Raw genomic sequence first — 57,671 nt, forward strand, 5'->3', positions numbered from 1 at the left:
AGACAATCGACTTATCGTATAAGTCCAAAATTGCACTCAGGTATGCTTTTTGGCCATTGCCATATTTGAATTCAGTCACGTCCGTAACCCATTTTTCATTGGCTGCCTGAGCATTAAATTTTCGATTTAACAGGTTTTCGGCTATATGTTGTGGTGTAGATCGAATATAGCTTTTTCTCTTACGACGAATCACAGCTTTAATCCCTGCGATCTTCATTAAACGGTAGATCCGTTTATGATTAACCGGATAGCCAATTTGGCGAGTTATATGGATAGTAAGTTGGCGATATCCAAAGATACCTTCCACTTTTTCATAGAGAAGGAGCATCGTATCTAGAAGTTCCCGGTTCACTTTCTCACGAGGACTCTCTTTACGGATTAGCCACTTGTAATAGCTTGAGCGGGGAACCTGTAATAGTTCACAAAGAAGATTCACACTAAAACCATGTTCGCTTTGCACCGATTGAATGGCGCAATAGAGATGGTCCTGCCTTGTATGACTTAGATTCACCCCCTTTCGAATTGTTGTAACTTTTTTAATAAAGCGTTTTCTGCCCGGAGGCGCTCATTTTCATATTCTAGTTTTTTCATCGCCAGCTTTTGACGCTCGGTATCAGTGAGTTCTTCTAATGCTTTTTTACGCCCACGACCATCTGTTAAAGCCTCTTCGCCACCAGACTCATATTTAGCTACCCATTGATATACTTGTTGATAAGATACCTGATATTTCGTTGCTGTCCCCTGGTAATCGCGGTTATTTGCTAAGCAATAGAGGACAATATCAATCCGTTCTTTCCAATCGGTAGGTCGACCTCTTGTCATAGTGCTTGTCCCTCCGGTTCCTGTAGATTTAAAGCTACTATGACTATTATACTTTTTAATCCAGTCGCGCAGTTGGCGACAACTCAATATTTTATACCTTTCTATGATTTCTTTCTGAGACGATTCTCCTGAAAGAAAGTCATGAACTGCGGAGAGCTTCAGTTCGGCCGAGTAGCTTTGATACTGTGATCTATCTTCCAGGCCTTTGAGCCCATGATGTTTCAAACGATGTATCCATCGTTTAATGGTTGTAATATCAACGTTATATTTATCAGTAACAGATCGCTGGCTTGCGTCTCCTTGCTCAAATTCATGGATGATGGCCAGCTTTTCGGCACTGCTATATCGACTCTTTTTAGACATGAAAAATACTCCCTTTCGGTAACAGGTTTTATTATTTCTCCTGTCTACTTATTGGGGAGCATATCAGCCAAGGATGACGGTTATTTCTTTAACCCAATCTTAGGCTAACCGTTTCCGGTTAGACAACCTGTGGGCTGACGTGTATGAGCACGTCAGTCCTTTTCTTATATTATACCCATAGATTGTAAAATATGCAACCGGTCGAGACAAATCAAGACCTGCAGTACTAAATATGGATATTGTTTTTGCCGCTCATTACAGATGATAGCGAAAAACAAAAAATGCCGAGAGACAAAAGACGGTCAAACAGGCACCGGCGATCAGCCACTTGCGCTGCCTGCCCTGGTTATAATAGGCCTTCTGCGCTTTTTTTCCGCATTGGTAACAAAAATTATCTTTGCTGAAAACACCTGTTCCACAAGAATTGCAATAAACCTGTTTCTGCATGGTCAGCTTAGGCTGCTTTTTTACCGGAGTGCTCGCCTGCTCGTCTAAAGCCGTTGCCGCCGCCTGCTTTTCATTCAAATAGGCAACATCTTTGCCGCAAAAAGCACAAAAGCTGCCGTCCGCATTGAGTTGCTGTCCGCATTTAGGACAATACATACTACCCCTCCTGCCTGTTTACTTTGCATTTACCAAAATCATCGTTCCTGTAAATACTGCAATCAACACTACGAATGCTCCGACACCGGCAATAATCTTGGCTTTGGGTGATGCAAACAAGCCTCCGGCCGACTCCGCTATTCCCTCATCCGGAACATCGGCTGCAGTGGAACGGGCTGCCTCGGGCTGCTCTTTCCCGCATTCCTGGCAGAATTTTGCATCTCCAGGGATTTTAACACCGCAAAAAATACAATAGCGCATAACCTTACAGTACCTCCTTGTACTTACAAAGCTACTTCACGTTCACAGGTAAAATTCACCAATTATTTAATTCTACTTTATTCGCCAAATTCTGCAATTCCCCTTTTTCGTTTTTCTCAAACAGAGAAAAGGGGGACAGTCCCCTTTTCCGAGAGAACCGTCCCCTGTTTACAACTGAAAAAGGCCTGGACATCTTGCGTCCAGGCCTTTTGAGAGTAAGCTTATTTTTCGAAGCTTAGGATTCTTTGGCCGTTGATCGTTTTCAGACCAGTCTTGGCTTCTTCAGCAGCTTTGCGGGCCTGCTGTGCCAGGATGGAGTGAGCAGCGAAGGACTTAGCTACGCCGGAAGTGCTCTTGGCGAAGGCTGAAGTTTGATCAGGAGCAAGAATAATCGCCGAGTTCAGGTTGCCACCGGTGTAGCCCAATTGGGTGGGAGTGAAAGTTTTGGTAGCTACACTGGAGGTGCTGGTAGGCAGGCCGGGATAGATGTCGATTTGGTTGCCTTTAACAAACCAGAACCGGTTGCTGTCAGCGTAGATGCCCCAGAGATAGCCGGCTGAGTTTACATCGCTAACCTTGGTCCAAAGCGAAGGCGAAGCAAGATTGGCCACGGTGGTGCGGTATACGCCGCCGACCATATTGGCAAAAGATGCATCATAGTTGCCCAGGAATACATAGGCATTATTGGCGTCAACGATGGTAATATCGCGGAAATCACCGACCATGGAAGCAGTCTTGGTAACAGGAGTCTTAGTGAATGTTGCCAAGTCAATGATGTCCAGACGGGTGTCAGCATTAGCACTGCCGGGATTCTGCATACCGCCCAGGCCGCAGACGTAGAGCTTATTGTTATAATGATCAAGAGTGAAGGCATTTTTGCCAACGGTTATATAGCCAAGATAAGTCAAAGCACCCGTAGAGGTGTTAATGTCGAACTTCACAACAACACTGTCGGAATACACCTCATAGCCGCCGCCTGGATTAACGGTAAACAATGCATACAAATTGTTGTCGACAACAGTTAAGCCTTCACCGTGAACCGAAGCACCGGCAGGTACGACTGATGTAGGAATGCTGGGCCAGGCTGTGGGGAATTGATAGTTATATGGTGCTTGTGTATAGCTGCTATCCATATTCACAACTGCAATCTTTGCCAAATCATAACCGGTGGCATACAACCATTTCCCTTTGGTGGCTACCGCATGCAGGTTACGTACGTTGCTCCAGGTCTTTTCTGTAAGCGAAGGAGCCCAGGCTGCAGCAACCGGGTCAAGGATTTTATTCGCTATCAAACTTGACGGATTCGCTACATTATACTGACGCAGCACCAGGCGGCTTTCGTTGCCCTGGAAGAAATTGAACAGTGCCGGGTCGCCGTTTAAACCGGTAACTTTAGTACTGGACGTAAAGGTAGTAGGAGCAGCGGTCCGGTCGCCGTTGATGGCACCGGCCAAACCTGCTGAATAGCTGGAATTAACCACCGTGTAGCCGAATAAATTTTCCGTAGCAGCCAACGCTGCTGAGCTGCCAAGCACGCTCAATGTCAGGGCTGTTACGACAACCCGTTTGAGAAAACCGAATTTCATTTTCATGATTCATTCCCTCTCTTCTTTTTAATTTTGCTTGCCTGAAAATCCGGATACCAGCATGTTTTCCGCCATCACGTCCTTCCTGCCAGACTGGCCTTGCCTGCCTGAAGTATGGGGCATCACCTCCTTTGCTGCCGCAGTCGGCCTTAATACTTATATTGCATGGTCACATAATAAGTACGCCCCTGGGTCGGATTATCGGTATTTAGCGGATAGGTAATTGACGTCGGCGAGCCGGGGGGGAGGGGATCTCCATTGTAGTCCAAGCCTGTGCTTACAAGCCGCAATTCCGGTCCTTTGTTAAACAGGTCGTTTACGCCCACTGTCATTTGCAGGTCGTTCGTAAATTTGTGTTTTACGCCTAACCCGACTGTAGTCAGGGCTTTTTGCTGCCACTCAAAGCCGTCACTTACAAACATTTTATCCATATATTTGAGCTCGGTAAAAACAGATGTCTTTTGATCAGGGCGATAGGTCAGGCGCATGGAGCCTTCCCATTCGGGGAGATAGGTCACAGGCATGTCATAATAGGTCTCTCCGGTCCCGCCCGGATTATTGTACTTTCGTTGCGCATTAACATGCGTATACGTTGTGGCCAGGTTCATATCCCACTTATCCCAGCTAAGCTTGGTCTGCAGCTCAGCCCCGTTTACCCGCCCTCTGGCTGCATTGCTATAAGACCAATAATCTAAACCGAAGCGGTACAGTTGCAGCATATTCTCTGATTTCCGTCCGAAATAGGTCAATTGGATATTACCATCAGCTCCCAACATACGATCATCCCAGATGGCGCTCACATCCCATTGAGTACCTTCTTCCGGCAAAGGGAAAGCAGAGATTAATCCAGCCAAGAAATCCTTATCATATATTGGCCTGGGCATAATACCGGCGCCGTCACCGGCGATTTCATAGAGGTTAAGCAGACGATAGTATGTGCCATAAGTGGAACGCAGGGTCAGTTTATCGCTGACTTTTTTCTTCAAGGCCGCTTGCCAGGTAACTTTGCTGTCTTGCTGCTCATCTTCCTGGTTGAACCATATGTGGTTGTTATGCTCTTTTATAAGTCGCGTACTGCGGCCTAACACTGTTGAGGAATTGTAGCGTACACTGGGCGTAAACCAAAGATCTTCCGCCTTATTTAAGGTAATGGTATCCTGTAATTGAATGTTAAATAATGTCTGTTCATAATAGTTGCGAAACCGCCGGAGCCAGTCATCCTCACCAGCTATGAAATTTGTTATACCCGAGCCATCGATATCCATTTTTTCCTTAGACAAGTTGGCCATGAATTCTAACAGATGGCCGTTGCCGGCCTCATAGCTGCCGTCAATGGCGCCGCCGACTCTGCGGGAATCGTAACTGCTCCAAATACGGAGCGGATGATTGAAATAGTGGTCATTCTCATGTATTACCGGATCATATCTGTCGTTGCGGTAATCCTTATTCTGGTCCAGATAGTTCACCGACCAGCCCCATTCCATTTTACCAACCGTATCCCGGCGGCCTACTAACAGTTCCTTGGCCGTAAGTTCCTGCCGTCGCGGGCCTAAAGAACTAGAATCATCTAGATCTACATGGGTATTGTCGCCTGAGTAGCCCAGCCCTGCCCACAACCCCTCGGACAGATGCCGGTCAATCTTTTTCCAGGTAGCTTTTGCTAGCCAATGATCATCCTGCCATTTGATAATGGCATCGGTATTTTTATAGTCGTTATTTTTCCGCCAGCGGGTGGCATCCTTGGGAATTTTACCTATTTTTTCTCGCGTCTCTGCAGTCGCATCACGAAACATGATCCTTTCATTATCCAATACTGTCTTTACTTCATCATAATATCTTTGTTCGGTCCAACCATAAGCAAGCATCATTTCTTCTTTGCTTGAAAATCTAAATTTATAATAATTATCAAGCGCAGCGTTTAAGTAATGATTGTAATTAGCCGGATTATCGAATGCTGCATCAATGTCCTCCGCAGTAACAAAATTGGGATTGGCTCCCGTATGACTCGCAATATTGCTGTTGGTGAAATCAATCCACATCGCCAATTCTTCCTGTAATGGCGGCATTTCTTTTGCATAGAAAAAATCCGAGGAAAAATTCTTATACCGGAAATCCCCTTCGCTCTGATCCCGGTTGATACCAACCATCAAGCTGCCTGTTCCCAGTGGTGAATCGACCTGCAAACTGCCGGTGTAGCCGCCCCAGGAGCTTTGTCCCACCGATGCGGATACATTGGACTGGGTTGGCCGTTTCGTGACAATGTTAATGACACCGCCGATATAGGTACCACCGAAGCGGGCAGGGATATAGCCCCGGTATACTTCAATCCGCTCAACATTTTTCACTGGAATCGTCGAAATATCGGCAGCTGCGTCGCCGCCCAGGTTAAACAGCACTCCGTCTACGAATACGCCAACTTGAGCTGCCGTACTGCCCCGGACGCTGACGGTTGTATACTGTCCCTTGCCGTTCACTTCACGGACATGCACGCCCGGCACATCTTTTAATAAGTCAGGCAGCGTCTTCTGCTCGCCTTTATAATCATCGGGGCGGATAATGGTCACCGTACCCGGTGACAGCTTGGACTCCCAGTCAGGGCGCTTGGCCTCTACCGTGATAGACTCCAGCGAGTATTCCTGCTCCGCTTTGCCGTCTGCATTCACAGTTTCCTTCGTTTCCTGTGAATGCTCGCCACCAGCTTCTGCAGCATATACGCTGCTGCTATAATCAGGTGTCCAGGTCAGTGCCAAGGCACAGGCAATACTTATTGCCAGGGCTTTTCTCTTCAATCTGTGTTGCTTCACTGCCAAATCTCTCCTCTTTCTTCTTAACCAAGTTACTGAACTAACGGCCTTTCTTTCCCTCCTCATCCTTTCGATTCCCAAATCCTCTCCCTGTCACTCGCAGGTCAAACGAAGATTGTCCGTACAGGCAGTTGTCCTGGCTCTGATTCATTGCTTACTCCAAACCTTCCCAGGCTGTAAGCCCAGTGGCATATCATGGAGCTGCTCCTCATTACAGTGGCGGGACCGCGCCGGTCTTTCACCGGACTTCCCTTTTAAGCCTCAGTGCCTCGTCAGATCTAATCCAGTGAATCCTGGCGGTCTGTTTTCCGTACTATGGGCGCCTGTACCGTATGCTGTTTTCCGCTCTATATTAAATATAATTGGTTAAATAAAAATGGATTTCTCAGCTAGTCAAACCTCCCGGTAGTAGGAAGCCTGACTATCTGAGAAATCCATTTTACATAGCTAGTCTCAATAAATACATTGAGACAGTCTATGGAACAGAATGCCCACATAATCCCCTCCCCATCGCTCGCAGGTTACGTACTGTACTAGAGTTAGTACCGTACTACGGTGATTGTTGTATAGGCAGTTCTCCTGGCTCTGATTCATTGCTGCTCCAAACCTTCCCAGGATGAATCCCAGTGGCATATCTTGGAGCTGCTCCTCATTACAGTGGCGGGACCGCACCGGCCTTTCACCGGACTTCCCTATTAAGCCCATATGGGCACCTATACCAGCAATATGCAGTTGTTATTCTATAGTATTAACCTGATAGGGATTAGTAAGATAATTGCAGGCGGTAACGTGTCTTCCCCTGAAGCGCTGGATCAGTTCACCGGGATTGGCCAGCCAGTTGAATTCCCGGTAATTCCAGCCCCAGGGTGCCGCAACTTTAACTGCATTGTAGCTGTCAAAATAGCCCCAGCGGGCAAATATCCGTCCTTGACCGATGTTCTGCCGCTGTTCCCATAGCTGTTCTAACCGGATTAAGCGATACCCGGTGTGCACCTTCAGCTGATCACCTGCCCCCAGCGCATACCTGCTGCTTGCCGGCAAGGGTACTCTGTTTTTCACACAGGCACTTATTTCATGAGTTTCCCCTTTTACCTGTAAGAGGGGATGTCCATTTTCCTCCCGGACTTTATTTCCCTCCCAGCTCTGCCAGCGGTAATTGCTGTACGTCACCAGCATATCCAGCTGACCAGCTCCATCGGCTGTCTTTTTGATGGCTGCCAATATGCCGGTCATGTCATGCTCGTGACCACTGCCGCCGGCATATCTCGGATAGTACTGGTAATAGCCGATAAGATAATGGGTTTCACATTCCACTGCCGAATAATACATCGCCTTTTCTAAGGGATAAAAGCGCAAGTTATACCAGTTGTTGTTCAGCCGCCAGTCCAGGTCAAAATTAACGGTGGTGAACACATTCTGCGGCGCAGCCATCCCATCACTTTGGTCTGCCAGGTAGAGGACAGGAGCCCATTGTGCGGCAAGCTGCTCTGCAGGTGCTGCAGAAACTGCTGGTACCTTCAAAAACATTACAAACAAAACGGCAATCAGGCAGGTCCACTTCTTCATCCTCTCCTCCTCAAAGCTCAGTGTCCATTATTTTCGGCGTCAGCATAATAACCAGTTCAGTCTCCGTTGTCTGCTTGAGAGTTGACCGGAAGAAACCCCTGACTAACGGGAGATCGCCTAACAGGGGCACTTTAAAGGTATCACTGGTCTCCTGCCTTTGGATGAGTCCGCCCAGTACGATAGTTGAGCCGCTTTTAACCCTCAGTGTTGCATTAGCCTGCCGGGTACGGATATTCGGATTGTTATTTTTCGTAGTATTTGTCTGATTACTGACTTCCGGCTGTATCAGGGTAGTAATAAAACCATCCTTATTTACCGTGGGAGTCACTTCCAGCTTGATGCCGACTTCTACATAGATGACGGAAATAATCGGCGTACTCCCCGAGGTAGGCTGTGAGGTCTCTACTGCCAGTTTATCACCGATGAGAATTTTTGCCGTTACGCCGTCCAGGGTGGCAATGCGCGGACTTGCTAGCAATCTGCCCTTCTTGTTTTCGATTAAGCGGTTAATAATTCCCTGAATATTAACGCCATATTTGCCGGTCCCAATCCGGTATGGCAGGTCATCATAAAGAATAGGTGCAGGCAGCTTGGTTGTCGCATCCCAGTCAATTCCCAGTTTTGTTAAATCATCCCGGTTGATTTCGATGATCTGTACCTCAAACATCACCTGCTTCGGCGGTGTATCAATTTTGGCAAGCAGGTATCTGACCTGATCATATATGTCCGGGCTGCCCATAATAACCAGAACGTTTCTTACCGGATCAGCTTTGATATTCTCCTCTGGGACCAGCGCACTCAGGAGGGGCCTGGCCTGCTCTACCTTCAAATAGTTGAGCTGCACCACTAACGGATACAGCCCGGACATTTCTGCCTCATTGTCCTGTACAGGCGCTGGCGGCGGAGCCGCTTCAACTGGTCGTACTTGCTCAGTAACAACGGCAGGCGGTTCAGCACTGGCCAGAGCAACCTGGGCAAGGCAAGGCAGCAGGACCAGCAGCACGTGCAGCAGGAGATAAACAATACAATATTTGCGGCAATAAGCCACTGTCTTCACCGACTTTCACTAAAATCGTTTTAATTGCATACGTAAAGCCGGAGCCGTAAATGAGCAATAAAAAATGGATCTCTCCTATCATCAACCTCCACCTTAAAAAGTAGGTGTTGACTATAGGAGAAACCCATTGAAAAAGCTCTCTTCAGCAAAAAATACACTGTCGTAAGCCTATGACTAGACTACTCCGATAATCCCCTCCCCATCTCTCGCAGGTAAAAACGGTGATTGTTCTACAGGCAGTTCTCCTGGCTCTGAGTCATTGCTTCTCCAAACCTTCCCAGGACGCTTGTCCCAGTGGCATATCATGGAGTTGCTCCTCATTACAGTGGCGGGACCGCGCCGGCTTCTAACCGGACTTCCCTATTAAGCCCTAACGGGCACCTGTACCATTTATTTAGTTTTCATTTGTTTTGTCTATATCTAAAATAATGCCTGTTTTTATCTGTTTTGTCAATATTTTTTATTTTCTTTTTATTTATGTCAATTACTTTGTTCTATCTTGGGGTTTTTAAAAATATCAGGAAACAGCACTTCCATCGGCACGCCTGAGTCTTCTTCGATTCGCTTCATCGTCAGTGCCGAAGGATTTTTCACACCTCGCTCCCAATAGCTCCAGGACTGCTGAGAGACACCATACTTCCGTCCCATTTCCTCCTGTGACCGGTCGCCGCGAAACTGGATTAGCTTTATCCTCATTTCTTCACTCCCTCAACAACTTAAGGTTGTCCACATCTTTTATGTTAGTACAACTCAATGTTGTTTGTCAATTCTTTCCACGAAATTTAGTTGTTCAACTTTCTTTTTACAACAACTAGTTGTAATATAGATACAGGTAGGTGATGAAATGATAGCAGATATCATTCGGGCAGAACGCATAAAAAAAGGACTTACCCAGGAAGAACTAAGCAAAATCATTGGCGTTACCCAGCAAGCCGTCGCCAAATGGGAAGCAGGCAAGGCAATGCCTGATACATCGCTTATCCCTACGCTGGCCAGGCTGTTTACTATACCGATCAGCCGTTTGTTCGGCGTGGAGGAAGCGGACGCAGAAATGAAAGCTCCTGCCAATGCTGATGACAGCCCGTCTTTTTACAGCGTCCCCGTCCTTGGAGTCATTCCGGCAGGCTGTCCGGCCCTGGCCATGGAAAGCTTTACCGGTTATGAAGATATTCCGCGTTCGTGGCTGAACAGCCATCCCGAAGAATACTTTATCTTACAGGTTGTTGGCGACAGTATGGAAGGTGCCCGGATTTTTGACGGTGACAAGGCGCTGATTCATAAGCAAGGCTGCTGTGACAGCGGTCAGATTTGTGCCGTAGGCATTATTGATGATATGGAAGACTATGCCACCTTGAAGTATGTGTATCATCTTGATGATCAGTATATTGAGCTTGTGCCTGATAATCCCAGGCACAAAAGACGTAAAATATCTAAAGAAAAGGTACGCATTTACGGAGTATTGAAAATGACGTATCGACAGCACTTCTAATTCTCACAAAGAAAACGCCTTGCTCAGCTTAGGAGCAAGGCGTTTTTTACTTCGCACACACAGTATTAATGGAAAAGATCCCATACCTGCTTACTGATCAAGAGACCCGTGACCGTGATGAACAACGGTCTCACATAAGCAGCTCCCTGTTTGATGGCAACCCGTGATCCTACCAGTGCACCCGCAAACATGCCTGCTCCCATCAACAAGCCATAGTGATAGTTAATGGAGTTCATAAACCCAAACATCAGCAAAGCGGCAATGTTGCTGGCAAAGTTTAAGACCTTCGCATTTCCGGCAGACTGCACGAAATCAAAACCTATAAATAAAAAGGCAAAAATCAAGAATGAGCCTGTACCGGGACCAAAAAAGCCATCATAAAAGCCTAGCGCAAAAGCGCTGATTCCACTGAGCACGGCAACCCGTTTGTTCATTCCCTGATAGGTTGACTCATGTCCCCATTCTTTCTTAAAGAGGGTATAAACAGCGACAACCACCAGCAGAATAGCCACAAGCGGTTTTAAAAAATCCGGCGGCAGCAGGCGGACTACATACGCCCCCAAAGCAGCTCCTACAAAGGACAGGGGAAATAAATACTTCACAAGCTTAAGATCAACCTTGCCAGACCGGATAAAGGAAGTCATGCTCGTTACGCTGCACAGCGTACTGGCCAGCTTATTAGTCCCCAGCGCAAAAGTAGGCGGCAGTCCGGTAAATAGCAATGCCGGCAGAGAGATCAAGCCGCCGCCGCCGACTACAGAATCAATAAAAGCGGCAATAAAACCACTGCCTAGCAGGAAGGCAGCCATTTCCAGGGTAAGATGTTCCATTTGAGTTTTCCTTTCTAAAGACGGGCGCAATCACTCGCGTATTTTTGTTTATTACAGGACTTCGCCGAATCACCGGCTAACACCTGCCGAGTTGCAGATGATTCAATATTATTGCGCTGCGACGACATCAGCGTGTGAATAAAATATGACTGAAAAGAAATGTTGATACAAACGCAAAGGGTTATGATTCATAGCATCCTATGAATCATAACCCTTTTTAGGGGACAGTCCCCTTTTTTTACTCTTTGCCGTGCAGTCGTTTTTCAATTTGCAGTGCCGTTGGCGTCTTTGCCAGACCTGCCTCAGAAGTTTCTCTGAGGGATTTGGGTATCAGCGAGCCAATTTGATGCATGGCATCAATCACTTCATCGGCCGGAATAACGCTGGTGATACCGGCAAGTGCCATATCTGCCGCTAGTAATGCCTGTACCGCACCAAAGGCATTGCGCTTGACACAGGGTACTTCTACTAGTCCCGCGACCGGGTCACAGACAACCCCCAATGTACTTTTCAGAGCAAGCGCCAGTGCGTGGCTCACCTGGTCAGGTGTTCCACCGGCCATTTCCACTACCGCTCCTGCCGCCATTGCTGCCGCCGAACCGCATTCGGCCTGACAGCCGCCTTTAGCCCCTGAAATGGATGCATTTTCGGCAATGACAACACCGATCCCGGCAGAAGTGAATAATGCTGCTACCAATTGTTCATCGCTGCATTGTAAGCTTTCTGCCACCGCCAGAATAACTCCCGGCACAATCCCGCAGGAGCCAGCTGTCGGACAGGCAACAATGCGTCCCATTGCGGCATTGATCTCGTTAACTGCCAGAGCATAGGCAGCAGCCCGGTTCATCGCACCGCCGCCCAGTGTACAGCCCTGTTCCATTCGGTTAAGCAAACGATTAGCGTCGCCTCCGACCAGCCCGCTTGCCGATTTTTCCGTACCGGTCAGGCCCGAAGCTACCGCTTCCCGCATGACCTGAAGATTATCCAGCATCGTTTGATGAATCTCCTCGGCCGGCCGTTGACTGCGTTCTATCTCATATTGTTCTACAATAGCAGAAATAGGCACTTGCTTTTCCCCAGCCAATGCTACTAAGTCGCGAATACGTGTAAAACGGATCATAGTAGTCCTCCTTGGGTTATGTAATCTAAATAGGCGGAACAATGAGCGCCACTTTTACCGCCCCAATTCCCTTGACTAAGCGGAGCGCTTCCTCGGAAATAGGCTGATCGGCCTCAATAATCATCAGCGCCTGCGCTCCTCTTTCCTGACGGGATACCCGCATAAAGGCAATATTCACGCCCTCCTGCGATAAAGCATGCGTCACCAGCGAAATTATGCCCGGTTTGTCCTGGTGAATGGTCAGGAGCGTATTATACTCCCCTGTCAGTTCCACAGGATAGCCATCAATCTCTGTAATGATAATATTCCCGCCGCCGACGGAAGCTCCCACAACGCGTACCTTCCGGCCGGAAGCACCAGTGACGTACAGAACTGCCGTATTGGGATGGGCATCGCCTAAATCAACCAGGGCAAAGTCCACTTTAAGACCATGGTCAGGCGCAATATCGATGGCCTGCTTAATCCGTTCGTCTTCCGTGGAAAACCCCATCAGGCCTGCCACCAGCGCTTTATCCGTACCATGACCGCGGTAAGTCTGGGCGAAAGAGCCATGCAATTCAATTACCGCTTCAATGGGTGGTTCCCCCAGAATAATCCGGGCCATTTTGCCTAATCGTGCCGCTCCTGCCGTATGAGAACTGGATGGACCGATCATGACCGGTCCCACAATGTCAAATACCCCTCGCATAGCGAGCGCCTCCTTATTTAACCAGATCTGATGCAAAAATCAGCCGTACACCATCCGCTTCCAGCTCAGGAATCATTTCCTTGAGAGCTATGGCCGTATTGGGCCGGGCATGACCGATGACAAGTGCCGTACCGTCCCGGACTGCAATACTTCCAGCCGTACGCAGCTGCTGCTTGATCGCCTCTACATCATTATTATTGTCTAAAAACAGCTCGTTTTCACTAGTAGGAATATTCATTTCCCGAGCTGTTTGCGCTGCTACCGATTGCCCGTTTGTACGGCTGTCAATAAAAAATAAGTTCCGCGACTTTAATGCAGAGAGAACATTCCGCATGACCCGCTTGTCGGCAGTTGCTTTCGACCCCTGATGATTATTTACCCCAATGAGGCCAGGTATATTTTGCACGGCATTAACAACAGTCTGTTGAATTTCGCTGTCACTCATCCCGGTAGTAATCGAGGTTTTCTCCTGCTGCTCAGTCGTAGACATAGGCTCCATCGGCAAGTGCAGCATGACCTGATGCTTAGCAGCCAGCGCTTTTGTTGCTGCCAGCTGCGAATAAGGATGATAGGGCAGTATCGCAAAAGTCAGCGGACGGTCAATTGCGGCAAGTGCATCAATCGGATCATAGTTGTAGCCGAAATCATCCAGTACAATTGCCAGCTTGCCTCTTTCTCCGCCCGCTGGCAGCTGCTTGCTGTTATCTGCTGCCGCTTGTTCCTTCATGACATAAATCCGGTCGGTAATCATGGTAACGGTATCGCCTTCCAGGCTATCCTTCAAACCAACATCAAAACGAATGACATTTGCCCCCCGATACTGATCAGGAGCGGATCCCAGAACTTGCCCTTTCTGCGCAAGCGTCTTGACCATCAGCTCTTTCAATTTATCGGTACTGCTGCCTTGCGGTATGGTGACCAGCGTCTGACGTGCATGCCAGCGAATCGTTCCTTCTACTCCCTGACGGGGTACCTCCCGTTTTTGTTCCTGCTGGTTTTTGATCTTCGCCTTGCCCGTAACAAGCGCATCGTCAACTAAACCGTGAACCTGCCAAGCTGCTGCCGTAAAATCAGCTGCTGTCGTTGCTCCCGATTTCTCCATCTTATATTTTTCCTGCGTCTGAGCTTGCGGCTGTTGCGGTGACCGTGACTTTTCGCCACCGGGTGCCAGCCAATAAAGAACCATGGCTGCACAAACCAGTGCGGCCAGTATCCATACAGTTTTACTGCTGCTTTTTTTTGCCATTTGCTATCCCTTTTCTACGCCGATGTTAACTTCCAAAATCTCAGAATCCACCTGTAGTTCGAGGGCAATATACTTCGTATTGCACAGTTTAGCTTTAAAGTCATGTCCGATGATCATACTGGGAGTTGAGATATCCACTTCAAGCCCTTGCTGACTAAACAAAATAGCCGCATTGGCTGTTACCATATTTGCCAGCTCCGATAAGGCACTTTGTGCCATTTCATCAAAGCTGGCCACAGGCATTCCCATCATCATCGTGGAAGCAATACTGCAGGCCGCCTGTTCGGTCATATTATAGGCGATATTACCTCTTACTTGTTTGGTCATCCCCACCAGGATGGTTACCCCTCTGCTCTCCACAAATTGTTCTTTAGCACTTATCTTGCCACGGCCAATCGTCTGCACACCCACTTGCGGTAAAACCTGTGTGACGGCATCAACGAAAGGGTTGATCAAATTTGCATCCAAGTTATTTTCCTCCCACAAAACCAACACTGAAGGATATTGGTCCCAAAGTAGTTTCTGCCCTGATTACGTATGATTTCAGCTTAGGATTCACGATACTGATTGCTTCGCCAAACAAAATACTGGGAGGTGTCAGCCTTAAGTCAAGTTTGGGAAAGAGATGATTTGTCTGAGAGACGCCATGACCACCAATGATATTGGCAAATTCAGCAACACAGTGGAATATATCTTCCTGATCGCTGACTGGCTCTTGGCACAAATGCTCTGCCAGAGCTTTCGCTGTTTCCTTGCTCAAATCCAGTATTGCTCTGCCCTGAAACCCGCCACTGATGCCCAGCACAATAGCCAGACCCTGTGAAGAAAATGCTCTCTCAGCAGCCGGTAAGACAGTAACTCCATGCTCGGCTTGCAGTAATCCGGCCAGATTTTCTTCAAATGCCGCTTGGAAGTGCTGTAAATACTGTTCGTGAAATGCAGCTTCCGTCGGCTCACTGCCGCATACCTGCCGCAAAACGCTGGCAAGTTCATCAGGCTTCGCCGGTTTTTGCAAAAAGGCCTGTATCCCGATGGCGCTGCCCTGAGCAATCAGCGCTTCATCCTTCATCGCGCTGACCATGATAATACGGGCAGCAGGCCACTTCGCCAATATTTCACGGCTGCAGGCCAAGCCGTCCATATCAGGCATGGTAACATCCATAGTGACTGCATCAGGCTGCAGTTCAGAGTATTGCGCAATCCCTTCGCGCCCTGTTTGAGCAAAACCGCATACCTCAAAACCGGATAATTCTAAGGCCTTTTTCATAATTTTTTGACTAAAAGGTGAATCATCTACTACTAATACCCGAATTTTTTCCATTTTACTCTCCTGCCATACGATTTAAGCATAATACAGGCATTTTTTCGCCATATTCCGTTCATTTACCTGCCATTTGAAAATTATTCTTCATCCCCAGCTACATACGATTTCTAAGACTAATTGCATATTTTTGCGGCAATGAATATAATATAAAAAGGGCTGGCGTGTCGTCGCACACCAGCCCACAGGCTGTCTAGACAGGAATAGTTAGCCCAAATTATCCACTACTTAAGAAATAACCGCAACCTTGCAAGGCGGTTATTTCTTTTGGATCATGACCATTACCATGAGCGTGGCAAATGCAACAGCAAATGTCAATGCCTCAAAAACAGTCATTCCCACCACCCCTTTCCCTTTTAAAGGAAGGGGCTAACCGTCCCAATAGCCTGCATGCTCATTATAACATATTTTTCCAGATCAATCATTTGAATCTTCAAATAGCTATTTGGGACATGGGGACAGGTTCATTGTCCCAGCCAATCATTAAGATAGTCAGTTGCATATTTTTGCTGCATTGGGGTATAATATAAGAAAAGGACTGACGTGCTCTAACACGCCAGCCTCTACAGGTTGTCTAACCGGGAAACGGTTAGCCCATATGTTACAAACTATTCAGAAATAGCCGTACACCTTGGGGAGGGGCGGCTATTTTCTGTTGGTCGTGACCAATACCATAAGCGTGGCAAATGCAACAGCAAATGACAATGCTTCAAATACAGTCATCCTACCACCCCCTTCCTTACCAGGAAGGGGCTAACCGTCCCCCGAGCAGCCTGTATGCTTATTATAGCATAGTTTCGCAATCCAAAATCATATAATTGAATATTCAAAAGGCCGTTCCCTTGCAGGAACGGCCTTTTTTATTATGTCTATTTGCGCCGCTTGTGCAGCTCGGCCAGCAGTTCAGCAGGCGTAATATTATGATAAGCCAGCAGCACCAGGCAGTGGTACCACAGGTCTGCCATTTCGTACAGTATTTCATTCTTATCGTTATTTTTTGACCCTATCAACGTTTCTGCTGCTTCTTCACCGACTTTTTTCAGGATTTTATCCTGGCCTTTGGTAAAGAGATAGGTTGTATAGGAGCCTTCCTGTGGATTAGCCTTGCGGTCGGCTATTACATGATACAATTCCTGCAGCACCGTTGCCGCACTGCCATATACTTTTGCCGGATCAAATAGCTGCTCGCCTTCTTGCTCTCCGTTCAAGGTGCGGCTGAAGCAGGAAAATGTTCCTTCATGGCAGGCCGCTCCTGTCTGCTCCACACTCACCAGCAGAGTATCACCATCGCAGTCGTAGCGGATTTCCCGGACCTTTTGCACATTGCCGGAAGTTTCCCCTTTTTGCCACAGGCTGCGGCGGCTGCGGCTGTAAAACCAGGTCACACCGCTGTCCAGCGTCTTTTCCAGCGCTTCTTGGTTCATATACGCCAGCATCAGCACCTTGCCAGAGGCACTGTCCTGCACAATGGCCGGAATTAATCCCTTATCGTCAAATTTCAACTGTTCCCGATTAATCATAATCGCACCTCCACACCACGTGACCGCAGATACTCTTTCACTTGCCGTACCGTGAACTGGCCAAAGTGAAATACCGATGCTGCCAGCACGGCATCCGCTTTTCCTTCTGTCAAAACATCGTAAAAATGTTCCAATTCCCCGGCACCGCCTGAAGCGATAACCGGAACATCGACAGCTTCGGCTACCGCCCGGGTAAGGGGAATATCATAACCGTCTTTCGTGCCGTCTTTATCCATACTAGTGAGTAAAATTTCACCGGCACCAAGTGCGGTTGCCTCTTTAACCCAGTCGATTACGTCCATACCGGTCGGCGTGCGGCCTCCGTTGATATACACTTCCCATTTTCCCTGACCAGTCTGCCTGGCGTCAACAGCGAGGACAATACATTGGCGGCCAAAACAGCGTGCTCCTTCAGCCAGCAGTTCACGGTTTTTAACAGCAGCCGTATTCAGCGACACTTTATCGGCACCGGCCTGCAGCATCTTGCGAATATCTGCTGCTGTCCGAATGCCGCCGCCCACCGTAAACGGAATGAACACCTCTGCGGCAGTCCGCTCCACTACATCCACCATGGTATTGCGTTCATCGGAAGAGGCCGTAATATCAAGAAAAACCAACTCATCAGCCACTTCTTTATCATATAGTGCAGCCAGTTCCACCGGATCTCCGGCATCGCGAAGGCCTACGAAATTCGTGCCTTTCACTACCCGCCCGTCCTTAACATCCAGACAGGGGATAATACGCTTCGTATGCATTTATTTCACCTCTCCCCGGGCAGCGCTCAGGGCCTGCGCTAACGTAACCGCCCCGGTATATAACGCTTTGCCGACTATAACGCCTTCAATAGCAGGACCGGCTTTTTTTACCGCTTCAATATCTTTTACACTGCCGACACCGCCGGAGGCAATAACCGGAATCCGTGCAGCCTTAGACAATGCAGCCGTGGCGGCGGCATTTACGCCGCTTAATGTGCCGTCACGGGAAATATCGGTATAAATAATGCGCTGCACACCGGCAGCAGCCATGCGCTTAGCCAGTTCTTCGGCACCAACGCCGCCGGTAACTCCCCAGCCCTCAACTGCCGCCTGGCCGTCACGGGCATCAATACCGACAACAATTCTTTCTCCATATAACCGGCAGGCCTCTTTGACCAGTCCCGGATCCTTTACCGCCACAGAGCCTAAGATTACCCGGCTGACGCCTGCCGTCAATATTTCATCGATCGTAGCCAGTGTGCGAATACCGCCGCCCAGCTGCACCGGCATCGTCACTGTTTTTACAATTTCTGCAATAACGCCTAAGTTAACCGGCTTGCCTGCCAAAGCGCCGTCAAGATCCACCACATGAAGGAATTCGCCGCCTTCCGCCTGCCAGCGTACTGCCATATCGACAGGATTATCGGCGAATACCGTTTCCCGGTCAAACCGCCCTTCGGTCAGGCGGACACATTTGCCGCCCCGTATATCAATTGCGGGAAAAATGATCATACTACCCTCTCCTATTGGCCCAGCCAGTTTTTCAGCATCTGCATTCCTACTGCACTTGACTTTTCCGGGTGAAACTGAACAGCCTGCACATTAGCCCGGCCAACTGCGGCTGTTACCTCTTGTCCATAGGCAGTTACAGCCGTAATCACCTGTTCGTCAGCCGGTACAGCATGAAAGCTATGGACAAAATACACATACGGACTGTCTGGTAAGTCTGTAAACAGGGGGCTGGCCGCCTTATATGCGAGGTTATTCCATCCCATGTGAGGTATTTTGAGTCCTTTTGTCTCGATCTTTCTAACCATACCGGGGATGATCCCCAGTCCGGCTACGCCGGGATCTTCCTCGCTGCCGTCAAATAAAAGCTGAAGGCCGAGACAAATACCGAGAAAAGGTGTTCCCCGCTCAGTCACCTGGCGAATCACAGTTTCTAATCCATAGCTGCGCAGATTGTTCATGCAATCGCCGAAAGCCCCGACTCCTGGCAAAACAACTTTATCGGCAGCCGCGATTTGCCCGGCATCGCTTGTAACGACTGCTTGAGCCCCAAGCCTGGCAAATGCCTTTTGCACACTATAGAGATTTCCTCTGCCATAATCAATAATTGCAATCACTAAGGCTGCCTCCTTTGTTTCCTTTATAAGCTTCCCTTGGTGGATAAAACACCGACTATCCGTTCATCCTTACGGGTAGCCTCATCCAGCGCCCGGCCAAGGGCTTTAAATACTGCTTCAATAATGTGATGGCCATTCTTGCCATGCTGCAGTATGACGTGTAATGTCAGTCCGGCATTATCGGCCAAAGCCCGCAAAAACTCTTCCACCAGCTCTGTATCAAAATTGCCGATACGTTCAACCCTGGGATTCACATCATAATGGAGAAAAGGCCGTCCGCTGATATCCAGCGAGACCTGGACCAAAGTTTCATCCATCGGCACAAAAGCTGTGCCGTAACGGCGGATGCCAGCCTTATCGCCGACAGCTTCCGCCAAGGCTTTGCCAAGAACAATCCCGGTATCTTCTACCGTGTGATGACCGTCAATATATAAATCACCTTCAGCTGTAAGCTGAAGATCGAACAAACCATGCTTTGCCCATAAGGTCAGCATATGATCAAAAAAACCAATTCCTGTTTGAATGGCCGACTGGCCTTTGCCATCAAGACTAAGTGCTGCGCAAATGTTTGTCTCAGCTGTGCGGCGCTCTATCCTGGCTGACCGGCTCATGCTTTCACCTGCTGTACATAGGCAGCTACCGCCTGGAGAAGAACGTTATTCTCTTCTACTGTTCCGACGGTAACGCGTATGCATCCCTCCAGCGCAGGAGCACTGCCGAAGTCACGCACCCCAATTCCATTAGCGGTCAACCAGCCGGTTAAGCCCTTACTGTCGGCCGCTTTTACCAGGACGAAATTTGCCTGCGACGGATAAACGGTCAGCCCGTCAACTAAATTAAGGCTGTCAATCAGCCGCTGCCGTTCACGTATCGCCAAATCAATATCCGGCTCAAACGCCTTCCGCCGGTCGTAGACCACTTCCGCTGCTGCCAGCGACAACGCATTAACATGATACGGCATTAAAACCTTCCCTAGTACGGCTGTGAGTTCCGGCGCAGCCAGCAGATATCCTACCCGGGCGGAAGCCAGTCCGTATGCTTTGGAAAACGTCCGGGTAATAATCAGATTGGTATACCTGGCAAGCAGCCCAATTGCCGAATGGCCATGGAATTCATAATACGCTTCATCTACTACGACAGGGCAAGCTGCCCCAGCGACAATGGCTTCAATTGTTTCCATGGGAATTGCATTGCCTGTGGGATTATTGGGATTACAAAGCAGAATCAGGCTCGCCTGACTGTCAGCTGCAGCTGTAAGTACCTCATCGGCAGACAGCGAATAATCTGCCTTAAGTGGAACCGGCACTGCCTGACTGTCGGCCATCTTTGTATAAATACCATACATGGAAAAGGACGGCGTCGGAAAAACGATGCTCCGTCCCGTGCCGCCAAAGGCATAGCATAAAGCAGCCAATAATTCGCTTGACCCATTTCCCACAACAACATTATCCCGTGAGAAATTCATTGCTTTGGCAATTTTGTCCCTGAGTCCGGTAATTCCGATATCCGGATAGCGATTGAACGCTAATTCTCCCAGCCGGTCAGTTACTTCCTGCAGCACAGCCGCCGGCAGATTGGATGCCCGTTCATTGGCATCGAGTTTAATCGGGAATTCCGTTTCTTCCACTGAATAAGGCTTGAGCTGATCCAGTCCCGGTCTTATTAGCATAACCTGTCCCTCCTGACGCGAATGGCATTTGCATGAGCTTCGAGGCCTTCGGCCTCAGCCAGCCGGATGACTTGTTGGCTGGCGGCCTGTAATGCCTGTTGGCTATAGGCAATAATGCTGGTTTTCTTCATAAAGGTCTCGACGTTTAACACCGAATAAAAGCGGGCTGTTCCGCCGGTAGGCAGCACGTGATTAGGCCCCGCTAAATAATCGCCCAGCGGTTCTGGCGACCAGGGACCCAGGAATACCGCCCCGGCATGTTTCACATATGGCAGCAGACCAAAAGGTTCGGCAGTGAGAATCTCCAAATGCTCCGGTGCTGAAAGATTGGCCAGTTCCATTGCTTCCAAAATGGACTCGGTCACTAAAATCAGACCATTGCGCTGCAAAGCCTGCTCGGCAATTTCTTTTCTGGGCAGTTGCTCCAATTGAACGGCCAGTTCGGTTTCTACGGCTGCTGCCAGTTCGGCACTGTCGGTAATCAAAATGCTGGAAGCCAGTACATCATGCTCCGCCTGGCTGAGCATATCGGCAGCGATATATCGTTTGTCGGCTGTCTGGTCGGCAACGATCAAAATCTCACTGGGGCCGGCCAGCATATCAATATCGCAGTACCCATAAACGGCTTTTTTAGCAAGGGTCACAAAAATATTGCCCGGTCCGGTAATTTTATCTACTTTCGGAACCAGTCCGGTACCAAAAGCCAATGCGGCAATAGCCTGGGCTCCGCCGATTTTAAAGATACGCGTTACGCCCGCTTCCCGGGCAGCAGTAAGTACATACGGATTTACCGAACCATCTTTCGCCGGAGGCACTACCATAATAATCTCTTTCACCCCTGCGACTGAAGCGGGAACGGCATTCATAATTACCGAAGACGGGTAAGTAGCCGTTCCCCCAGGTACATAAATGCCCACTCTTTCCAGCGGAATGCATTTCTGCCCTAACAGAGAGCCGTGCTCCCGTTCGGTAAACCAGGATCGCGGCAGCTGTTCTTCATGAAAACGCCTGACATTAGCTGCTGCCTGCCGAATGGCCGCCAGTGTTTCGCTGTCCACCAGAGTATAGGCAGCAGCAATTTCCTCGTCCCGCACCTCCAGCGCGGCTGCCGTTATATCGGCACCGTCTATTTCCCGGGTATATTGGATAACCGCTTCATCACCGTGCTCCCGCACAGCAGCAACAATGGTATCCACTACCTGAGCCGCCGTCAGCTCTTTGCCAAAGACCTGGCGGATGCGCTGCTTCGCTCCTTCGCCAAGCGTAACATGGTCAAAGCTGGGTTTCACCAGTACTTTTTTCAGTTCAGCCGCGGTCATGTCTTTTGTTTGGTAACGTTTCATTATTTGGCCTCGCTTTCCAATAGACACTTAAGGTCCTCACTCAATTTATGAATGCGGTCAAATTTCATTTTAAAACTGACCCGGTTAGCAATCAACCGGGCAGTAGCCGGATGAATGCTGGCCACTTCGATCAGATTGTTTTCCTTAAGAGTCCGGCCTGTCTCGACAATATCCACAATCAGTTCCGCCAGACCAACCATCGGCGCCAGTTCGATGGAACCATTCAATTTTATAATCTCCATTTGGATACCAAGGCTGTGAAAATATTGTTCCGCAACGCGTGGATATTTTGTCGCTACCCGCATATGAGCATAGTCACTCATTTTTTCCTGCAGCAGACTTTGGGGAACAGCAGCCATCAGCCGGCAAAAGCCGTATTTTAAATCCAGCAGCTCATATACATTTTTGTTTTCTTCCAGCAGAACATCTTTACCGATAATACCGATGTCCGCCGCGCCATACTCTACGTACGTAGGCAGGTCCTGCGTTTTTGTGATAATAAAGCGGATTTTAGCAGCTTCATTGGTGATAACCAGCTTACGGGAGTTTTCGCTCAGTCCTTCAGCTGTAAATCCCACCTTGGCCAGCAGATTGGCGGAGAGATCAAATAATTTACCTTTTGGTAACGCAATCGTTAAATAATTCATATCACTGGAAGTCATAGCTTCGCTCCTGTGATTTTTATTTCCTTTAACATATTAAAGGATTAACATGTTAATATATTATCATCTTTAAAAAGAAAGGTCAATTCCTCTTGTAGGATTTTTGGTGAATATGTAGAAGTATTTGGAGAATACTACCAATATATAAAGGGGGTTCACTATGGCACCCGCACTCAATATTTTAGTACTCAATCCGTTAGCAGACCGGCATATTGAAAAAATCAATAATGTTGCACCTGATACCATCATCCACACTACTAATTTGGAAGACGCCAGACAATACATTGGTAACGCTGATATCTTAATCACCTGGGGCTGGATGGATATCCGCTCACTGTATCAGGCGGCCCCTAAGTTAAAGTGGGTTCATGCCTTAAGCGCCGGTGTAGAAAAATTAACCTTTCCTGAAATGCAGGCAAGCGATACTATTGTAACCAATTCTAAAGGGATTCATGGCATCCCGGTTGCAGAACATGTCTTAAGTCTGATGCTTGCTTTCACGCGAGGCTTGAATCTCCTAATCCGGCAGCAGCAGCAAAAAGTTTGGAAACGGGTTCCCACTGAGGAAATTCAGGATAAAACCATTGCGATCGTAGGGCTTGGCAGTATCGGCCGGACAATCGCCAAAAAGGCTAAGGGCCTGGGAATGAACGTGATTGCCGTCAAACGGGAAATGACAACAGAAATTTTTGTAGATGAGCTGTATACACCGGACCGTATCCATGAAATGCTGGGAGAAGCTGACTTTGTGGTAGCAGCATTGCCGCTGACAGAAGAAACAAACAATTTTTTCCGGCTGGAGCACTTCCAGTCCATGAAACGGTCCGCCTATTTCATTAATATTGCCCGCGGTGCAGTAGTTAAGGAAACGGATCTCATTCAAGCTCTTGAACAGGAGTTGATCCAGGGCGCCGGGCTTGATGTCTTTGATCACGAACCCCTGTCCAAAGACAGTCCCTTGTGGGCAATGCCCAATGTCATTCTCACTCCCCATCTGGCCGCCTTGTCACCGGCTTATCTCGACCGGGCAATGAAGCTCTTCGCCGACAATCTGGGCCGGTTCATCCAAAACAGCGAAATGGAAAATGTAGTCGATAAGCTCAAAGGCTATTAATTCAAATCATCAGCGGTCCGGAGCAGGGTAAGCTCCGGCGGATCCTCCGGCAGCTCAGCCTGGTGGTGGCGGCGTACAATGGCAACTACCGCGGCATTGCTGCCGCTTTGTTGTAAGAATTCAGCACTGCGTTCGGCATGATGGAAATAGGTATGAAACGCATGACGCAAATTGGCTACCCGGCTGCCCCGTCCTGCTTTTGCCCAGCGTTTCGCCCAATGAGGCGCTGCTTTATGCGCAATAACTGCCGCTATTTTATCAAACGTACTGACGTCGCCCTTTACTTTTCCCACATCATGCAGCAACGCACATTGAATCAGCAGCTGCTGATTAATATCAGACCGCCCTTCAGCCAGGCGCAGCGCCGTATATGCCACATCGAGGGCATGGCGCTGGTCTGGCTTATTCATGTTCCAGAATAGCTGCTGTTCGGCTGCAAGAAGCTCACGGCTGACAAATTCACGGTCAGCTTCGGTTATTGCTGCTGTCAGTGCCTTAACAACTTGTTTCACTCGTTTTAACATACCCTTTATCCGCCTATATAATGAAGCTTGGCGCAGCAGCGCTGGCACATGCTGATAGCTGCATCCTCCCTGCTTTGCGGTTCCAGAGCGAGTTCTACCCGCCACCCTTCGGCTCTAAGCTCGTTTGCAGCCGCAATCGCCTCGGGCAGGCTATTTTCCTGCCACGCCACATAGCAGTCCTTAGCTGCAGGCGGTGTGCTTAATCCCTGCCGTTCGAGCGCTAACAGCACCCGCTCAATACCAAGAGCAAATCCGGTAGCAGGACTGTCACTGCCGAAGGAGGCCAGCATTTTATCATACCTGCCGCCGCCGCAGACCGGAAAGCCTAGTCCCGGTGTATATCCTTCAAATACCATACCGGTATAATAGTCAAAATCACGGATTAGTCCAAGATCAAAGTTAACATGCTGTTCTACACCATAGCTGGTCAGCAGCCGGTAAATATCCGCCAGATTATCAAGTGCTCCCCGGCTGACTGCATTAGGTGCCATTTTATACGCCTGCTCAAATACTTCCTGCCGTCCATGCAGCACAGGAATACTCTGTAAGAAGCCCTGCATAGCAGCACTTAAACCGCTGGTCCTGAGTATTTCGCCCAGACCTACCAGATCCCGGCGAATAATTGCCGCCTTGACTAGCTGCTGCTGAGAAGCGCTTAATTCACTCTCCGCCATAATTCCATTAATAAAATCCACCTGTCCAAGGCTGACCTGGAACTGCGTGAGACCTGCCTCCTGCATTGCCGCAACTGCCAACGCAATGATTTCCGCATCGGCTGCTGGTCCCGGAGCCCCCAGGAGTTCAATCCCAGCCTGGTAAAATTCACATTGCCGGCCCGCCTGAGCCAGTTCATAGCGAAAAACATTCGTCAGATAGAACAAGCGCAGCGGCGCTCCTGCTTCGCGCATGCGGGTAGCGGCAATCCTAGCTATGGGAGTCGTCATATCCGGGCGCAGCGCCAATATACGATTATTCTTGTCCAAAAACTTAAACATATGCTGCTCGGCATCATTAGCTGACCCCACCAGCAGCGTCTCTAAATACTCAAAGGTGGGAGTAACCACTTCATCATAGCCCCAGCTGCTGAACAGCTGAGCAAGGCCGGCTTCCACCACCCGCTTGCGCCCCGCCTCACGGGGCAAGAAATCACGCGTGCCATAGGGGATCTGCGGTACATAATCCTGTTTCATTTATGCTGTCACTCCTATCAACTGTTTTCCTTTAAGCGGTCTAAAATTACCTTATAACCGTCAGCCCCGTAATGGAGGCAGCGTTTAACCCGGCTGATTGTTGCTGTACTGGCCCCCGTTCTCAGGACAATATCATCATAGATATGTCCTTCCTGCAGCATACGGGCAACTTCCAGGCGCTGCGCCAGTGATTTTAATTCGCTGATTGTACAAATATCTTCAAAAAACTGATAGCATTCCTCTTCCGACTTAAGCGCCAAAACCGCTTTAAACAATTGATCTGTCAGGGCATCCTTTAATTTCGGATTGACCGTCATGGTCATCGCTCCTTCACTGGATTCTTTTCATTATCAATACTATTCTAGTATAAACATCTTTTTCCTTTCTTTAATCCTTTTTTTCTTTACTTTGTGATAAAAACGCAATATTTTTTTACTTGACATGTTTACACTACCATGATACTATTTGTTACATCAAACTACATAGAAAACTCATTTCATCAAGAGTTGGCTGAGGGACTGGCCCAATGACGCCGCGGCAACCATTCACTTTTATGTGAAAACGGTGCCAATTCCACGGGATTTAATCCCGGCAGATGAAGATAAAAGGTTAGTAACCTCTTCGTCTGTGCGAAGAGGTTTTTGTTTTTTTAGAAAGGAGCAGTTAGACCATGATTAAATTGTCAGGTATTACAAAGACCTACCAGGGCTCAGCCGGACAGGTGCAGGCCCTTAAAGGCATAGATCTTAAAATCGAACAAGGTGAGATCTTCGGTGTTATCGGAAAAAGCGGCGCCGGCAAAAGCACCCTTATCCGCTGCATCAATATGCTGGAACAGCCCTCCACAGGCAGTGTAACGGTAGACAATCAGGAATTAACGACAATGAACGAGCAGGACCTGAGAAATATGCGAAAAAAGATCGGCATGATCTTTCAGCATTTTAATCTGCTCTCTTCCCGGACAGTATATGACAATGTTGCCTTTCCGCTGGAACTGGCAGGCAAAAGCAAGGCGGAAATTGCCGCCGATGTATTGCCGCTCCTGGAACTGGTCGGCTTAACAGACAAAAAAGATCAATATCCGTCACAGTTGAGCGGCGGCCAAAAACAGCGGGTCGGCATCGCCCGGGCACTTGCCAGCAAGCCGCTGGTGCTGCTCTGTGATGAAGCTACCTCCGCCCTTGATCCGCAGACAACAAAATCCATTCTTGATTTATTGAAAAGCATCAATGAGAAGCTCAAGCTGACAATTGTTTTAATTACTCACGAAATGCAGGTAATTAAGGAAATCTGCCACCACGTTGCTGTTATTGAAGGCGGTCTGATCATTGAACAGGGGCCGGTGCTGGATATCTTCACCAAGCCTAAGTCGGCAACTACCCGCGAATTTATCCGGGCGATCATCAATTACGATTTACCGGATATTTTCCTGGACACCAGCTTTTCCGATACTCCCCTGCCCGACGGCAATTTAGTGCTTCGTCTCTCCTTTATCGGTCATGCCGCGGGAGAGCCAATTATTGCCGGGATGATTCGCCGCTTCAATGTGGATACCAGTATCCTCTACGGCAACATTGACCATATCCAAAGCACTCCTTTCGGCACCCTGCTTGTGGAACTGTCAGGAGAACAGCAAAACATTGAAAGCGCCCTGAACTACTTACGGGCGAAAGACTTAGGAATTGAGGTGATTGGCTATGTCGCAAGAAATGCTCGCGCTGCTGGTTGAAGCTTTACTGGAAACAACGTATATGGTAGCAATCTCGGCTTTTGTGTCCGCCTTGATCGGCATTCCCCTCGGCGTCATACTGGTTACGACTGATAAGGGTCACATCCTGGAGAATCTCCCTGTAAACAGCGTATTAGGTGCAATCGTCAATGCCGCCCGTTCTACGCCGTTCATCATTCTAATGGTGGCAATTATCCCGATTACCCGGATGATTGTCGGAACTTCGATCGGAACCAATGCGGCAATTGTTCCCTTAACCATTGCGGCCATCCCCTTTGTCGGGCGGATTGTGGAAGCAGCCTTAAAAGAAGTTGATCACGGTGTAATCGAGGCCGCTCAGGCAATGGGAGCTTCGCCCTGGGAAATTATTAAGAAGGTCTTATTGCCGGAAGCACTGCCCGCGATTATTCTTGGTCTAACCATTACCATTATCAGCCTCATTGGCTACTCGGCAATGGCCGGAGCTATCGGCGGCGGCGGCCTGGGCGACCTGGCAATCCGCTACGGCTACCAGCGGTTCCGGGCCGATATTATGCTGGCCACCGTTGTCATCCTTATCGCCCAAGTACAGCTGGTCCAGTCGGGGGGAGACTATCTCTCCCGCCGGCTAAACAAAAAATAATTACAAAATAAAAACATATTAAACATTCAGGAGGAATTATTGTGAAAAAACTGGCTCTCTTACTTATCTCCCTGCTTACTCTTGCTTTGGTTGCCGCTGGCTGCGGCAGTTCGACCAACAACTCTGCTAAAGCGCCTGGTCAAGCGGCAAAAACGGTGGTAAAGGTAGGCGCAACCGCTGTTCCCCATGCTGAGATTTTAAAAGTTGTTAAACCCTTATTGGAAAAAGACGGTATTGATCTGCAAATCGTAGAATTCTCCGATTATGTCCGTCCTAATGTGGCGGTCGCCGAAAAAGAACTGGATGCCAACTTCTTTCAACATATCCCTTATCTGACCAAATTCGCTGCCGAACGCAATCTGCAGCTGACCTACACTGCAGCCGTTCACATTGAACCAATGGGTGTTTACTCCAAAAAAGTGAAAAATATTAACGAAGTAAGCACAGGCGCTCAGGTAGCTATCCCCAATGACCCGACTAACGGCGGACGCGCTCTTGCCCTGCTTGCAAAAGCCGGACTGATCAAACTGAAAGACGGGGTTGGCGTAAACGCTACGGTTAAAGACATTACCGATAATCCGAAAAACCTCAAAATTTCTGAGCTGGAAGCCCCCCAGTTGCCCCGTTCTCTGGATGATGTAGCGCTAGCCGTTATTAATACCAACTATGCACTGGAAGCAAAATTAGTCCCCACCAAAGATGCTCTGTTCATTGAGCAGAATGATTCCCCTTACGTGAATATCCTGACTGTACGTAAAGGCGACGAAAACCGCCCCGAAATTCAGAAGCTGACGAAAGCTTTGACTTCCGAAGAAGTAAAGAAATTCATCAATGAAAAATATCAAGGTGCCGTAGTTCCTGCATTTTAATCATACTAGGAGGCTTCTACCATGAAAAAATGGGTTAAAACAACCGCGCTTTCCTTGGCTGTTGTATTTGCACTTGGCCTGACAGGCTGCGGCAGCAGTCAGACAACTAAAACTGCTAGTGATAAACCGCTAAAAGTCGGCGTAACTGCCGGTCCTCACGCTGAGGTTATGGATATTGTAAAAAAAGTGGCTGAAAAGGATGGCTTAAAGATTGAAGTAGTCGAGTTCAATGACTATATTCAGCCTAATGTCGCTCTTAATCAGGGTGATATTGACTTAAACAGCTTCCAGCATCAGCCTTATCTGGATAATATCATCGCCGACCGGAAATATGAAATCTCTTTCTTAGCAAAAACCGTTATCTTCCCCATGGGGATTTACTCCAAAAAAGTAAAAAATATTAATGAGCTCCAGCCAGGTGCCACCATCGCCATTCCCAATGATCCGACCAACGGTGGACGTGCCCTGCTGCTGCTCGAAAAAGTGGGCTTAATCAAACTGAAGCCGAATGCCGGCCTCAAAGCTGCTGTTATCGATATTGCAGAAAACACCAAAAACCTGAAAATCAAAGAACTGGATGCCGCGCAAATTCCCCGCTCCCTGGATGATATCGATTTAGCGGCTATTAATACCAACTATGCCATGACAGCCGGCCTCGTACCGACGAAAGACGCTATTGCTTTGGAAGATCCTAATTCTCCTTATGCCAATATCATTGCCGTCCGCACCAAGGATAAAGAAAATCCGGCCTTCCAGAAATTCGTAAAAGCGTATCATTCGGAAGAAGTGAAGCAATTCGTCCAGGAACATTTCAAAGGCTCTGTTGTAGCAGCCTGGTAAATACCTTCCCTACATCAAAAATGACCTGCCCCATTATCGGGCAGGTCATTTCTATTTGCTTCTTATTTCGGTGTTACTTTTACTGCCGTACCGATTATGACAATCATCATTAATCCTTCCCCGACAGTAGAGATAGAATGCTGAGCACCGATTACGGCATCAGCTCCCATCGCAGCAGCTCTCTCCTGTAATTCAGCCAATACGGAATTCACGCTTTTGGCAAGTGAATTCTCATATGAAGTGCTTCTGCCGCCAAAAAAATCGCTTAATCCGGCTAAGAAGTCACGGATCGCATTGGTCCCCATAACAACTTCACCGCTGACAATACCAATATAGCGTGTAATTTGATACCCTTCCAACTGGGATGTAGTTGTAACAATCATGGTAATCCTCCTCTACGGTAGCCTACCATTAGTATAGCCTAAATCCCTTACCGGTAGAAGTATAAAAATGTTGCGGCAACATTCACGATTAAACCGCCTGCCATGGGAATGGCAGTCCGCTTAACGACATCAACCGGCGAAACACCGGCCATGCCGGAAACAACGACAATAACAGCTGTAATGGGTGATACACTGCGCGCCAGGCTGGCAGCAAAGTGCATCGGCAGCAGCATTAGCACAGGAGCAACTGCCATTTTAGCAGCAACTGTAGGTGTCAATGCGGCAAAAGCGAAGAAAGGCGCATTGCCTGAGCCCATGACAACCGAGGACACGGCGATAATGCTGACCATAACAATAATCATACCGGCGGCTCCTAAGCCTGCCGTCTGTGCGGAATTAATAATGGCATCAATGGCTCCGATTGTTTTCAAGCCATGCGCAAAAGTTTCGCCTGCTACGATTAGCGTAACAACAGTGGCCAGCTGAATTCCCATGCCATCAAAAAAGATCTGGATATCCGTAAAGATCTTTCTGCCATCACGATAACGGATATATTCGACAACCATCGTAATAAATACACTGATCAGCATGGCATTAACAATATCCATTTTAATGGAAGCAAACAACAGATTGCTGAAGGCTAAAATCAGAATCAGCGGAATTGTCGGCAGCACCGCATAAAAAGTCGGTGGCAGCGCTTCCTCTTTTTTCGTTTCATCTTTCACTACCGCCGTTTTCTGTACCACATGATCTTCCCGTTTGTCAAACCACTGCTGTACGACATAGTGAAGCGTCGCTACAACTGCCATAACCGTCAAGGCCACAGGAACCTGATACTGCGTCCAGTACGTTGTAATATCCAGGCCAGCCGTGGTGGCCGACAATATGCTCCCTGTATCGCCGGGGCTCCAGTCAAGACATAGGGTTGTACCGATTACAGCTGTTGCCGACAAGCGGCTTACACCAAGACTGACCAGAATGGGATACATGGTTACCATCAATAGCAGCCCCAGTCCCGAAGCACTGTTGATGAATAAGCCCAGCACCTGGCCTGTTAAGTAGGCTGCTGCCAGGACAAGATACGGAGCATGCAGCTTTTCCAGCGGCTTGATTGCAATGCGGACCAGCACCTTGCTGGCGCCGATATGATCCATATAGCGGGCAAAGCCGCCGACAGCCATGATATTTAAGCCCAGCCCGGCAGCGCGCGAGCTCAGGGTCTTCTTAATCACCTCAAACATATCAAAGAAAACCAGTCCGGTACTGTCCTTCGGTGAAAGTATAGTTCCCAGCCCAAAAACAACTGCAATAAGCATTAAAATGATACCTGCCAGAAACAAGACAGGCTGGGGTTTGTACTTTTTAACAATTAAATACCCGACCCAAATAGTAACCAAAAGTGCCGCTACTATTGACACCATCCATAACCCTCCTATTTTTATATAATTCAAACTATGGCCATTCTCATTCTATCACGAGTTTCGCTTTCCGCATATGGATAATAAAAAAAATCTGAGAGGGTATCCTCTCAGACTGGACATTTTATAACCATCCCGTAATCTGATAAAAAACAATAAAGAGAAACGGCACCATCGTTTTTAATAAAGTAATCGCAAAAATATCGCCATAGGCCTGACGATGGGTTAATCCACAAACAATGATTACCGTAATCAGGCTGCCATTATGCGGCAAACTATCCAAGCCGCCTGCAGCCAGGCAGATAATGCGGTGCAATATATCAGGCGGCATGTTAACGGCCTGGGCCCAGGCCAGATATTCCTGACCCAGCATACCGAGGGCAATCGTCAGACCGCCGGAGGCCGAACCGGTGATACCAACCAGGATATTAGCAGTAATTGCTTCGGAAATCAGCGGTCCGGTACCAATTTTAATCTGCATCAGAGCTGCTTTCACAGCCTCAAACCCCGGCAGACTGGCAACTACACTGCCATACCCGTAGCCTGATGCGGTATTCAAAACCGCCATAAGAGAGCTTGCCGTCCCCGCATTCAGCACCGTTTTCATATTGCTATGCTTTCTGAGGTTTTTCCGCCCAATAGCAAGGGCCAGCAATATGCCGACAATCAAAGCCATATTTAAGGACCAAAGGGCCCGTACTTTTTCTACGGAAGGGCTCAGCAGCGACAGCTTCAGCGCCTGAAACGGAATCAGGCTGGCCGGATCCCAGCTATAGGCCCAGGACCACTGAAAAGGGTTGCTGAAGTAAAGATTAACCGTTACGACTGCCACCAGGGGAACCAGCGAAAGTGACCAGTGCGGCAATCCCTGCTCCTCCTTAAGCTGCGGTTCATGCAAAACGTGATTGCCGTACCCTTCGCCCCGGGCTGCCGCCGTGCGATGCCGGTATCCCAGCCAGCCGTAGCCCAGTCCAAAAATCATCAGACCGCTGAGAATGCCTGTAATCGGCGCCGCCCAGGTAGTGGTTCCATAGAAGGTTGTGGGAATAATGTTTTGAATTTGCGGTGACCCCGGGAAAGCGACCATACTAAAGGTATATACGCCCAGCCAGATGGTGGCCGGAATTAATCGCTTCGGTATATCAGCCTGGCGGAACAAAGCGGCTGAAAACGGATACATAACAAAAACAACGACAAACACGCTTAATCCACCATAGGTTAAGGCCGAACAGCCAAGAATGGTGGCCAAAATCGCCTGTTTCCGGCCCAGGCGGCCTACAATAGCTCCGGCTATGGACTTAGCCATACCGGCATCTTCCATGATCTTGGCAAATACTGCTCCCAGCAGAATAATGGAAAAATACATCTTAAAAAACTCAGCTGCCTTGGTCATAAACAATTCGCTGTAAACAGGCATGAGCTGAAAAGGGCTGGCAGCTGCCGCCACCAAAGCAAAAACGGGACCAAATAAAATAATTGAATACCCGCGGAAAGCAAAATACATGAGTAAGAAAAGGCTAAGTGCAATTGCTGCTAATTCCATTTGGTCTCCTTATTCTTTTATAGATTTTGAGTCATTCCACCATAACGTGCTGAGCACGGCCAGCGTCTTTTTTCGCCGGCAACAATAAGGCGGAAGGAAGTACGCCGACAAAGCAAATCAGGGCCAGTACCAAAAAAGCATCATCGAAGGCAAAGACAAAAGACTGCTGGCTGACAACATTGCTCGTCAGCACCAGGGCTTTCAGGTGGGCAGCAGACGCTATACTGCCTGTGTGGCTGAATAATTTCTGCCCTTCATTAATAAATTGATTGGCTGTCCGCGAGGCTACGGTAAACGCTTCAGACAACTGCGCCAAATGAAAGACCTGACGGTTATTAATGACTGTCGTCAAAATAGCAATTCCCAGTGAGCCGCTGACTTGCCGGATAGCATTATTCAACGAAGAGGCTCGGCTTATTTTTTCCATTGGTACCGTATTCATTCCCAGAACAGTTACCGGCATCATAAATAATCCCAAACCAAGACCCCGAACAACCATTACAAACAGTATTGTCGTATAGCTCGTATCCATATCAATGAAGCGAAACGGCAGCGAGCCTATTCCCAGCAAAGTTATGCCGCTGAGAATCACCGGCTTGGCTCCGAATTTATCGGCAAGCTTAGCCGCTATGGGCATCATTAATCCGGCCGTTAATGCCGAAGGAAACATCAGAATTCCTGTCTGCATCGCCGTATAGCCCCGCATATTCTCCATAAACAGCGGAACTAGGAATATACCGCCAAATAACCCAATCGTACCAATAAAGGTAATCATAATACTAAGAGAAAAATTCCAGTTCTTAAATAGCGTTAGGTCCAGTATTGGATTATCATGATTGAGCTCAATAACAACAAACAGAATTAGACTGGTAATGGCAACATAAAACAGCCCCAGGATATAGGCCGACGTCCAGCCCTCATCCGTACCTTCACTCAACGCCAGCAGCAGACAGAACAGCCCCAGGGCCGAAGTAATTAAACCACCTGCATCGAGTTTTTGCGTACGGGAAACCGGGGTTTCTTTTAAAATAAGCGCCGCCAGTACATAGCCGATCACGCCAATCGGCAAATTAATGGTAAAAATCAGCCGCCAATCCCAGTATTCAACCAGGTAACCGCTCAGTGTAGGGCCTACAGCGGGAGCCACCATCGCCGATATTCCCCATATTCCCATCGCCATATTGCGCTCCTGAGGCGTAAATACATAGTAAACGATGGACATGGTAACCGGAATAATTAAGCCGCCGCCAATGGCCTGAATAACCCGGAATACGATCATGCTGTCATTGCTCCAGGCAATACCGCACAATACTGAGCCGATTGTAAATACGGCCAGGCTGAACAAATACATGCGCCTGGTGCCATACACATCACAAAAATAACCGGTAGCAGGCTGGATAACCCCCATGGTCAGCATATAAGCAGTTAAGATCCACTGGGCCTGATCGGTATCAACAGAAAATACCGCCATCATTTTCGGAATGGCGATATTAACAATACTCGTATCAAGAATACTCATAAACCCACCGATAATCGTAACACCTAAAGCCCACCACTTGTAACTTTGCTCTGAAATATCCAAACGGGGAATGGTAAACATGGCAATCCCTTCTCTACTATCCAATATGAACTTTAATAAGCACTGACATACCTGGTCTAAATACCACATCGCTGTCTTTGGGCAGCGATATTTTTATGGGAATGCGCTGGGTTACTTTCGTGAAATTCCCTGACGAATTTTCTGTTGGAATCAGGGCAAAAACCGAATTGGCGGCAGCCCCCACTTCATAAACTGTGCCGGTAAAAGTCCGGCCAGGATAACCGTCAACCGTATACTCCACCTGCTGACCTGGTTTTACTTTTCCGATCTTTGTCTCCTCAATCCGGGCGCTCACCCAGACATCCTGCAGGTCGGCTATGGTAAATAAGGCCTGCCCGGCAGACACGACTTCGCCGGGATTCACTGACTTCAGCGCAACCAGCCCGCTGACCGGTGCTGTTATGGTGGCGTTATCCAGCGTTGCCTGTGCAGCCTCCAAAGCTGCCTCGGCCTGTCTAACCTGCGCTGCAGCCGCTCTTACCGCTTCATCACGGGAACCGGCTAGAACGAGATCCAGCTTCTCTCCGGAACTCTTGTATGTTTCCCGGGCAATAACATAGGCGGTATCCGCACTGTCCCGCTGAGCAGAACTGATAGCCCCGTCACGGTACAGCTTTTCCATGCGTTCATCATTCCGGGCTGCATTATCCAGGCTGGCTTTAGCCTGATCAAAAGCCGACCGAGCCTGATCAATTTCCTGCGGACGGGCTCCGGCAGTTATTTCTTCATACCGGGCTTTCGCCGTAGCCAGTGCTGCTTCTGCCTGTTGTTTCTGTGCTATGATTTCCCGGGTTTCAATGCGGGCTACAATTTGCCCATATGTAACCTGATCGCCTTCTTTAATCAGTACTTCCGTAATACGCCCCGGTATTTTGGCGCTGGTGGTTACAATCGTCCCGCCAATCCGTGCATCATCGGTAGTGACATATTTGGTAGAGTAATACCACCAACCGCCGCCACCAAGGATTCCTGCCATAACAAAAACGGCTAACAACACCATGACGATCTTCGGCTTTTTCTCATTCGGAGTTTGTTTTTCCTCCACTTTTTATCCCTCTCCCTGCTAAACACTGCTGAATCACCAGTTGACCCAATGGTCACCTTTTAAACAAAAAAAATTATTGCCGGGCTACGCCATAAAGAAAAATATCGGCAATAGATTTCGCGGTGCCGTCAATATCGTCACCTACCAGTTTTTGAAAGACCATCATGACGATTACACTGAATAAACCATAGGCAGATTTGGTAACATCGCATTCGCGGATAACGCCTTGCTCAATTCCCTCGTGCAAAACTTTTTCCAGCATCCCGATGCTTTGCCGGAACCAGTCGCGATACTTCTCCTGCTGCTCCGGTTTTAAATTCGATTGACCTTTTGAGCCAAAACCGCGCATTTCATGCATCATAACCCGCCAGAGATCAGCATTATGCACATAAAACCTGAGAAACAGTTTAATAACGGCTTCGACCTTGACAAGTGGCGGCTGCGGTGATTGAACGAGTTCGGCCAGTGCCACCTCAAAAGGTGCGCTTTTTTCCCGGATAAGCGTGTAAAATAATTGCTCCTTGTTGACGAAATAATTATATACTGTTCCTTTTCCTGTGTCTGCCAGTGCAATTATCTCATCAATAGTGGTCCGGTGATACCCTTTTTGAGAAAATATTTGATAAGCGGCATCCAGGATTTGTTCCCGTTTGGACCGATTTTCGTCCTCCCCGGATTCACGAAAGTACTTCATAGTGGCCTCCCTATTCTTTTCACTACTCTCATTATAGGAAGTCCAAAATATACTGTCAACAAATAGAATAATAGCAACATAATATCAAAAAAAAATAGAGCCTCCAGGCTCTATTTTTTACACGCAACCTTGCGAACGGCTGCTGCGAAAACTTCTTTGAAGTTGTTCTTGGATTTCCGTTTCAGCTGTTCCGGGTTAGTCTGCTGATCGCGGTTTTGCAAATCAATCCTTTGCACGACGGCTACTCTCGGTACCATAGTAACGCCCTCCTTGGCTTATGGTATGTTCTTATTACTATTATCGAAAGAAAATGGTAATAAGTTAAGCTTTTTTTGGATTTCCTTACCAAGTTTACATAACTATACTTTTATGCTATCATAGTAGATGCCCGGCAGATATACCGATTCTGGTATTTATTATACTGCCGGTACTACATGTCACTAGGAGGTAAACAATGAGCAAACGTAAGACAACAGCAGTTGCTCTATTGCTGGCTCTCACTACAACAATTGCCACACCGGCTGTACCGGCATATGCCTTCTCGGTTAACGACCTGTTGTCGCAAACCACTGCTAACAGTAGTGCTTCCGGCAGCAGCTCCTCGAATTCATCTTCCGGTAACAGCTTCATGAATATACTAATGGGCCTATTACTGGGCAAACTTTTTAGCAATATGTCGAGCACCGGGTCGTCAAATGCGGCTACTCCTCCGGTATCAATTAATAAAATTGCCGGCCTGCCTGACACTTCAACCAGTGCAAACACTGGCTCAGCTCAGGCAACAGCTACCGGCAACGCATTAATTGCTACTGCGAAAAAATACATGGGTGTTCCTTATGTATGGGGTGGAACGACAACTGCTGGCTTTGACTGTTCCGGATTCACCCAATATGTAATGAAACAAAATGGCATTACCATTCCCCGCACTGCCGCTGAGCAGTTCGCGACAGGTACACCGGTGGACAAGTCTCAATTACGGGTCGGCGACCTGGTGTTCTTCACTACGTATAAAGAAGGCGCCTCACACGTCGGCTTCTATATGGGAGACGGCAACTTTATTCATGCCAGTTCAGCAAATGAGCAAGTCACAATTTCCGATTTGAGTGACACCTACTATGTAGAGCATTATATTGGCGCGCGCCGGTATATTCAAAATTAAGTCCTCAAGATTGTAAAACAAGGCACAAACAATATTCGTTTGTGCCTTGTTTTTATTTATACCACTGCCAGTATTTTTTGTACCGATTCCATCAGACGCTCAAACTTGTGCGGCTTTAAGGACTGAGCCCCGTCACACAGCGCCAGCTCAGGCTGATGGTGGACCTCAATAATCAGTCCGTCGGCTCCGATGGCCATTGCTGCTTTGGAAAGCGGTTCCACCATCGCCCATTTGCCGCTAGCATGGCTGGGGTCAACAATGATCGGTAAATGACTTAACTCTTTCACTGCCGGAATTACGCTGATATCCAGCGTATTGCGGGTATACGTGTCAAAGGTCCGGATACCGCGCTCGCACAGAATGATTTGCGAATTGCCGCCGGCCATAATGTATTCGGCAGCCATTAAAAACTCTTCCAATGTGGCGCTCAACCCCCGTTTCAGCAAAATAGGTTTGCCGCTTTTCCCCGCTCTTTTCAGCAATTGAAAGTTCTGCATGTTTCTGGCGCCAATTTGAATAAGGTCGGCATAATACTCCACCGTATCAAAGGTTTCCACATCCATAACCTCGGTGACAAAAGGCAGTCCTGTAGCTTCCCTGGCCTTTGCCAGCATCTTCAACCCTTCCTCCCCCAAGCCCTGGAATGTATACGGTGAGGTCCGCGGCTTGTAAGCGCCGCCTCTCAGCATAGCAGCACCCGCCTTTTTCACCAGCTCTGCCGTATGAACCATCTGCTCAATACTTTCTACTGAGCAGGGCCCGGCAATGACCGCCTTATGACCGCCGCCAAACTTACAGTCACCGATGGCAATCACCGTATCCTCCGGATGGTACGTCCGGCTGGCCAGCTTATAGGGCTGCTGGACCCGCATGACCTTTTCCACATTGCCGTTTACAGCTATTGTACTTAAATCCAGCTTGGTAGTATCTCCCACTAAGGCGAATACGTTTCTTTCCGAACCTTCAATAAAGGTAACTTCCACATCCATGGTCATCAACTTCCTATGAATTTTTTCTACTTCCGCTTGCGGAGCCCCTGGTTTCATAACAACTAACATCGTTTGTTCCCCCTCATACTAATTTGAAGTCGTTTACCTGAAAGCTAGCCAATAAAAAAAGAAGAGGTTCTTTTGCAGAACCTCTTCTTTGTTGATTGTACATTCGCTGCCACGCCTATGTCCGGCAGTTTATAGCAATCTGACCATCATTAAGATTCTTCACAAAAGCTGCTGCGTATTCAGTTGTTTTGGTAAATGCAAAATAACCAACGCTAAAAAAATAGCCCCGGCTGCTAAAGCTAAACCAAAAACCGCTGTTAAGTTTGCAGACTTTTTGTATTGTCTCACTCATGACGGCACCTGCATTTCTATAAATTCGACAGAACAAACGTTAACTTTAAATACTTATAGGTTTGATTATAGTACCAAAACTGTAATCCTGTCAACATATATTAATGTTTTTAAGAGTTTTGTGTAAACTTTTACACTTAAACTGCAAGCAGAAAGTTCTCAAACACCTTAATCCCATTGGCAGTCAGCACCGATTCTGGGTGAAACTGGACGCCCTGTATATGATACTCTTTGTGCTTAAGTGACATGATAAGCCCATCTTCCGTTTGGGCTGTAACCGTCAGACAATCCGGAAAACCGGCCTGATCGACCAGCAGCGAATGATACCTGCCTGCGACAAAGGGCTGATTCAGCCCCGTATAAATGCCCTGGCCATTATGATACACAGGCGATACTTTGCCATGCACAGGCAGAGGAGCCCGGATGATTGTGGCACCAAATACCTCGGCAATAGCCTGATGCCCCAGGCATACGCCCAGAATAGGCACTTTTCCTGCTAGGAGGCTGATAACCTCTTTTGTAATCCCCGCATCAGCCGGAGTTCCCGGTCCAGGCGATAAAATGACCGCCTCATATCCGGCAGCCGCTACTGCAGCAGTACCAACGGCATCATTGCGGATTACCTCAACCTCATACCCCAGCTGGGTGACACACTGGTAAATATTATAGGTGAAGGAATCATAATTATCGAGTATCAATATCATCGCTATTCCTCCATCAGCTTAAATAAAGCCTGCCCTTTGTGCAGAATTTCCTGGTATTCCGTTCGCGGCACCGAATCATATACAATCCCGGCTCCCGTTCGTATGCTGGCCTGCTTTCCTTGGATGGCCAGCGTGCGGATTGTAATGCATGTATCCATATTTCCACTAAAATCAAGGTATCCCACTGCTCCGGCATAAGGCCCCCGGCAGTCACCTTCCAGTTCATGAATAATCTCCATCGCCCTAACCTTAGGAGCCCCGCTGACCGTGCCGGCCGGGAAGCAAGCCTGCAAAACATCCAGAGCAGTATAGCCTTTAGCCAGCTGTCCGGACACTGCCGATACAATATGCATAACATGCGAGAACAGCTCCACGTCCATATACCGGTCAACCGTAACCGTACCTGGAGCGCTGATCCTGCCAATGTCATTTCTGCCCAGGTCTACCAGCATAGCATGTTCAGCCCGTTCTTTTTCATCAGCCAGCAGTTCTGCAGCCAGCTGGCTGTCTTGTTCCTTCGTACGGCCCCGCGGACGTGTTCCGGCTATCGGGCAGGTATATACCTTGCCTGATTCCACTTTCACCAGCATTTCCGGCGAAGCGCCCACCAGCTTATTAGTCCCAAAGTTGAGATAAAACATATACGGCGACGGATTGACCTGCCGCAGCCGGCGATAGAGATTAAAGGGATGGTTAACCAGAGGCACGGAAAATTCCTGGGACAATACAATTTGAAAAGCTTCACCGGCAGCAATATACTCTTTAGCCTTAGCTACCATTGCCATATACTGTCTGGCAGCTTCCGAATCAACTGCTGGAAGCTGGAATGGAGCTTGGCGGGACTGATAAGGAGCATCAGCTAAGATAACCGGCTGGGTGCTCTGGATTGTACCGACAATCCGTTCTATCTCCGTCACAGCCTTTGCATAGCTTTCAGCCGCACTTTCTGGCTCTGTAACAGCTGCTAAATAGACGATCTTCAAGGTATGCTTCAAATGATCAAGAATAATAATGACTCTGCAAAACAGCAGCTGCACCAGTTCCAAATCGTCCGGCAGCCGGTACCCGCGCACCCGCTCCATCGTTGCAATCAGATCGTAGGCAAAATACCCTACGCCTCCCCCCATAAACGGAGCTGGCTCCGGCAAAGGGCTGACAGAAAACCCGGCCATAAACTGACGCAGAAGATCCAGCGGCTTTCCCTTACTTGTTGTTTTTGCCCCGTTTTCCAAAATCAGTTCACTTGCCTCACTGCGACCGGTGAACTCGGCAAAAGGCTGCAGCCCAATAAAGGAATACCGACCAAAGTTCTTACCGCTTTCTGCACTTTCCAGCATAAATCCCCGGTCCTCGCCAACCAGTTTGAGATAAAGCGAAATAGGCGTTTCCAGATCGGCAGACAGCTCGGCCATAACCGCAACCGTGTTATATTGCCGGGCTGCACTGCTAAATTCCGGTAAGGAAGGGTATACCTTCAAGGCGATTCCCTCCCCTCATCCAAAGCGCTGCGTAATGCTCCGACAAATTCGCTGACTGCCGGAACCCCTTCATTCATTAACAGCTCCATAACCGCACTGCCAACAATAACCGCATCGGCATAACGGGCTGCATTGCGGGCAGCCTCCGGACTGCCTATGCCAAAGCCTATAGCAGCAGGAATGGACGAGTACTGCCGCACCTGCCCGATTACCTCAGCAACAGGACAGTAATCAATGTCCCGGATGCCGGTCACACCCGTACTGGACACGCAGTATATAAAACCGCTGGACTTGCTGCATATGGCGGCAATCCGCTCACCTGTTGAGGTGGGCGCTGCCAGTTGAATGGTATCCAGGCTGTTCGCGTGGCACGCTGCGGCAATAAGCTCACTTTCTTCCACCGGCAAATCAGGAACAATAATCCCATTCAGACCGGCTTCGCTGAAATCCCGGGCAAAGCGGTCAACGCCGTACTGCAATACCGTATTTACATAGGTCATAACAACTAACGGCACCTGGCACTGCTGCCGAATGCTGCGAATCAGTTCAACCGTCCTGGCAGTCGTTGCACCAGCTTGCAGCGCCAGGGCAGCCGCTTTTTGAATAACCGGTCCGTCAGCCATGGGATCGGAAAAAGGCAGGCCGATTTCAATCACATCTGCCCCAGCCTCAGCCGCCGCCAAAACAGCTTTACCAGTTATCTCGTAATCGGGGCAGCCTGCGGTAAGATACACAATTAAGCCTTTACGCTTTGCATTCCGTAAGTCTTCTAACGTTTTAGCCAGCTTCATCCGATTTTCCCCTCCATTAACTGTGCCGCCATTTGCACATCTTTATCGCCGCGTCCGGACAGACAAACTACTACCGTTTCACCCGGCAGCGTTTGCGGCATAAGCTGTTCCAGGTAAGCCAGGGCATGAGAGCTTTCCAGGGCCGGGATGATCCCTTCCAGCAGGGAAAGCCGCTGAAAGGCTGCCAAAGCTTCGTCATCCGTGATCGCTGTATAGGTAACCAAACCGGCATCCTTAAAGTAAGCATGCTCCGGCCCTACTCCGGGATAATCCAGTCCTGCCGAGACCGAATAGGCAGGAATGACCTGACCATCCGCATCCTGCAGCAGATAGCTCAGCGCTCCGTGGAGCACGCCCGGCCTCCCTTGGGTGAGGGATGCCGAATGCTCCCCTGTTGTTAAGCCTTTTCCGGCAGCCTCGACGCCGATTTTCTTTGCTTTGGCTTCATTGCGGAAAGGATAGAACAAGCCCATGGCATTACTGCCGCCCCCTACGCAGGCCACCAGATAATCAGGAATTGCTCCTGTCATAACCTGTGACTGGGCTTTTAGTTCTTCCCCGATAATTGCCTGAAAGTCACGGACAATCATCGGGTAAGGATGAGGACCGACTACTGAGCCGATGATATAATGGGTATTCTCTACATGAGTGACCCAGTCGCGGATTGCCTCACTGGTAGCATCCTTCAGCGTTCCCGTGCCGCTTGTTACCGGTCTCACCTCGGCTCCCAGCAGGCGCATGCGAAATACATTCAGGGCCTGCCGCTGCATATCTTCTTCTCCCATATATACCGTGCACTTGAGGCCAAAAAGAGCGCAAACGGTTGCTGTTGCCACGCCGTGCTGCCCTGCTCCCGTTTCGGCAACAATCCTTTTCTTGCCCATAGCTTTAGCCAGGATTGCCTGCCCTAAGGCATTATTAATCTTGTGTGCTCCGGTGTGAAGCAAATCTTCCCGCTTTAAATAAATATTGGCTCTGCCATAATGTTTTGTCAGGTTTTCGGCATAATACAGCCGGGTTGGCCGCCCCGCATACTCACATAGCACCTTTTTAAATTCCTGTTGAAACCCGTCATCCGCTTTAAGCCTGGTATAGCATGCCTCTAATTCCAGCAATGCAGGCATAACTGTCTCCGGAACAAAGCGCCCACCGAATTGACCAAAGCGACCTTTACTATTTGGCATTTGTTATTCCTCCCTGTAAGCTAAGTTCCCGAACCTTTAGGGCAATGTCCTGTGCCGTAACCAGCCCTTCCCCCACCAATACTCCCCGGATACCGGCACGCTGTAAGGCAGCTGCCGTTTCCCGGGAGTGAATGCCGCTTTCACTGATAAACAGCCGGTCGGCTGCACAATACGGCAGCAGTTCGAAGGTATTCTCCACGTTGGTTGTAAAAGTAGTTAAGTTGCGATTATTAATTCCAATCACAGCTGCCGGAGTCTGCTGCACCCGTTTTAACTCTTCCCTGCTATGCACTTCTACCAGGCAGTCCAGTCCGATTTGCCGGGCAGTTGCCAAGTACTGCTGCACTTGAGCGTCGGTTAAAATAGCGGCAATCAGCAGCACGGCATCTGCCCCCAGCAGTCTGGCCTGGTAAAGCTGATACTCATCTACGATAAAGTCCTTGCGTAATACCGGCAGGCTGCTTACTTGCCTGACTTCGCCAATATGCTGGTCAGTACCGCAGAAATGGCTGTCGGTGAGTACCGATAAAGCCGCCGCCCCCTCGTTATCATAGATCCGGGCCAATTCTCCAACGGTACGCTCCGAGAGCCTGCCTTTCACAGGCGAAGCCAGCTTGCACTCGGCAATCAAGCTCCAGCTCTTGCCTGTTAAAGCTTTTGAAAAAGCCATTGTGCCGGGAACAACCTGCTTGATGAGCTTTCCCAGTGGCAGCTGCAGTTTATCACGTTTTACTTCCTCTTTTTTATGCGCTGCGATTCGTTCAAGCATATCGCTCCTCCTCCCTTCGGACAGTACTGATAAATTCCCTTATCTTAACGGCATTTTTGGTACCGTTCACTTCTACCCCGCTGGAAACATCCACTCCGTCCGGTGCTAACAGGCGCATAGCTTCCTCTACATTATCCGCATGAAGCCCGCCGGCAACCAGCAGCGGCTTAGTAATCTGCTGCCTGATTTGCTGAAACTCAGTCCAGGCAAAGGGTACACCTGCTCCGCCAAATTGCTGCTCAGAAAAGCCGTCAACCAACAGCCACTGCGCAGGAAAAGCGTTGACCTCTTCTGCTGAAAAAGCGCCAGGCTTTATCGCTTTGATCACCGGCAGCTGCAGCGTACGGCAGTAGTCTGCACTTTCCTCCCCATGGAGCTGGATATAGTCCAGCTTGCATTGACTGGCGATCTCCTGTACCTCGGCTAGTGGTGCATTCACAAATACGCCTACCTTGCTAATGTCCGGTACCTGACGGCTGATCTCCCGGGCATTAGCTTTGTCTATCCGCCTCTGGCTGTTGGCAAAGACAAAACCGATCCAATCAGCACCGGACGCCTGGGCCGCTTCGGCCATCGCAATTGATGTAATACCGCAAATCTTTATGATAATGCTAATTCCTCCTCTCGATAGCTCTGGGTCAACTGCTGCAATTCGGTTAATTTCGCATAGGCAGCCCCGCTATCCAGACTTTTAGCAGCGATGGCCACACCTTCTGCCAGCGTTTCGGCCTTACCGCCAACGACCAAAGCTGCTGCCGCATTTACCAGCACCACATCCCTTCTCGGTCCCGGCTCGCCCTGCAGCACACCACGCAGTAAAGCTGCATTATCCATAGGGGAACCGCCACGGTATGCCTTCTGATCACACAGAGTAAACCCCAGTTCTTCCGGATAGATGACATATGACTTCATCTCGCCATTTTGTACTTCCACCACCTGAGTCGGAGCAGCGGTGGAAATCTCATCAAGACCGTCAAGGCTGTGCACCACCATCGCCCGCTGTATGCCCAGATTGATTAGGGCCTCTGCTACTTTACCGGCGGCAGCTGCTTCATAGACTCCGATCAACTGCCGCTCGGCCCCTGCCGGATTGGTAAGCGGCCCCAGGAGATTAAAAACAGTACGGAAGCCTAGCTCCTGCCGCGGCCTGGCGGCATGCTTCATGGCCTGGTGAAATACCGGCGCGTACAAAAAACCAATGCCGATATTCTCTATCGCCTGGGCCACAGCTTCAGGGGAGAGGTCGACTTTGACACCCAACGCAGTCAATACGTCCGCACTGCCACACGAGCTGGAAATACCACGGTTACCGTGCTTTGCCACGGCAATTCCGGCGCCTGCCGCCACAAAGGCGGTAGCAGTGGAGATATTAAAAGTCCCTTTGCCGTCACCCCCTGTACCGCAAGTATCAAGCAAGTCCTGTCTGCCGCACGTAATACGCAGCGAATGCTGCCGCATTGCTGCAGCAAAGCCTGCGATCTCACTGCCGGAAATTCCCTTTAACCTAAGCGCTGTAAGAAAGGACCCGATCTGCGCCTGGCTGGCTTGCCCTGACATAATGATTCCCATCGCCTGTTCTGCCTGAGCGGCAGAGAAATCCTGGCCTCCCAGCAAGTGAGCCAAATAGTCTTTTAACATTTCCTTTCCTCCTTATATGGGAAAATCTTATATTGGAAATAAAAAAAACCACTTCGCCCCCAACAAGGGGCGAAATGGTTCGCGGTACCACCCTACTTTAGAAACTGCTTTGTTTTCATGAATTGAGGCAAAATAAAAAACCATTCCACCCAAAGGGGCGAAATGGTTCGCGATACCACCCTAATTCAGAAAACACAGCGTTTTCTCTTTTTCAGGTACGGGAAACTACTCCGATACCCTAGCCATTATAACGGTGGCACCCGGCCTCTCCTACTAGAAAACGTTCGGGAGGCAGCTCACAGGACCATTCGATATACGCTTTTGGCTGGTCATCACACCTCCGGCTGTCCGGTCACCAGCTCGCTGAGCAAAAGCGGCTATATGTACTCTTCCCGTTCATCGCTTGTAGCTATTTGCTCTAATTGTATAGCCATGATATTACACTGTCAAGTATATTTTACACCAAAAGAAGAAAAAAGTTACATTAAAATCAATAACAACTGCAAATCCTGCTACCAGAAGCGCTGTGCTTTTTCGGCAATGCCGGCAGCATTCTTAACACTCATAGCTTTTCGCCACTCGGCGGGAAACAGCTTTTTATAGCGTCTCTCAGCAAAACGTTCATCAATCAGCAAGACCAGTCCCCGGTCGTATTCGGTGCGAATGACACGCCCTGCCGCCTGCAGGACTTTATTCATGCCAGGATAAACATACGCATAGTCAAAACCCGGCTGTTGATTCTTTGTAAACCATTCGCGGATAATTTCCCTTTCCAGACAAACCTGCGGCAGGCCAACCCCGACAATAACCGCTCCCACTAGGCGCTCACCGGTCAAATCAATGCCTTCCCCGAATATCCCGCCTAATACCACAAACCCTACCAGCGTCTCCTGGTTTTCAACAGCAAACTGCTGCAGAAACTCAGACCGCTCCGCTTCCGTCATCCCGCTGACCTGGCGAATTACCTTGACCGGCAACTCTTTGGCACAAAAGCGTCCGGCCACTTCCTCCAGATACCGGTAGGACGGCAAAAAGACCAGATAATTTCCTGTTCTGGCTCCAGTCATTGCCGCTATCCTGTCTACAATTTCGTCATAAGTCTGATCCCGCATTTTATAAGTGGTACTGACTGTATCGGCGATATACAGTCCCAAATGATCGGGAGAAAAGGGGGAAGCCACCGCTAGTTTGCCGTCACCGTCCTCGCCTCCCACCATTGCAAAGAAATAATCGAGCGGCGTCAGCGTAGCCGAAAAAAAGACTGCCGCCCTGCCCCGTGCCGAAACCTGCCGCAGCAGTTCGGCCGGATTCACACAAAACAGCTTCAGCCGGACATCTTTCTCGATCTTCTCTGCATAGGTTACATATCGCTCATCATACATTTCCGCTGTCCGTAAAAAAGCAAACACCTGAAAATACAGTTCTAAGAGCGCCTCGCGAAAATCAGTCTGCTCATTTTGCGACAGCCATTTTTCCGCTTGGGAAGCAAAATTCCGCAGCAGCGGCAACAGGGCGTCCGGTGCAGCCTCCTGTATCCAGGCGGCTGACTGCCCGGCTCGCGGCGTTTCCACACAATCTTTTCCAGTCTCCAGCAGGAAGGCATTTATCTTTCCGGCCGCTTTTGCCAGCCGGGGCAGTTTCTTCATGACTGCTTTGCGAATAGCAAGAAAATCCTGCTTGCTGATTTCAGCAGAGAACATGTCCCGCGCCCGGTCAATCAGGTTATGGGCCTCATCGACCAGCAGGCAGTACGCACTGTCGTTATCCTGAAAAAAGCGTTTTAAATAAACAGCAGGGTCAAATACATAATTATAATCGCAAATGACGGCATCGGCCCATACTGCCAAATCCAGGGTAAATTCAAAGGGGCACAGCTGATGCTCCCGGGCCTGCTGCTCAATATTCTCACGGGTAAGGTTCTCTAAGCGCCAGCAGGCACTCAGCGCCGGACCAATGCGGTCATAGTAGCCCTTCGCATAGGGACATTCGTCAGGCGTACAGGCCGCGCCGGGCATAAAACAGATCTTCTCTTTTGCCGTTATCGTTACGGTTTTGCACTGTAAGCCGCTTGCGCGCAGCCTGGCAAAAACCTCTTCCGCCAGCCGGCGGGTTACGGTCTTGGCAGTCAAAAAGAACAGCTTCTCAATATGGCCCAGCCCCATTGCTTTAATGGCTGGAAAAATAGTGGCGATGGTTTTTCCCGTGCCGGTAGGTGCCTGAGCGCACAGCCTGCGTCCTTCAACAAGCGCCTTATACACAGCAACTGCCAGCTGCCGCTGCCCCTGGCGAAACTGCGGGAAAGGAAATTCCAACTCCTGCGCAGTTCGGTCACGAACGGCAATCCATTCGGCAACCTGCTTCGCCCATGCTGCATATTGATCCACAAGCTGAGTGAAAAACTGCGCCAGCTCAGTAAAGGAAAATGTCTGCTCGAAGAATTTTAGTTCCAGCGTGACCGCCTGGCAATAGGAAATCCGCACATTCATATCCGTAAGCTCATGCTGCAGGGCATAGATATAGGCATAACATTTAGCCTGCGCCCAGTGCAGCGGATTGTGACCTGCTTCGATCGTTTCCAGTTCGGCAGTCGTTGACTTAATTTCATCTATCGTCACCTGTAGCGTGCCATTTTCCTTGGTACCCGTTATCACGCCATCGGCCCGGCCGCCGATATGCAGCGCCAGATCCTCCCGCTCTACTTCTATAGACAGGCTGACTTCCGCTTCATATTCCGCGCCTTGCGCCTGTTGAATCTTCCGGTGAATTTTACCGCCATCTACCATGCGCGAACTGCTGGTAAAAGCCGCTACCAGATCGCCGGAGCGCAGTACAAATTCAACTAAATTCCTTACGGAAATCTTAATGATTCTGTTAACAGCCATATTTTTCTTACCCTTCGCTCTGTAGATCTTTCTATTAGCATACTATCACGAACAAACGTTCAGAGCAAGAAAGGGAATAATTGTATGGCACTTGAAATTTTTTCTAGATTAAGGTTATGATAGCGTTATAAACGTTAGGAGGCCTTACTCATGAACAGGCTAACCATTCTACCGATACAATTTACCGCTGGCGGCCTACCCAATACCATCTATCCTGTCATCGTAAGTGATGAAGCTGAGATGGTGCTAATTGACTGTGGTTATCCCGGCTTTTTCCCCTTGCTGACAAGCACAGCGGCAGCAGAAGGTTTGGACTGCAGTAAGCTAACCAAAATCATTATTACCCATCATGACTATGACCACATGGGCGCCCTGGCAGAATTCAAGCAAGCTTATCCCCATTTGCAGGTAATTGCCTCCTGTGAAGACGAGCCATATATCAGCGGCAAACTCAAATCCCTGCGCCTGCAGCAGGCCGAAGACCTCTACCCCACATTGCCGGAAGAGCAAAGAGACTTTGCCAGAAGCTTTCAACAGAAGCTGCAGGAAGTAAAGCACGCTGCTGTCGATTGGTGCGTATGCGACAAAACATATCTTGACTGCTGCGGCGGTATCGAAATCGTTGCCACTCCAGGCCATATGCCCGGACACATTTCCCTTTATCTGCATAACGATAAGACTTTGATTAGCGGCGATGCCCTGACAATGGAGAATAACAACCTCGCGATGGCCAATCCGCAGTACACATTGGATATGGCTACCGCTAAAGAATCTATTAAAAAGCTGCTCACTTATGATATCGAGCAAATCATCTGCTACCACGGCGGCAGTTATACCGGCAACTGTAGAGCGGCCTTACAGCGCCTTGTACGTTAAGTTAATCCAAAAAGGGACTGCTTTGCTTAACAGCAAAGCAGTCCCTTACTTTTTAAAGTCTAATACTTATCGTCAATTACACCTTGAATTTGCCGATAATCTGCGTCAGCTCTTCGGCGAGGTTAGCCAGTGCCTGGCTGGCAGCTGCAATCTCCTGGGCTGATGCCGACTGCTCTTCTGTCACGGAAGAAACGGTCTGTGTATGCGCTCCGGTTTCTTCACTTACTTGACGGATATCATTCACGGAAGCAACAATCTGCCTGCTATCAGCCGCTGCCTGCTTAACAACACCGGATATATCCTGTACCTGCGTGGAAACCTGCCCGACATATGCAGCGATTTCCTGAAATGCCTGCCCGGCCTGATTGACGACAACAGATCCGGCAGCAGCAACCCGGGTGCCCTCATTCATAGCAATAACTGCATTATCCGTATCACGCTGAATTTCACCGATCAGTGCGGCAATCTGCTTGGCGGCCTGCTGGGATTGTTCGGCAAGCTTACGCACCTCTTCTGCCACTACGGCAAATCCTCTGCCTTGCTCCCCCGCCCGTGCAGCCTCTATGGCCGCATTTAAGGCTAGCAGATTAGTCTGCCCGGCAATACCGGCAATGGTATCAATGATCTGCCCGATTTCCTGAGAGCGCTCACCCAGCTTGGCCACAACTCTAGCTGATTTTGTTACTGCTTCATCAATACCGGCCATTTGATCAACAGCCTGTTCAATTGCCTTACGGCCATTTTGTGTTGAGTCAGCCGCCTTGCCTGTAGTACCTGCAACTGTGTCAGTATTAGCCGCGGCCTGTCTGATTTCAGCCGCAATATTCTCAGCAACTGACGCGGCTGACGCTACGGCTGTCAGCTGACGGTCTGCACCGGCAGCAACCTGGGTAATTGTCGCAGCTACCTGATTGGAAGCCTGCGCCGCTTCTGCAGCACTTGCCGACAGCTGCTGAGTGGAAGCAGCCATCGTGCCTGCCGAGTTCAGTACCTGCACCATAATCTGGCGCAAATCAGCCAGAAACCGGTTTACTGCCTTTGCCAGCTCACCAATCTCATCCCGGCTCGTCACCTGAATGGTCTGCGTCAAATCACCGCCGCTTTCGGCCAGTTTAATCAGCTCATCGTGCAGAATATCAATGGGCTTGACAATCAATCGGGCAATCAAGATCCCGGCTAACGTACCGGCAAGCACAGCCCCTATCGCTACTCCGATAATGACAATGACCAGAAACCCGGCCCGCTGTTCGGCAGCCGCAATTCTTTCTGCCATTGTTGCCTCTTGTATTTTTACCAGTTCGTTAAAGCTCGTTTCTAAAGACTTGCGTGTTTGTCTGCCTTCATTAAAAGACAGTTGTTTAGCCTCTTGCGCTTTCCCTTTCATATATAAATCAATCACGGCAAAGTTGATGGTTGTAAAGTCCGAATGGGCCTTATCAATCTTGTCAAGCAATTGCTGCTCCTGGTCGGTATCGCTCAGTTTTTTCAGCAGCCCAAGCCGCTTTTTAACATTCTCCGACTTTTCGCTGATTTCTTTTTGAAACTCAAGATTGCCAGTAAGTAAAAATCCGCGTTCGTCATTGGCCTGTCCGGTAAAATAGTACTGGATTTCCCGCAGCTCAACGATCGTAAATTCTTCTTCTTTAATAATGGTCTGATACCGGTCTTTGATATGATCAAATCCATAGATTGCCGCCACAGCTACCACTGCGCTCAATAAGCCGACAAGCAGGTAGCCCAGTATGAGTTTTGTTTTGATCTTCAACGAAAAAGCCTCCTGAAGTAGTGTTAATCCTGGTAAATATTGTGCAAAAATTACTGCGCGCTCCAGCCGCCGTCTACCGTCATCACCTGACCGGTCATATAGTTTGCTGCTGCTGACGCCAGATAAACAACAGCGCCCTGCATATCCTCCACATTTCCCAGCCGTTTGGCGGCAGTCTTGCCGACTAAATAGTGACGGACTTTTTCATTTTTCAATTCTTCAGCATTGATTGCTGTTTCCACATAACCAGGGCACAAGGCGTTAACCTGAATATGATAACGTGCCCATTCCAAAGCGAGGGCTTTGGTCATTTGAATGACCCCGCCTTTGGCGGCACAATAAGGAGCTACCAATTTCTCGCCGACTAAGCCTAAAATGGAAGATACATTGATAATTTTACCGTGGTTTTGTTTGATCATCTCCCGGCCAACTGCCTGACAGCAGAAAAAGACCCCTTTTAGGTCCAGGTTTACTACATGATCCCAGTCCGCTTCCGTTACATCCTCAGCCCGCCGGGTCAGCGCATTACCCGCATTATTGACGAGAATATCAATCACCGGAAAGACTTCCAGTGTTTTCGCCACCAATTGTTGAATATCGGCTAGCTTGGTTAGATCTGCCGGTACGGCCAGCGTTTTCACGCCTAGCGCCGCAATTTCAGCCGCCGCCTGTTCACATTCAGCGCCATTGCGGCTGACAACCACAATATTTGCCCCCGCCTGGGCCAGCCCCTCAGCCAACCCACGGCCAATGCCGCGCGTTGCTCCAGTCACAATAGCAACTTTCCCCGTAAGATCGAAAGCAGGCAGCATGTCGGATACCTCCTAATTGTACAAGCTAGCACTATTATAAGCCAGATTGCCCATAATTACCAGGAGGTACGGAAAAAGGGGACAGTCCCCTTTTTCCGTGTTTCGCCCCAAATCTAATTGGACTTGAGCCGTCTCGAGAAATTACTTACCCTGGAATACGGGAAGCCGTTTTTCTTTAAAAGCAGCTACCCCTTCCTGATGATCCTGAGTCTGCATACAAATAGTTTGAAGATTAGCTTCCAGTTCAAGTGTGCTCTCTAAATCTAAGTTTCCACTCCGGTTCACCATGGTTTTTATCAGTCCAAGTGAGAATGGAGCTGACAGAGCAAGCCGTGCCGCATATTGATACGTAACGTCTTTAAGCTCAGCATCTGCAACTACCCGATTTACTATTTTTAGGCTTAAAGCTGTTTCAGCATCAATGAGATCAGCTGAAAACATTAGTTCTTTTGCTTTATGTACTCCTACAACACGGGGCAATAGGTAAAGGCCACCGCAATCAGGAATTAATCCCACTTTGCTGAAGCTTTGAGCAAAACGAGCTGATTGGGCACAAAAAATAATATCGCAGGCAAGCGCCATATTAAAGCCGGCTCCCGCTGCCACACCATTAACCATAGCAATTACCGGTTTTTCCATGGACATAATGAGAGTGGCTACCTGTCCTACATCAGCAATGAACTTTCTGGCTGTAATAGCATCTGTCAAACTAATCAGATGTCCTAAATCTCCCCCAGCAGTAAAGGCCTTGCCATTGCCTGTCAGGACTATTGCTTTGATTGTGTTATCACTTTTTACTTCCTGCAAGCTTCGAATTAATTCGTCCACTAATTCTCGATTGAAAGCATTCATTGCTTCAGGGCGATTGAGTGTAATGGTGGCAATTCCTTGAACTGCAGTAACTACAACAGTCTTCTTATTTTCCATAGTCAAACCCTCCCATAATTTATTTGTTTGATTTAACTTTATTAGTAATCCCACAAATAGCCCCTGAAGGCTATTTTGAATATAGGACGTAGCATTTGCAAAAAAACTGCCCTATCATGAAAAGTATAAAGAAAAAAGGGGACAGTCCCCTTTTTTCTTTATACTTTAAATTATTGAGTTCTTTTTCATCTTACTTCTAATACCATATATTATCAAAGTTGAGATATAATGTAAATGGGACGAGCGTCCACTCGTCCCAAACTGAATAGGAGGTGATTACAAAATGCGCTTTACGACGAAATGGTTTACTATCACCGTCTCAAGCGGCTTTCTCTGGATGATCTATCAAATCATCCGAGAATTCTGGAGGTAACCTCTCTATTCCAAAGGCAAAGCGCTCCTGTTACCAGCAGGGGCGTTTTGCTATATTAACCTATGTATATTATACCCTATTTATGTGAGTTGTAAAAGAAAATCCTACTTACTCTTCTATTTACCTGATGCAATGCCAAAAAGTAGTTGCTGCAATCTTTTCCTCATTTGCTATATAGCTCTCACCATCAAAGCTAGTTTGAATACTATCCAAAGCACTTCAATTAGTCCTCTATCTCTAATCCCTTAGCTAGCTCCAAAAAAGCCTCTTGATTTGCGGTGATTATATCTTCCATCAATCATCACTTCGTCAGCTTCTCGCAACTAAGCCGCCACGAAGGCTTTTGCAATTCTTCAGTCAGCGACTCAATAATCACTGCCGGAAATCCTTCTACTACCACCCGTTCAGGAAAGTGACTTTTCTGTTTCACCACACTGCCTGCTTTCACTAACGTATTGCTGCTCAGCTTGCTGTTATCACAAATGATAGCGCCCGGCTCAATGACGCTTCCCCTGCCGATGTGACAGCCATGGATAACGCAGCCCGGCCCGATAATCACTTCATCTTCAATGATTAGCTCATTATCGGGCAGTAGGTGCAATACCGTATTCTCCAGTATCTGTACATTGCTGCCAATGCGAATTGGCCCATGGGAATCACCGATTATTTTCACACCGGCGCCAATAATTGTTCTTGCGCCTACTGTAACATCACCGGTAATTTCGGCTGAAGGAAATAGTATCGCCTTTTCATCAATTTGTGGATATTTATCACCGTAAGCATATAGCTTCCCCATCATATCCCTCTTTTCCGGCAGTTTTTCGATTGTAGTTGCCTGGAATGCAGGCAATGTGATGTCATTGCCCCGCATCGTTTTGATCATATTACGGTCCTGTTCAGTGAGCTGGCGGATGACGCGTCCTGGTCTGCCGACGACCACGCTGCCGTCAGGAACGGCCATTCCTTCAGGGATTAATGTTCCTTCTCCCAGAATGCACATATCACCAAGCACAGCCCCCGGCATAATCAGTGCGTTATTGCCGATCTCGCAGAGATTGCCAATTGTAGCACCGATAACAACCGATTTATGTCCAAAAACCGTTTTAGCCTTAATATGGGTGGGAAAAGCAGCATTGCCGAGAATCACGCTGTTTTCCAGTACATAGCTGCTATTCTCAATTGTAATACCTCCCTCATCGGAACGAAGGATTGAACCTTGAGCAATATCCACATCACCGCCAAGCCTCATTTTGCCCAACAGGCAGGCCGATTCAGCAAGGCCCCCGGCTAACATTGGTCTGTCCTTTCGCCACTGGCCCGCACATTGACTTTGACATCATAAAATGTGCTGCCTCTGCCGCGGTCAGTTAAACGCTGCGAGGTAAGAGCATTGGATGAACGGCGGCTGACCGTGTGCTCAAGCCACCATACGCCTTCGGCAACAACCACTCCGGCAGGAACTTTATCAGTAATTTTCAATTGGTAAGCTGCCTGCCCCCGTTCATTGTAGGCAATTACCAGCTGGCCGTCTTGTAAATCAAGTTTTCCAGCATCAGCAGCATTCATTTGGAGAAGCATTTTGTTGCTTTGCGTTAAATCCGCTCTTTCATTAAACGAGGAATTCAGCAAACGTATATCGGGCGAGTTAATCAGCCAAAAATCAGCAGGATCACCATAAGGCTGCGTATAGCGAGGCAGCGCCTCTTTTTCCCGGGTATTGAGAATTTCAATCTTGCCCGAAGGCGTATGAAATTTTGTTTTATAGCCTTCAGGCAGCGGCAATTCCATCGGCAGCCCGGCGTTCAGCTTGTCGACAGGAGCATTGGCCAGCCAGGGCGACGGATTGGCTAAAATACTATCCAGCAGTTCATCCGCCGACTGCTTAAAGAACGGTTTATCTATGCCCATTGCTGCTGCCAGGAGGCAAAAAACGTCCCAGTTGGATTTTGCCTGTCCTACCGGCTCAATTACAGGCTGGCACCGCTGCATGCAATAGTGGCCGTATGCCCGGTAGAGGTCACTGTGTTCCAGTGAGGTAGTAGCAGGCAGAACAATATCGGCATAAAGAGCAGTATCCGTCATAAACCGTTCATGAACAACGGTGAACAAGTCTTCCCGCGCCAGCCCCTGGAGCACTCGATTTTGATCAGGTGCTACAATAGCCGGATTAGAAACATATACATAGAGACTCTTAATGGGAGGATCAGAAAGCTCATTTAAGGCTTCACCGATTTGATTCATATTAATGCTTCGTGTCGGCCTTTCCAGAAAATCCTCACGGGTTACCCGGCTGCTGTCAAAGGCACTTCCTGTAGAAATACTGGCCAACAGACCACCGCCTTTTTTTGCCCATGCGCCAACCAGTGCCGGAAGACAAGTAATGGTCCGGATGGTCATTGCTCCGTTGCCGTATCGTGACATGCCGCTGCCCAGTGTAATAAATGGCGCCCGTGCTGCCGCATATAGTCTTGCCAGTTCTTCAATCACGGAAGCAGCTATGCCGGTTATTTCGCTGACCACCTCTGGCGAATAATCTGGTAGTATCTTGGCCGCCAGTTCTTCATAGCCTAAGACAGAAGTATTGATAAAGTCCCGGTCTATCAGGTTATCCCGGGCAATTACATGCATGATGCCTAATGCCAAAGCCCCGTCAGTTCCCGGCCGGATTACAATGGTTTTATCAGCAACTTGGGCTGTCCCTGTTTGATAGGTGTCAATCAGCCAGACCTTTGCTCCCCGTTCCTTAGCGATTTTTATATCATGAAGACTGTGAATACTTGTTGCCAGCGCATGTATTCCCCAGAGAATAATAAAGTCACTGTCCTGCACCTCTGACGGATGAGGGGCCATAGTACTTCCCATGACTGCACCGTAGCCAACCCCCTTAGCAGGCGAACAAATAGTACGCTCCAGCTGCGATGCGCCAAGGCTATAAAAAAAAGGATGCCCGGCATTGCGCTGGATTTGGCCCATCGAACCGGCATAGGAGTACGGTAGAATAGCTTCCGCACCGTATTGGGCAATGATTGACTGCCATTTGCTCTGAATATGTGCAATAGCCTCATCCCAGCCAATCGGAGTGAATTCGCCGCTTCCCTTGGGACCTGTGCGCAATAAAGGGGTTTCAATGCGCCGCGGAGAATGGACTGTTCTTTCATAGTGATTCATCTTGGGACAGAGTGTGCCGCGCGTAAAGGGATGCTCGGGATCGCCTTCTACTTTAACGGCCTTGCCTTCGTCAACATGAATGAGCAGTCCGCAAGTGTCCGGACAATCATATGGACAGGCGGAGCGGAAAATTTGCATGACATTTTCTCCTTTACTTTTGAGAATGTGGTTGAGGTTATTTTCGTGCTTTTTCGATTTGTTTCCTGCTCCAAAAAGGGGACTGTCCCCTTTTCTGCCCAGTGAATAAATAAGAAAGAAGTCTTTTCGCTTAGAAAAGACTTCTTTCTTATTGTTGCCATAACGCTGATTTCTTACTATTTATCAATTTAATTATGCTTGCAAGTGTTGTTGCTTGGCAATAAGCTGCTGTTCTTCCATTGCAAGCAGTTCTTCCTCGGTTTTACCAAGCACACCTTCCCATTTAGCAACCATAATGGCCGCTACCGAATTGCCGATAACATTAAAACCGGTACGTCCCATATCCATAAAACGGTCTACACCAATGAGTACGGCAATACCATCGAGCGGCATTCCAAGTGAAGTAAACACCGTGGCAAGCACGACCAGCGAAGCTGCCGGCACGCTGGCGGTTCCCTTGCTGGCAATTAGGATGGTTACGAAGATAGCGCCTTTCGTTGCCAGCGACATTTCGATACCATAAGCTTCCGTCAGAAAAGAGAATGCCAGGGCCTGATAGAGAGTCGATCCGTCTAGATTAAAAGTATAGCCCAGAGGCAGCACGAATGAGGCGATCCGGTTAGGCACACCATTCTCTTCGAGGATTTTCATGTGTACAGGCAGTGTCACCTCGGAGGAAGTGGTAACAAAAGCAAGTAGAAAGGGCTCAAGAATTTTTTTAAACATTTGCTGTGGATTGATAGCAGTAAAGAACTGGAGAAATACCCAAAAGATCCCTAACATAATTGCCAAACCGAGATAGAGAACACCCACCATTTTAGCAAGGCCGAATAACACATTCAGTCCTTGTGTAGCCAATACCCAGGCCATAACACCGGCAACGCCGATCGGGGCAAAGGCTATAATACCAGCTGTAAGCTTGAATAAGGCCTGAAACACTGCATCAAAGAAAGCAATCACAACTTGTGCTTTTTCACCAATATTCCCTAGGGCAATCCCGAAGGTTACAGCAAAAAAGATAATAGGTAAAATCTTA

The 57,671-nt window shown here is 48.6% G+C and carries 57 protein-coding genes, 4 riboswitches and 1 other annotated feature (1 of these 62 running past the window's edge); of the genes, 8 read left to right on the plus strand and 49 right to left on the minus strand.

The features are described 5' to 3' along the window. The 9 genes from EV210_RS02440 to EV210_RS02480 form a co-directional block, all read right to left on the minus strand. Positions 1–511: IS3 family transposase (locus EV210_RS02440; RefSeq protein ID WP_165898760.1), on the minus strand; the 511-nt coding region annotated here is incomplete at its 3' end. Beyond that, a complete protein-coding gene (locus EV210_RS02445; RefSeq protein WP_132075122.1) occupies positions 508–1,185 on the minus strand; it encodes a helix-turn-helix domain-containing protein in 678 nt (225 codons plus the stop codon). The genes EV210_RS02440 and EV210_RS02445, both read right to left, overlap by 4 nt. Before the next feature lie 255 nt (positions 1,186–1,440). After that, entirely contained in the window at positions 1,441–1,788 is a 348-nt protein-coding gene (locus EV210_RS02450) for a double zinc ribbon domain-containing protein (RefSeq protein ID WP_132075125.1), read from the minus strand. 18 nt (positions 1,789–1,806) lie between these two features. Further along, positions 1,807–2,049, minus strand: coding sequence for a zinc-ribbon domain-containing protein (locus EV210_RS02455; RefSeq protein ID WP_132075128.1), 243 nt, complete (start codon positions 2,047–2,049; stop codon positions 1,807–1,809). A 221-nt stretch (positions 2,050–2,270) separates the two neighbouring features. Continuing rightward, positions 2,271–3,641, minus strand: a complete 1,371-nt coding sequence (locus tag EV210_RS02460; RefSeq protein WP_243650403.1) for a hypothetical protein — start codon at positions 3,639–3,641, stop codon at positions 2,271–2,273. Positions 3,642–3,784: 143 nt separating this feature from the next. Then, positions 3,785–6,439, minus strand: a complete 2,655-nt coding sequence (locus tag EV210_RS22955) for a TonB-dependent receptor (RefSeq protein ID WP_243650404.1) — start codon at positions 6,437–6,439, stop codon at positions 3,785–3,787. 110 nt (positions 6,440–6,549) lie between these two features. Further along, a riboswitch (cobalamin riboswitch) is annotated at positions 6,550–6,726 on the minus strand. A 265-nt stretch (positions 6,727–6,991) separates the two neighbouring features. Beyond that, positions 6,992–7,171, minus strand: a riboswitch (cobalamin riboswitch). A gap of 3 nt (positions 7,172–7,174) precedes the next feature. After that, positions 7,175–8,005: a hypothetical protein gene (locus EV210_RS02470; RefSeq protein ID WP_132075130.1), complete on the minus strand. Its 831-nt coding sequence runs from the start codon at positions 8,003–8,005 to the stop codon at positions 7,175–7,177. 10 nt (positions 8,006–8,015) lie between these two features. Continuing rightward, complete coding sequence (locus tag EV210_RS02475; RefSeq protein WP_132075133.1) at positions 8,016–9,062, minus strand: type II secretion system protein GspD; 1,047 nt, start codon at positions 9,060–9,062, stop codon at positions 8,016–8,018. Positions 9,063–9,280: 218 nt separating this feature from the next. Beyond that, positions 9,281–9,462: riboswitch (cobalamin riboswitch) on the minus strand. An 80-nt stretch (positions 9,463–9,542) separates the two neighbouring features. Then, positions 9,543–9,758 carry a helix-turn-helix transcriptional regulator gene (locus EV210_RS02480; protein WP_132075136.1) on the minus strand — a complete coding sequence of 72 codons (216 nt, stop codon included), beginning with the start codon at positions 9,756–9,758 and terminating at the stop codon, positions 9,543–9,545. Positions 9,759–9,906: 148 nt separating this feature from the next. Here EV210_RS02480 and EV210_RS02485 point away from each other — a divergent pair, with 148 nt between their 5' ends. Next, a complete protein-coding gene (locus EV210_RS02485; RefSeq protein WP_132075139.1) occupies positions 9,907–10,551 on the plus strand; it encodes a LexA family protein in 645 nt (214 codons plus the stop codon). A gap of 65 nt (positions 10,552–10,616) precedes the next feature. Here the strand turns inward: EV210_RS02485 and EV210_RS02490 are convergent, their stop codons facing one another. From EV210_RS02490 to hisG, 14 genes are all read right to left on the minus strand, one after another. Further along, positions 10,617–11,381, minus strand: coding sequence for a sulfite exporter TauE/SafE family protein (locus tag EV210_RS02490; RefSeq protein ID WP_132075142.1), 765 nt, complete (start codon positions 11,379–11,381; stop codon positions 10,617–10,619). A gap of 238 nt (positions 11,382–11,619) precedes the next feature. Then, positions 11,620–12,501, minus strand: a complete 882-nt coding sequence (gene sdaAA, locus EV210_RS02495) for an L-serine ammonia-lyase, iron-sulfur-dependent, subunit alpha (protein ID WP_132075144.1) — start codon at positions 12,499–12,501, stop codon at positions 11,620–11,622. Positions 12,502–12,526: 25 nt separating this feature from the next. Next, complete coding sequence (sdaAB, locus tag EV210_RS02500; RefSeq protein WP_132075147.1) at positions 12,527–13,189, minus strand: L-serine ammonia-lyase, iron-sulfur-dependent subunit beta; 663 nt, start codon at positions 13,187–13,189, stop codon at positions 12,527–12,529. A 13-nt stretch (positions 13,190–13,202) separates the two neighbouring features. Then, positions 13,203–14,435 carry a divergent polysaccharide deacetylase family protein gene (locus EV210_RS02505; protein ID WP_132075150.1) on the minus strand — a complete coding sequence of 411 codons (1,233 nt, stop codon included), beginning with the start codon at positions 14,433–14,435 and terminating at the stop codon, positions 13,203–13,205. Between the two features lie 3 nt (positions 14,436–14,438). Beyond that, a complete protein-coding gene (locus tag EV210_RS02510; protein WP_132075153.1) occupies positions 14,439–14,903 on the minus strand; it encodes a chemotaxis protein CheX in 465 nt (154 codons plus the stop codon). Between the two features lies 1 nt (position 14,904). Continuing rightward, entirely contained in the window at positions 14,905–15,756 is an 852-nt protein-coding gene (locus tag EV210_RS02515) for a response regulator (RefSeq protein ID WP_132075156.1), read from the minus strand. A gap of 869 nt (positions 15,757–16,625) precedes the next feature. After that, the gene (gene hisIE / locus EV210_RS02520; RefSeq protein ID WP_132075159.1) at positions 16,626–17,276 is read right to left on the minus strand and encodes a bifunctional phosphoribosyl-AMP cyclohydrolase/phosphoribosyl-ATP diphosphatase HisIE; all 651 of its coding nucleotides are present in this window, start codon (positions 17,274–17,276) and stop codon (positions 16,626–16,628) included. Then, a complete protein-coding gene (hisF, locus tag EV210_RS02525) occupies positions 17,273–18,031 on the minus strand; it encodes an imidazole glycerol phosphate synthase subunit HisF (RefSeq protein WP_132075162.1) in 759 nt (252 codons plus the stop codon). Before hisF ends, hisIE begins: the two co-directional genes overlap by 4 nt. Continuing rightward, entirely contained in the window at positions 18,032–18,763 is a 732-nt protein-coding gene (hisA, locus tag EV210_RS02530; RefSeq protein ID WP_132075165.1) for a 1-(5-phosphoribosyl)-5-[(5-phosphoribosylamino)methylideneamino]imidazole-4-carboxamide isomerase, read from the minus strand. A gap of 11 nt (positions 18,764–18,774) precedes the next feature. After that, positions 18,775–19,377 (minus strand): imidazole glycerol phosphate synthase subunit HisH, encoded by a 603-nt coding sequence (gene hisH, locus EV210_RS02535; protein WP_132075168.1) that lies wholly within the window; start codon positions 19,375–19,377, stop codon positions 18,775–18,777. A 23-nt stretch (positions 19,378–19,400) separates the two neighbouring features. Further along, positions 19,401–19,988 carry an imidazoleglycerol-phosphate dehydratase HisB gene (hisB, locus tag EV210_RS02540; RefSeq protein ID WP_132075171.1) on the minus strand — a complete coding sequence of 196 codons (588 nt, stop codon included), beginning with the start codon at positions 19,986–19,988 and terminating at the stop codon, positions 19,401–19,403. Then, complete coding sequence (gene hisC / locus EV210_RS02545) at positions 19,985–21,046, minus strand: histidinol-phosphate transaminase (RefSeq protein ID WP_132075174.1); 1,062 nt, start codon at positions 21,044–21,046, stop codon at positions 19,985–19,987. The genes hisB and hisC overlap by 4 nt, the downstream gene beginning before the upstream one ends. Next, positions 21,040–22,389, minus strand: a complete 1,350-nt coding sequence (gene hisD, locus EV210_RS02550; RefSeq protein ID WP_132075177.1) for a histidinol dehydrogenase — start codon at positions 22,387–22,389, stop codon at positions 21,040–21,042. Before hisD ends, hisC begins: the two co-directional genes overlap by 7 nt. Then, positions 22,389–23,051: an ATP phosphoribosyltransferase gene (hisG, locus tag EV210_RS02555; RefSeq protein WP_132075179.1), complete on the minus strand. Its 663-nt coding sequence runs from the start codon at positions 23,049–23,051 to the stop codon at positions 22,389–22,391. Before hisG ends, hisD begins: the two co-directional genes overlap by 1 nt. Before the next feature lie 160 nt (positions 23,052–23,211). On the opposite strand from hisG, the gene EV210_RS02560 reads away from it, so the two are divergent. Beyond that, entirely contained in the window at positions 23,212–24,165 is a 954-nt protein-coding gene (locus EV210_RS02560; RefSeq protein WP_132075182.1) for a D-2-hydroxyacid dehydrogenase, read from the plus strand. On the opposite strand, the gene EV210_RS02565 is transcribed toward EV210_RS02560, so the two are convergent. Genes EV210_RS02565 through EV210_RS02575 form a run of 3 tightly spaced genes read right to left on the minus strand, consistent with a single transcriptional unit; the run spans position 24,162 to position 26,196 of the window. Beyond that, entirely contained in the window at positions 24,162–24,689 is a 528-nt protein-coding gene (locus tag EV210_RS02565) for an HD domain-containing protein (RefSeq protein ID WP_132075185.1), read from the minus strand. The genes EV210_RS02560 and EV210_RS02565 overlap by 4 nt on opposite strands. 5 nt (positions 24,690–24,694) lie before the next feature. Further along, positions 24,695–25,879, minus strand: a complete 1,185-nt coding sequence (hisZ, locus tag EV210_RS02570; protein ID WP_132075188.1) for an ATP phosphoribosyltransferase regulatory subunit — start codon at positions 25,877–25,879, stop codon at positions 24,695–24,697. 17 nt (positions 25,880–25,896) lie between these two features. Continuing rightward, positions 25,897–26,196 (minus strand): YerC/YecD family TrpR-related protein, encoded by a 300-nt coding sequence (locus EV210_RS02575; RefSeq protein ID WP_132075191.1) that lies wholly within the window; start codon positions 26,194–26,196, stop codon positions 25,897–25,899. A gap of 176 nt (positions 26,197–26,372) precedes the next feature. Further along, a riboswitch (SAM riboswitch) is annotated at positions 26,373–26,481 on the plus strand. Positions 26,482–26,549: 68 nt separating this feature from the next. Between EV210_RS02575 and EV210_RS02580 the strand changes: the two genes are divergently transcribed. Genes EV210_RS02580 through EV210_RS02595 form a run of 4 tightly spaced genes read left to right on the plus strand, consistent with a single transcriptional unit; the run spans position 26,550 to position 29,939 of the window. Next, the gene (locus EV210_RS02580) at positions 26,550–27,608 is read left to right on the plus strand and encodes a methionine ABC transporter ATP-binding protein (RefSeq protein WP_132075194.1); all 1,059 of its coding nucleotides are present in this window, start codon (positions 26,550–26,552) and stop codon (positions 27,606–27,608) included. Then, on the plus strand, positions 27,577–28,230 hold the full coding sequence (locus tag EV210_RS02585) for a methionine ABC transporter permease (protein WP_132075197.1): 654 nt from the start codon (positions 27,577–27,579) through the stop codon (positions 28,228–28,230). The genes EV210_RS02580 and EV210_RS02585 overlap by 32 nt, the downstream gene beginning before the upstream one ends. Positions 28,231–28,271: 41 nt before the next feature. Then, on the plus strand, positions 28,272–29,099 hold the full coding sequence (locus EV210_RS02590) for a MetQ/NlpA family ABC transporter substrate-binding protein (protein WP_132075200.1): 828 nt from the start codon (positions 28,272–28,274) through the stop codon (positions 29,097–29,099). 21 nt (positions 29,100–29,120) lie between these two features. Further along, positions 29,121–29,939 carry a MetQ/NlpA family ABC transporter substrate-binding protein gene (locus EV210_RS02595; protein ID WP_132075203.1) on the plus strand — a complete coding sequence of 273 codons (819 nt, stop codon included), beginning with the start codon at positions 29,121–29,123 and terminating at the stop codon, positions 29,937–29,939. A gap of 62 nt (positions 29,940–30,001) precedes the next feature. Here the strand turns inward: EV210_RS02595 and EV210_RS02600 are convergent, their stop codons facing one another. The 7 genes from EV210_RS02600 to EV210_RS22460 form a co-directional block, all read right to left on the minus strand. After that, positions 30,002–30,322 (minus strand): YbjQ family protein, encoded by a 321-nt coding sequence (locus EV210_RS02600; RefSeq protein WP_132075206.1) that lies wholly within the window; start codon positions 30,320–30,322, stop codon positions 30,002–30,004. Between the two features lie 47 nt (positions 30,323–30,369). Further along, positions 30,370–31,743: a C4-dicarboxylate transporter DcuC gene (gene dcuC, locus EV210_RS02605; protein ID WP_132075209.1), complete on the minus strand. Its 1,374-nt coding sequence runs from the start codon at positions 31,741–31,743 to the stop codon at positions 30,370–30,372. A gap of 121 nt (positions 31,744–31,864) precedes the next feature. Continuing rightward, positions 31,865–33,283: a GntP family permease gene (locus tag EV210_RS02610; RefSeq protein ID WP_132075212.1), complete on the minus strand. Its 1,419-nt coding sequence runs from the start codon at positions 33,281–33,283 to the stop codon at positions 31,865–31,867. Between the two features lie 31 nt (positions 33,284–33,314). Continuing rightward, positions 33,315–34,883 carry a DHA2 family efflux MFS transporter permease subunit gene (locus EV210_RS02615; RefSeq protein ID WP_132075215.1) on the minus strand — a complete coding sequence of 523 codons (1,569 nt, stop codon included), beginning with the start codon at positions 34,881–34,883 and terminating at the stop codon, positions 33,315–33,317. A 16-nt stretch (positions 34,884–34,899) separates the two neighbouring features. Further along, entirely contained in the window at positions 34,900–35,928 is a 1,029-nt protein-coding gene (locus EV210_RS02620; protein WP_243650405.1) for an HlyD family secretion protein, read from the minus strand. 73 nt (positions 35,929–36,001) lie between these two features. Further along, positions 36,002–36,622 (minus strand): TetR/AcrR family transcriptional regulator, encoded by a 621-nt coding sequence (locus tag EV210_RS02625; protein WP_132075218.1) that lies wholly within the window; start codon positions 36,620–36,622, stop codon positions 36,002–36,004. A gap of 110 nt (positions 36,623–36,732) precedes the next feature. After that, complete coding sequence (locus EV210_RS22460) at positions 36,733–36,879, minus strand: hypothetical protein (RefSeq protein ID WP_165898761.1); 147 nt, start codon at positions 36,877–36,879, stop codon at positions 36,733–36,735. Positions 36,880–37,076: 197 nt separating this feature from the next. Between EV210_RS22460 and EV210_RS02630 the strand changes: the two genes are divergently transcribed. Beyond that, positions 37,077–37,781: a C40 family peptidase gene (locus EV210_RS02630; protein WP_132075221.1), complete on the plus strand. Its 705-nt coding sequence runs from the start codon at positions 37,077–37,079 to the stop codon at positions 37,779–37,781. Between the two features lie 56 nt (positions 37,782–37,837). On the opposite strand, the gene aroF is transcribed toward EV210_RS02630, so the two are convergent. The 10 genes from aroF to EV210_RS02675 form a co-directional block, all read right to left on the minus strand. Further along, positions 37,838–38,839, minus strand: coding sequence for a 3-deoxy-7-phosphoheptulonate synthase (gene aroF / locus EV210_RS02635; RefSeq protein ID WP_132075224.1), 1,002 nt, complete (start codon positions 38,837–38,839; stop codon positions 37,838–37,840). A gap of 115 nt (positions 38,840–38,954) precedes the next feature. Then, a complete protein-coding gene (locus EV210_RS22465; RefSeq protein ID WP_165898762.1) occupies positions 38,955–39,131 on the minus strand; it encodes a hypothetical protein in 177 nt (58 codons plus the stop codon). 136 nt (positions 39,132–39,267) lie between these two features. After that, a complete protein-coding gene (locus EV210_RS02640) occupies positions 39,268–39,834 on the minus strand; it encodes an anthranilate synthase component II (protein WP_132075227.1) in 567 nt (188 codons plus the stop codon). Positions 39,835–39,836: 2 nt separating this feature from the next. Beyond that, positions 39,837–41,312 carry an anthranilate synthase component I gene (gene trpE / locus EV210_RS02645; RefSeq protein WP_132075230.1) on the minus strand — a complete coding sequence of 492 codons (1,476 nt, stop codon included), beginning with the start codon at positions 41,310–41,312 and terminating at the stop codon, positions 39,837–39,839. Beyond that, on the minus strand, positions 41,309–42,103 hold the full coding sequence (trpA, locus tag EV210_RS02650) for a tryptophan synthase subunit alpha (protein WP_132075233.1): 795 nt from the start codon (positions 42,101–42,103) through the stop codon (positions 41,309–41,311). The genes trpE and trpA overlap by 4 nt, the downstream gene beginning before the upstream one ends. Continuing rightward, positions 42,100–43,287: a tryptophan synthase subunit beta gene (gene trpB, locus EV210_RS02655; protein WP_132075236.1), complete on the minus strand. Its 1,188-nt coding sequence runs from the start codon at positions 43,285–43,287 to the stop codon at positions 42,100–42,102. Before trpB ends, trpA begins: the two co-directional genes overlap by 4 nt. Continuing rightward, positions 43,277–44,056 carry an indole-3-glycerol phosphate synthase TrpC gene (gene trpC / locus EV210_RS02660; RefSeq protein WP_132075239.1) on the minus strand — a complete coding sequence of 260 codons (780 nt, stop codon included), beginning with the start codon at positions 44,054–44,056 and terminating at the stop codon, positions 43,277–43,279. Before trpC ends, trpB begins: the two co-directional genes overlap by 11 nt. Next, positions 44,049–44,630 carry a phosphoribosylanthranilate isomerase gene (locus tag EV210_RS02665; protein WP_243650407.1) on the minus strand — a complete coding sequence of 194 codons (582 nt, stop codon included), beginning with the start codon at positions 44,628–44,630 and terminating at the stop codon, positions 44,049–44,051. Before EV210_RS02665 ends, trpC begins: the two co-directional genes overlap by 8 nt. 26 nt (positions 44,631–44,656) lie before the next feature. After that, the gene (trpD, locus tag EV210_RS02670; RefSeq protein ID WP_132075245.1) at positions 44,657–45,694 is read right to left on the minus strand and encodes an anthranilate phosphoribosyltransferase; all 1,038 of its coding nucleotides are present in this window, start codon (positions 45,692–45,694) and stop codon (positions 44,657–44,659) included. A gap of 150 nt (positions 45,695–45,844) precedes the next feature. Further along, positions 45,845–46,103: a binding site (T-box leader), on the minus strand. Between the two features lie 103 nt (positions 46,104–46,206). Then, a complete protein-coding gene (locus tag EV210_RS02675) occupies positions 46,207–48,576 on the minus strand; it encodes an ATP-dependent DNA helicase (RefSeq protein ID WP_132075248.1) in 2,370 nt (789 codons plus the stop codon). A 150-nt stretch (positions 48,577–48,726) separates the two neighbouring features. Between EV210_RS02675 and EV210_RS02680 the strand changes: the two genes are divergently transcribed. Further along, the gene (locus EV210_RS02680; RefSeq protein WP_132075251.1) at positions 48,727–49,452 is read left to right on the plus strand and encodes an MBL fold metallo-hydrolase; all 726 of its coding nucleotides are present in this window, start codon (positions 48,727–48,729) and stop codon (positions 49,450–49,452) included. A 76-nt stretch (positions 49,453–49,528) separates the two neighbouring features. Here the strand turns inward: EV210_RS02680 and EV210_RS02685 are convergent, their stop codons facing one another. From EV210_RS02685 to EV210_RS02710, 6 genes are all read right to left on the minus strand, one after another. Beyond that, positions 49,529–51,217 (minus strand): methyl-accepting chemotaxis protein, encoded by a 1,689-nt coding sequence (locus tag EV210_RS02685; RefSeq protein WP_132075254.1) that lies wholly within the window; start codon positions 51,215–51,217, stop codon positions 49,529–49,531. 50 nt (positions 51,218–51,267) lie between these two features. Next, positions 51,268–52,029 carry an SDR family NAD(P)-dependent oxidoreductase gene (locus EV210_RS02690; protein ID WP_132075258.1) on the minus strand — a complete coding sequence of 254 codons (762 nt, stop codon included), beginning with the start codon at positions 52,027–52,029 and terminating at the stop codon, positions 51,268–51,270. A gap of 141 nt (positions 52,030–52,170) precedes the next feature. After that, a complete protein-coding gene (locus tag EV210_RS02695; protein WP_132075261.1) occupies positions 52,171–52,956 on the minus strand; it encodes an enoyl-CoA hydratase/isomerase family protein in 786 nt (261 codons plus the stop codon). 674 nt (positions 52,957–53,630) lie between these two features. Further along, complete coding sequence (locus EV210_RS02700; RefSeq protein WP_132075264.1) at positions 53,631–54,623, minus strand: gamma carbonic anhydrase family protein; 993 nt, start codon at positions 54,621–54,623, stop codon at positions 53,631–53,633. Then, positions 54,617–56,635 carry a molybdopterin-dependent oxidoreductase gene (locus EV210_RS02705; protein ID WP_132075267.1) on the minus strand — a complete coding sequence of 673 codons (2,019 nt, stop codon included), beginning with the start codon at positions 56,633–56,635 and terminating at the stop codon, positions 54,617–54,619. Before EV210_RS02705 ends, EV210_RS02700 begins: the two co-directional genes overlap by 7 nt. Before the next feature lie 192 nt (positions 56,636–56,827). After that, a protein-coding gene (locus EV210_RS02710; RefSeq protein WP_132075270.1) for a dicarboxylate/amino acid:cation symporter crosses the window boundary here: on the minus strand, positions 56,828–57,671 show its 3' portion. 422 nt of this gene lie beyond the right edge of the window; the window shows 844 of its 1,266 coding nt (coding positions 423–1,266); its start codon lies beyond the right edge, outside the window; it ends in the stop codon at positions 56,828–56,830.

Source organism: Anaerospora hongkongensis (genome assembly GCF_004339805.1).
GTDB lineage: Bacteria > Bacillota > Negativicutes > Sporomusales > DSM-15969 > Anaerospora > Anaerospora hongkongensis.

Bases quoted from the DNA above. Each gene is read 5' to 3' on its own strand.
- EV210_RS02565 (WP_132075185.1), bottom strand. From the start codon at position 24,689: ATGTTAAAACGAGTGAAACAAGTTGTTAAGGCACTGACAGCAGCAATA.
- trpC (WP_132075239.1), bottom strand. From the start codon at position 44,056: ATGCTTGAACGAATCGCAGCGCATAAAAAAGAGGAAGTAAAACGTGAT.
- hisF (WP_132075162.1), bottom strand. From the start codon at position 18,031: ATGCATACGAAGCGTATTATCCCCTGTCTGGATGTTAAGGACGGGCGG.
- dcuC (WP_132075209.1), bottom strand. From the start codon at position 31,743: ATGGTGTCAATAGTAGCGGCACTTTTGGTTACTATTTGGGTCGGGTAT.
- EV210_RS02595 (WP_132075203.1), top strand. From the start codon at position 29,121: ATGAAAAAATGGGTTAAAACAACCGCGCTTTCCTTGGCTGTTGTATTT.
- EV210_RS22465 (WP_165898762.1), bottom strand. From the start codon at position 39,131: ATGAGTGAGACAATACAAAAAGTCTGCAAACTTAACAGCGGTTTTTGG.
- EV210_RS02630 (WP_132075221.1), top strand. From the start codon at position 37,077: ATGAGCAAACGTAAGACAACAGCAGTTGCTCTATTGCTGGCTCTCACT.
- EV210_RS02675 (WP_132075248.1), bottom strand. From the start codon at position 48,576: ATGGCTGTTAACAGAATCATTAAGATTTCCGTAAGGAATTTAGTTGAA.
- EV210_RS02690 (WP_132075258.1), bottom strand. From the start codon at position 52,029: ATGCTGCCTGCTTTCGATCTTACGGGGAAAGTTGCTATTGTGACTGGA.
- EV210_RS02665 (WP_243650407.1), bottom strand. From the start codon at position 44,630: ATGGCCGAAGCGGCCCAGGCGTCCGGTGCTGATTGGATCGGTTTTGTC.
- hisA (WP_132075165.1), bottom strand. From the start codon at position 18,763: ATGATCATTTTTCCCGCAATTGATATACGGGGCGGCAAATGTGTCCGC.
- trpA (WP_132075233.1), bottom strand. From the start codon at position 42,103: ATGAAGCTGGCTAAAACGTTAGAAGACTTACGGAATGCAAAGCGTAAA.
- EV210_RS02600 (WP_132075206.1), bottom strand. From the start codon at position 30,322: ATGATTGTTACAACTACATCCCAGTTGGAAGGGTATCAAATTACACGC.
- EV210_RS22460 (WP_165898761.1), bottom strand. From the start codon at position 36,879: ATGGTACCGAGAGTAGCCGTCGTGCAAAGGATTGATTTGCAAAACCGC.
- EV210_RS02640 (WP_132075227.1), bottom strand. From the start codon at position 39,834: ATGATATTGATACTCGATAATTATGATTCCTTCACCTATAATATTTAC.
- sdaAB (WP_132075147.1), bottom strand. From the start codon at position 13,189: ATGCGAGGGGTATTTGACATTGTGGGACCGGTCATGATCGGTCCATCC.
- EV210_RS02450 (WP_132075125.1), bottom strand. From the start codon at position 1,788: ATGTATTGTCCTAAATGCGGACAGCAACTCAATGCGGACGGCAGCTTT.
- hisIE (WP_132075159.1), bottom strand. From the start codon at position 17,276: ATGATTAATCGGGAACAGTTGAAATTTGACGATAAGGGATTAATTCCG.
- EV210_RS02485 (WP_132075139.1), top strand. From the start codon at position 9,907: ATGATAGCAGATATCATTCGGGCAGAACGCATAAAAAAAGGACTTACC.
- hisG (WP_132075179.1), bottom strand. From the start codon at position 23,051: ATGACTTCCAGTGATATGAATTATTTAACGATTGCGTTACCAAAAGGT.
- EV210_RS02455 (WP_132075128.1), bottom strand. From the start codon at position 2,049: ATGCGCTATTGTATTTTTTGCGGTGTTAAAATCCCTGGAGATGCAAAA.
- sdaAA (WP_132075144.1), bottom strand. From the start codon at position 12,501: ATGATCCGTTTTACACGTATTCGCGACTTAGTAGCATTGGCTGGGGAA.
- EV210_RS02625 (WP_132075218.1), bottom strand. From the start codon at position 36,622: ATGAAGTACTTTCGTGAATCCGGGGAGGACGAAAATCGGTCCAAACGG.
- EV210_RS02515 (WP_132075156.1), bottom strand. From the start codon at position 15,756: ATGGAAAAAATTCGGGTATTAGTAGTAGATGATTCACCTTTTAGTCAA.
- hisB (WP_132075171.1), bottom strand. From the start codon at position 19,988: ATGAGCCGGTCAGCCAGGATAGAGCGCCGCACAGCTGAGACAAACATT.
- EV210_RS02460 (WP_243650403.1), bottom strand. From the start codon at position 3,641: ATGAAAATGAAATTCGGTTTTCTCAAACGGGTTGTCGTAACAGCCCTG.
- EV210_RS02695 (WP_132075261.1), bottom strand. From the start codon at position 52,956: ATGGAAAATAAGAAGACTGTTGTAGTTACTGCAGTTCAAGGAATTGCC.
- EV210_RS02585 (WP_132075197.1), top strand. From the start codon at position 27,577: ATGTCGCAAGAAATGCTCGCGCTGCTGGTTGAAGCTTTACTGGAAACA.
- EV210_RS02680 (WP_132075251.1), top strand. From the start codon at position 48,727: ATGAACAGGCTAACCATTCTACCGATACAATTTACCGCTGGCGGCCTA.
- EV210_RS02505 (WP_132075150.1), bottom strand. From the start codon at position 14,435: ATGGCAAAAAAAAGCAGCAGTAAAACTGTATGGATACTGGCCGCACTG.
- EV210_RS02580 (WP_132075194.1), top strand. From the start codon at position 26,550: ATGATTAAATTGTCAGGTATTACAAAGACCTACCAGGGCTCAGCCGGA.
- EV210_RS02480 (WP_132075136.1), bottom strand. From the start codon at position 9,758: ATGAGGATAAAGCTAATCCAGTTTCGCGGCGACCGGTCACAGGAGGAA.
- EV210_RS02575 (WP_132075191.1), bottom strand. From the start codon at position 26,196: ATGACGGTCAATCCGAAATTAAAGGATGCCCTGACAGATCAATTGTTT.
- EV210_RS02490 (WP_132075142.1), bottom strand. From the start codon at position 11,381: ATGGAACATCTTACCCTGGAAATGGCTGCCTTCCTGCTAGGCAGTGGT.
- hisD (WP_132075177.1), bottom strand. From the start codon at position 22,389: ATGAAACGTTACCAAACAAAAGACATGACCGCGGCTGAACTGAAAAAA.
- EV210_RS02445 (WP_132075122.1), bottom strand. From the start codon at position 1,185: ATGTCTAAAAAGAGTCGATATAGCAGTGCCGAAAAGCTGGCCATCATC.
- EV210_RS02615 (WP_132075215.1), bottom strand. From the start codon at position 34,883: ATGTTTACCATTCCCCGTTTGGATATTTCAGAGCAAAGTTACAAGTGG.
- trpB (WP_132075236.1), bottom strand. From the start codon at position 43,287: ATGCCAAATAGTAAAGGTCGCTTTGGTCAATTCGGTGGGCGCTTTGTT.
- EV210_RS02700 (WP_132075264.1), bottom strand. From the start codon at position 54,623: ATGTTAGCCGGGGGCCTTGCTGAATCGGCCTGCCTGTTGGGCAAAATG.
- EV210_RS02610 (WP_132075212.1), bottom strand. From the start codon at position 33,283: ATGGAATTAGCAGCAATTGCACTTAGCCTTTTCTTACTCATGTATTTT.
- hisC (WP_132075174.1), bottom strand. From the start codon at position 21,046: ATGCTAATAAGACCGGGACTGGATCAGCTCAAGCCTTATTCAGTGGAA.
- EV210_RS02470 (WP_132075130.1), bottom strand. From the start codon at position 8,005: ATGAAGAAGTGGACCTGCCTGATTGCCGTTTTGTTTGTAATGTTTTTG.
- EV210_RS02705 (WP_132075267.1), bottom strand. From the start codon at position 56,635: ATGCAAATTTTCCGCTCCGCCTGTCCATATGATTGTCCGGACACTTGC.
- hisZ (WP_132075188.1), bottom strand. From the start codon at position 25,879: ATGAAACAGGATTATGTACCGCAGATCCCCTATGGCACGCGTGATTTC.
- trpD (WP_132075245.1), bottom strand. From the start codon at position 45,694: ATGTTAAAAGACTATTTGGCTCACTTGCTGGGAGGCCAGGATTTCTCT.
- EV210_RS02560 (WP_132075182.1), top strand. From the start codon at position 23,212: ATGGCACCCGCACTCAATATTTTAGTACTCAATCCGTTAGCAGACCGG.
- aroF (WP_132075224.1), bottom strand. From the start codon at position 38,839: ATGTTAGTTGTTATGAAACCAGGGGCTCCGCAAGCGGAAGTAGAAAAA.